Here is a 50,370-nt window from a genome sequence, read left to right as displayed (position 1 = left end):
CAATGTGGCCGGTCAACCTCTCAGTCCGGCTACTGATCGTCGCCTTGGTGGGCCGTTACCCCGCCAACTAGCTAATCAGACGCGAGGCCATCTCAGAGCGATAAATCTTTGGCAGTCAGAGCCATGCGGCCCAACTGCATCATGCGGTATTAGCAACCCTTTCGGGCTGTTATTCCCCACTCCGAGGCAGGTTCCTCACGCGTTACTCACCCGTCCGCCACTAAGTAACTCAATCCGTTGGACGAATCCTCCGTCATGAGCACTCCGTTCGACTTGCATGTGTTAAGCACGCCGCCAGCGTTCATCCTGAGCCAGGATCAAACTCTCAATAAAATGGTATCTAAAGAACCAAAGTTCTTCAAATCATCTTATCGAAGCTTAATTCATAGCTTCAAAGAAATCAATTCAAGAGCCTTCCTTCAAGCTTTGCTTGTCAGAAGGACTTCTCGTCCTTTCTGGTGCTTCGTGTTTCTTTCACGTTGTTTAATTTACAAGGTACACGCTCTTGCCAGCCATTCGGGCTGACGTGCTATTTATTTTAGCACGCTCTGTTTCGCTTGTCAAGAACTTTTTCAAGTTTTTTCAGGGCTTTTTAGCCCCGAACCGCTTGTTTCGGTTCTTTTTCAACCTCGTTCACACCTTCCGGCGCGAACTCATTTAGTTTACCACGCACACTCGCGTTTGTCAAGCACTTTTTCTGATCCCTTTCCGCAAGGCCGTCCAGGTTCCCCTCGGTTTCTTCCGATTTTGGTCAGATTTTCATGCCCTCTCGCAAGGCGCTCAGATAGAATATCACTCCCAATCCCATTTGTCAACACCTTTTTTCACTTTCCGCCCTTTTCTTTTTCCGTTCTTCTTTTGTCATTCTCTGGTTGCGACAGGGTTGGAATTATGCTACTCTATTCTTATTACAAAATCCAACGGAAAGGGGCCATACCCATGCCCATTAAAATACCTGATTCACTTCCCGCTACCGCGGTATTGGAGAGCGAGAATATCTTCGTTATGACCGAGCACAGAGCCCTGCATCAGGATATCCGTCCTTTGAATGTAGTAATCCTGAATCTGATGCCCACCAAGATCGTAACGGAAACCCAGATCCTTCGCAAGCTGTCCAACACGCCGGTACAGATCGAAGTAGAACTGCTGCGGACTGCCAGTTACCATTCCCAGCACACAGATGAAGATCATTTGGCTTCCTTCTATACTACCTTCGATCAGATCAGGGACCGCAAGTTTGACGGCATGATCATCACCGGCGCGCCGGTGGAAAACCTGGAGTTCGATCAGGTGGACTACTGGCCCGAGCTGTGCGAGATCATGGAATGGAGCAAGACTCACGTCCACTCTACCCTGCATATTTGTTGGGGTGCCCAGGCGGGGCTCTATTTCCATCACGGAATTGAGAAGCGTTCTCTCCCCCAAAAGCTGTTCGGTGTCTTTGAGCACCGGGTCCTCAAGCCCAGCTCTCCCCTGTTCCGCGGATTCGACGATGTATTTTATGCCCCCCATTCCCGCTATACCGAGGTGTGGGAGGAGGATATCCGCAGCACCCCCGGTCTGGAACTGATCGCAGTTTCCGCCGAGGCTGGCGTATACGCCGTCAAGACTGAAGACAGCCGGCAGTTCTTTGTAATGGGACACCCGGAATACGATCCCGATACTCTAGCCAAGGAATACTGGCGGGATGTAAACAAGGGGCTGGATATTGCCGTACCCGCCAACTACTTCCCCGGGGATGATCCCACCAAGGTTCCCGTGGTGCGCTGGCGAAGCGCGGGCCAGCTTCTCTATACCAACTGGCTGAATTACTATGTGTACCAGACCACGCCGTACGATTTGAACGAAGTATAACAACAGCGCCCGTCCCGGAATACCGGAGCGGGCGCTGTTTCTATAGGGTAAGCTTAGCTTTCGGCCTTGTAGCCGATCTTCACCTGGGCAGTGCCGGAGTTGGCGGAGCTTCCCATGCGTGTCAGGGTGTAGTCCTCTCCACAAACAAGGCCGTCCACGGAATAGCCTTTGCCGCCCACGGTGTCGATCGCCTGGGTCAACCCAGCCCAGTAGCTGCGGCCATCCCAGGAATATTGGATCGTCAGCTCGGTCTCGCCGTCCCGGACTGCCTGCTCCAGGATGCCAGTATAATAGGCGAGAGCCTCCTCATCGGTCATTTCCGGCAGAGGGTACTGTAGGGAGGCTTTGAACACCCCGCTGTCCTTGTTGGTCCCGCCGCTGAACAGCCGGTAGTCCACCCCAGAAACTTTGCCGTTTGCGGTGACATAGCCCTCGGCGCTCATCACGCGGTAAGCTTTGGAGGCATAATAGTCGCCGTCCCGGTCCGGGTAATCCGCGGGCTGGAACTCCACCTGGAAGGCCCCGCTGTCAATGGCCTCCTCGATCTGGTCCACATACTTCTGCAGCTCCTCCCGGTCCCACTTGTTGTTAGTAAGGGTCACCACTCCACCGCTTTTGGCACTGAGGTCATAGTCTTTGGTCTGCCAGTTGGTATGGTAGGTGTAGCCGTCAAAGGTGTACCCCTCCACCTTCATAGTGTTACAGGCGATCTTAATGGCTTCGTCGGTGTATCCAGTAAGGGTCACCGTTGTGGTGTAGCAGTCCATTTCGGCGATGGCCTTTTCCAGAATAGGCACAATCTCCAGGGCAGTGGCCTGGTCTTGATTCTGCTGCTGCTCCTTATCTGCCTGGGCTGCCTCCTGACGGCGCTTCTGCTCCGCCGCCACATCATCCCGTCGGAACTTAAGCGACATCTCCCGTGAGTCAAAGGTGCCGTAAGCGAACTCCGGGTGTTGGTCAATGATGGCGTCCGCCACTTCGCGACTGTACTTGGACAGGGTGTTGGAGTCAAAGCCGGCGTCGGACAGGTCAATGGTAAAGTACAGCGCGTCGCTCAGCTGCTGGTCGGTGAGGGCCTGCAGCTCCGCCTGGGTCCAGGTGGGGACACCTTTCAGAGCAGAGGCGCAAGCGGCCAGGATAGCATCCACCCGCTCCTGCCGCTCATCGGCCATCGCCTGGTCCGTGGAGTCCAGCAGGTCCTCATCGTACTTGGTGCTGGTGCAGGCGTGGACGTTCTCCCAGTCCCGGTGGCTCCGACTGGCCATCACCTTGTCACTCTTCAGAAAATAGGTGTAGCGGATATAGTCACCGCCCTGGGTGGTAGGGTCGTCCCAGGTGGTATCCACATGGTACCACTGGCCGTCCACCTGCACCAGGTTCCATGCATGGTAACCGCCGGCATAGCCGGTGATGGTCTCGTTGGGGATACCTGCGGCGTCCAGCATGGCCTCGTAGGCCTTGGCATAGCCCGAGCAGACGGCGGTTCCCTTCAGCAAAGCCCCCTCGGCCTGATGGGAGATAAAGGGCATATTTCCGATGTCCACCCGGTAGTCGTAGTCGCAGTGGGTGACCAGATAGTCGTGGAGGGTCTTGACCACCTCGTAGTCGCTCATGCCGCTGGTGATCAGCTCGTCCACCACCCGCTCGGCCTCCGCCTGGGCCGCATCGGAGATATAGCGCCAGTCATGGTCGGCCACCGTACCAACGGAGATGGCGCTGTTGGTGTAGTACACCGCCAGAGTCTTGGCAATCTGCCCGTCCTGTTCGTAGGCGTTCAGATGGGTGATCCCGTAGGGATTTTCACCGTCCATATCAGCGATCTTCAGGGCCAGCTTCTCCGCCTGAGAGGCCTCCAGGCCGAATTCACCGATGTCGATGGCGGACTTCCGGTCCAGAAATCCGGTGGTGATGGCCAGGGTGGCTCCAGCCTCGTTGCTCAGCACCGGCTGCTCCTGGGTCGCCTCGCCTCCCAGCTGCTTCCACAAGCAGTAGACCACATCGGAGCGGGGGCAGTTTGATTTGGCGGTAAATGTAAGTCCATCGGTGAGGCCGCTGTTTCTGGCCCAAGCCACGGCAGCGGCGGACCAGTCATCACCCTGAGCCTCCTCCCCGGCAAAACGGCACAGGAAGGTGAGGATCTGGTCATAGGTCAGAGTCGCGGTTAGGTTGAACCGGCCGCCTCCCACGCCGTTGGTGATCCCCTTCTCCACCGCCCAGAGCACAGCTTTATAGTAGAAGGCATTCTTGTCGGTGACATCGCTGAAGCCGGTGGAGACACCGGTGGGAGTCGGGGACCCGGCGGCACGCCACAGGAAGGTCACCGTCTCCGCCCGGGTCACGGTCCTCTCCGGGGAAAAGACGCCGTTTCCAGTGCCCTGGGTAATCTCCTCCTCTACTGCCCAAGCCACCGCGTCGGCGTAGCAGGCATCGTCCGGTACGTCCTTAAAGCCAGTATCCGCCGCTGACACAGTGACCGGCAGAGCACCCGCCGTCAGCACCAGGGTCAGCAGCAGAGCAAGAACCTTTTGTATTCCTCTCATAACCAGCAACCTCCTTCTTTCTTCTGTGGTTTAGCCAAAGATGGCGTCCTGGGCGGCCTGAGCCGCATCATCCACCAGATCCTGAGCCGCATTCAACGCGTAGTGGTACTCGCAGTAGCCGTCTTTGTACACCGGCTGGTCGCAGGATTTGCAGTGGCCTCCACAGGCGGTCAGGCTGGCAGCAAGGGCCAGGGCAGCGATCAGAGCCATCATCTTTTTCATCGTTCTTGTCTCTCCTTATTGTGTCAAATTATGTTGGCAGAGACGGAAAGGCCAACAGGCCTCCCCGTACTCTCTGTGATATAGTGCTGTGGAGAGGTCCATCGGTTTTATGGTTTTGCAATTTTTTTAATTTTTTTTGGAATCGGTCACAACCCACCGTTCCTCAGGAGTGCCTCCGCCTCATCCACCGGCATGGCCGCTTCCGCCTCCTTCTGATTGCTGAGGATCACCTGAGCCGGATCGGGCAGCGACTCTGCCGCTCCCATGGTCAGGCCGCCGGCACTCTCCGCAAAGGCCCAAGGTTCCTCCACCAAGCGGGAGGTATAGTAGTTGGTGTCGGCCCACAAAGTCCCGTCCTCTGCCAGGAACACCGTATAGCGCAGGCCGCTGCCCGCGAAGAAGTCCCAGTCTTCCTGGAGGATGGTCACCGCCTGCCCGTTCTGACAGGTGACAATGGTCAGGACGCTCTGCGACCAGGGGAGATCCGGATCCGACGCCACAAAGAGCAGCTCCGGGGTACTATCGCCCCACACGTCAGCCAGGGCCACCGGAGATAGGTCGAAGATGCCGTCGTACCACCTGGCGTAGGCCTCAATGCCATCCCGCTGCGCCTCCAGCACACCGACGTAGGCGGCGGCAGCTTCTGGCGTAAGGCCTCCTTCCTCCGCTGGGGCGGCGTGGTCGCTGAGGCGGACAAACTCATAGTGGGCGGGATCGTCCAGCTCCAGATCCCATTCGGACTGGATGGCCCGCTCGGGATCTGGGGAGTCCACGATATTGACCCCCAAGAGCACGCCGTCGTAACCCTCCGGTACCCGAACGGTATAGGTCACATCCTGGTAGGTATCTACGGTGATCTCCCGTTCCAGACCGGAACGGTTGCTCTCCTCCCAATCCCCGTAGTTTATGCCGCTGGTCCACTGCTTCTCATAGGTGATGGGGTAGGTCTCCCCGTTGTAGTCCACCTGACCCTCTCCTGTAGCCAGATCCTGATTGCCGGTGCCTGCCCGCTGATCGGGGAAGTAGAGCTGACCGGTGTACCAGTCGTAGAGGCCGTACTCCTGAGTGAGGATGGTAAACGCCAGAGAGGCACTGCCGGGATTGCCCATGCGAACCTGAGCCGTATTTGTGTAGCGGATCGTATAGGTCACATACCCTTCCCCGTCCGGCTCACTCACCATGATATCCGGCTTGGTAAGTCCGCCAGCGGAGGAGAGCACCTCCAAAGCCGGATCTCCTACCATAGCAGTCAGCGGCACATCCTCGTAGGCGCGGGGCTCCACCAGGGTAAAGCCGTGGAGCGCCCCGAAAGAGGTATTGTCCGGTGCCTCCGACTGGAGGATCTCCGGAGTCTCCGACGCCGCAGGCTCAGCCGAGCCAGATCGGAAGGCAAGCCCCACTGCCGCACCGCCGATGACCACTGCCCCAGCCAGGATGGCTGCCACCACTTTCACCGAGATGCCTGCGGCGGCCGCACCTGCAGCCGTACCAGCGGCACCAGACCCTGTGGAAACACCAGTTGCCGCACCGCCTGCTGCCGTCGTTTCGGCGGCAGCCGTTCCACCGGCTGTGGCGGCCGATGCAGCGCTCCCCGCCTGGGCCAGCACCCGGCCAGCCATGGTCGCAGCTGCAGCTCCGTCCAGAACGGTGCTCTCCGCCTCACGCCGCAGGAAGTAGAGCAGCAGCAAAATGGGGCTGACGCTGTAGAGCTTCACACCCTTGCGCTCGTAATCCTCCACCCCGGCCTTGATGCTCTTCCGGGCGTAGTTCAGGCGGCTTTTCACCGTGCCCTCGCTGGTTTCCATGGCCTGGGCGATCTCCCGCACGCTCATCTCATCGTAATAGTAAAACAGCACACACATCCGCTGCTCCGGCGGCAGAGCATCCACCAGGTCCAGGATCATCCGCCGGGTCTCCTCGTTATCCAACGCCTTCTCTGGCACCAGGGTCTCGTCCAGGTTCTCCACGCCGTCCAGCAGGGAACCGCCCTCCTCATCTTCCGGAATCTGCCACTCCTTGTGGGGCGCAGAAAGCAGGTGACGGCAGCGGTTTGCCGTAATGCCGTTGATCCACCCCCAGAAAGCTGCAGGTTCTTTCAGCCTGTTCAGGCTCGTCAGCATGACGATCAGCACGTCCTGGGCAGCATCCTGGGCGGCCTCTTCCTTCTTCAGCATCTTCTTGCAGTGGTAATAGACCTTATTCTGTACCGCCAGCACCAGGGTCTCCTGGGCCTCCCTGTCCCCCTGAATGCTTTTCTGGATCAAATCTTTCAGTTTCTCCTGGTCCATCTTCCTGTCGTTCCCTTCTCTCCTGATAAAAAATGGTCTGCTTCACGTCATACTCCTCCGCCTCCCGAAGAAGGCAGCGGCGGAGGAACTGAAAAAATGTGATGGATTTCGTTGCACATTCTCCTCCCTATAGTGTACAGGATATCGTGCTGAAAAGGAATCATTTGGTTTTATTTTTTAAAAGATTCCATACTCTACATCATAATCGTTTCAACTGTCTCACGGACAACACAGCAGAAGCCGGCCCACCTGCGAAGAGGTGGACCAGCCTTTTGCAGGACGGGGTGCGGTCAGGCGGAGGCGCCCAGCTGCTTCCACAGGCAGTAGACCACGTCGGCGCGCGGACAGTTTGCCTTGGCGGAGAAGTTCAGGCCCTCGGTCAGGCCGCTGGACTGGGCCCAATTTACCGCAGCGGCAGACCATTCGTCCCCCGTAGCACTCTCACCGGCAGCCCGGCACAAAAAGGTGAAGATCTGGTCATAGGACAGGCTGCTGGACAGGTCGAACATTCCGCCTCCCACGCCGCCGGTAATACCCCGCTCGGCCGCCCAAAGGACAGCATTATAGTAGTAGGCGCTGGGGTCGGTGACGTCGGTAAAGGGAGAGGCGGAGGACGCAGGGGCGGGCGATCCGGCCGCCCGCCACAGGAAAGTAACCGCCTCAGCCCGGGTAACAGAGTTGGTGGGAGAGAAGGTATTGGCGCCGGTGCCGGTGGTGACCTTCTGGTTTACCGCCCACTGCACCGCGTCGGCGTAGTAGTCTCCGGTAGTCACGTCGGTGAAGCCAGCCACCGGCTCGGCAAAGTGGAGCGTGGCGTGATCCAGGCCTTCATTCAGGCCGCCCATCTCGATCTGGCTCCACTGGAGGGCGGTGCCGCCGTAGTAGACATCGGTCAGGCTGTCACAGCCATAAAAGGTGCCGCTGGCAATTTGGGTGACACTGACGGGGATGGTGACCGTTTTCAGGCTCCGGCAAAACCGGAAGGCGTCCTGCATTTGGGTCACGCCGCTGGGAATGATGCAGGTTTCCAGGCTGATGCAGTTTTCAAACAGCCGCATGGGCAGGGTTGTGATGCCAGCGGGCAGACGCACACTGGTCAGACTGGTGCAGTTGCTGAGGGCCCACTCACCCAGATAGGTCACGCTGTCGGGGATGTACAGACTGGTCAGGCTTTTGCAGTCAGCTAGAGAAGAGTTGGCCAGGGTAGTCACGCTGTTGGGCAGAGTCAGACTGGTCAGACCGGAGCCAGAGAAATCGTCATATCCGATGCTGGTGATGCCATCCGGAAGGGTGACGCCAGTCAGAGAGGAACAGGCTGCGAATGTATCCCGGGGAATGGAGGTCAAATTCCTTGCTGAGGGTCACATCAGTCAGGCCGCTACACCCATAAAACACGCCCTGCCCCAGAGAGATGATACTGACCGGCAGGACCACCTGCTCCAAGGAACTGCAGGCGCCAAAGGCCTGCCGCCCGATGGTGGTGACAGTGCTGGGGATGGTAACACTCACCAGCTCTTTGTGCTGATTGAATGCGTAATCCCCAATGGCAGTGACAGTTACACCGTAGATCTCAGCGGGGATGTTCGCCTCGGTGACGGTCTCATCTGCACGGGTGATGGTACCAGTGGTAGCATCAAAGTAGAGTTTGCCGCCGGAAACCTCATAGGTGAGGTCCGCCGCCTGGGCAGGCAGGGACAGGGCCAGGAGCAACCCAAGAGTCAGAACCAGGGTCAGGAGTCTGCGTACTTTCATGGAACATCTTCCTTGTATTATAGAGTAGTAGTTATTAAAGCCCCTCTCCAAGGGCTGTGCTACACTGTAAGGGATGCTGTGGATTGGTAGTGTCCTCCTACCACAAGATGGTTCGCGAAAGGTTCCAACCACAGCCCCTTACACTTTCGGTTAATCTTTCTATTCCTTAAAAAGAAGTATATCATAGAATACCTTATAAATCCACTTTTTACCTTCCTCCCCGGTCAAGGGAGTGCCGTGGCCGTTTGCGGCCTTTCTCCGCTTGCTCCCTCTGCCTGTCGGCCTCCACCGCCGCCTCCACCTGTTCCGGGCCAAAGACCCGCTTGACCCGTGTATAGTCGGCGGAGATCTGCCGCAGTTTTTTGTTTTCCATCTTCACCTCCATCAAGCGGTCAGACAGACGGGCGTTGCCCTCCCGCACCCGGTCATAGTCCCCTTGCAGACGGTCAAACTTCCCTTTTAGATCGATGTACTTGCGGAACAGGGAGCGCAGCACCTTGACGATCTTCGCCAGCAGGGGCTTTGCCTTTTTCTCCCGGTAGGACTTGGCGCTCTCCAGCGTCCCGGCCTCCGGCAGAATTTCCTCCGGGTCAGCGGAGAAATCCGCCGCCAGCCGCTCCATGTCCTTCACCGCCGGGGCCAGTTCTTTCAGCCGCCGCTCCTGGCTCTCCACCTGGCTCTCTTTCTCCGCCTTGACTGTTTCCAAGGCGGCGATCTCTTTCGCCCTCTGCTCCTTCTTGTAGTCCAGCACAGACAGGTGCTTGTCGTGGGTGCCCTTGTCCTCCCACTCTATCCCGTGGCGCTCCATCACGGCGGAGAGTTGTTCCTTTTCCGAGCGCACCCACTGGCTCCACTCCGTGTCTCCCCTGGTGCCGCCCTTGAAACCCTGGGCCGCTAACGCCTGTTTCAGAGATACCCGTGTGTCCAGCCCACGCTTGCTCCCGGTAGTAAACGGCACAAAGTCGATGTGCAGATGGGGCGTGGCCTCGTCCATGTGGAGGTGGGCCGAGAATACCCGGAGATTGGGATTGCGCTCTTGAAAGGCGCTCATATGCCTTTCTCCTTGTCTTTGTATGCTGGCATTGTAGTTCCCTCCTTACTGCTCATCCCGCAGTCCGTAGAATTTTTCCTCGAAGTAGCGCCTGCTCACCCGTCCGGGAATGGTGATAAAGCCTTTCTGTTTCAGTTCCTCGTTCATCTCCCGCACCAGTCTGTAGGCGTAGGGCTTGGAGATACCCAGTTCCCTGGCTACTTCTTCCGCCTTTACAAACAGTTCCTTGCTCATGCGTTTCACCTCCTTATTTTTGTTTCGCAAATATGTTAATGTTGCCATCCTCATTATACATTAACACAAGTGTTAATGTCAAGAATTTATTTCGCATTTTTGTTAAACTTTATCTTGCATATTTCGCTTTTTTGCGCTATACTATTGGCAAAGGCGGTGGGATATTATGACAGTCGGAGATAAGATAAAGAAAATCCGCACCTTTCGAGGTATGACACAAAAGGAATTGGGGCTTGCTGTCGGCTTTGAGGAAAAGGGAGCAGACAACCGTATCGCACAGTACGAAACGAATTACCGTGTCCCCAAGCGGGAGTTGCTGGACAAGATTGCCGAGGCGCTGCGGGTAGACCGCCAGAATTTCTACACCATCGCCCCCGGCTCCGCTGAGGATTTCATGCGGACATTCTTCTGGCTCGACGAGGACAGCCCCGGCGCTATTCGCCTGTTCCAACTTGTCCGCAAGCCAGGCAGGGCGGGGGCCGCTGATGATACCGCTGTACGGTACAATGACGGCGACGACTGGCCCGCACACCCTCCCGTGGGTATGTACTTCCAGTACGGCCTTGTGGACGAGTTCATGCGGGAATGGCTTTTGCGTCAGCAGGAGTTACACGCCGGGGAGATCACCAGGGACGAATACTTTGAATGGAAATTGAATTGGCCGAGGACTTGCGACGATTGCGGAAAATGTGAACCGAGTATTCTATGGCGCAAAAAATAAATAGGACAAGCGAAAAACCGCCCTGCTGAATTTGTCGTTCAGCAGGGCGGTTTTGCTTGTCCTTTTGGGATTATTCTCTTGAGAGTACCAGGCGGACACAAATAGTATCAATCCAGTATCAAGAGCAATATGGACGGGCAAAAAAGCCTGTATTCATGCGGGTTTGCGCCGTTTCAAGCGTCATTCCCATTCAATGGTTGCCGGGGGCTTACTGGTAATATCGTAGACGATACGGTTGATACCCTTGACCTCGTTGACGATACGGGTGGAAATACGGTCCAGTACGTCATAGGGGATACGGGCCCAGTCAGCAGTCATAAAGTCGCTGGTAGTAACAGCGCGGAGGGCCAGCGTATAATCGTAGGTGCGGCCGTCGCCCATAACGCCCACGGAGCGGGTGTTGGTAAGTACGGCGAAATACTGGTTGATGTTCTTGTCCTCACCGGCGGCGGCGATCTCCTCCCGGTAGATGGCGTCGGCGTCCCTGAGGGTATCCAGCTTCTCCTTGGTCAGATCGCCGATCACACGGATGGCCAGGCCGGGGCCGGGGAAGGGCTGGCGCATGACCAGGTACTCGGGCAGGCCCAGCTCGCGGCCCAGCTGACGCACCTCATCCTTAAACAGCAGCCGCAGGGGCTCGATGATCTCCTTGAAGTCCACATAGTCAGGCAGACCACCCACGTTGTGGTGGCTCTTGATGACTGCGGCGTCGCCAGCGCCGGATTCAATAACATCGGGGTAGATGGTGCCCTGGACCAGGTAGTCCACCCGGCCAATCTTCTTGGCCTCTTCCTCAAAGACCCGGATAAACTCCTCGCCGATGATCTTGCGCTTGCGCTCAGGCTCAGCCTCACCGGCCAGCTTCAGCAGGAAACGGGTCTCAGCATCCACCCGGACAAAGTTAATATCCCAGCGGGCAAAGGCAGCCTCCACCTCGTCGCCCTCATTCTTGCGCATGAGGCCATGGTCCACGAACACGCAGGTCAGCTGCTTGCCCACTGCCTCGGCCAGCAGAGCAGCCGCCACAGAGGAGTCCACGCCGCCGGACAGGGCCAGCAGCACCTTGCCGTCGCCCACCTTCTCCCGGATATCCCGGATGGCGGTATTCTTGTAATCGCCCATAGTCCAGTCACCGGTGGCGTCGCACACCTCATAGAGGAAATTGCGGATCATGTCCACACCATGCTGAGTGTGGTTTACCTCGGGGTGGTACTGCACACCGTAGAAGCCCCGCTTCTCGTCGGCAATGGCCACGTTGGGGCAGGCGTCGGTATGGGCGGTGAGGGCAAAGCCCTCGGGCACCTTGGCCATATAGTCGCCGTGGCTCATCCAAGAGATGCCCTGCTCCGGCAGGCCCTTGAAGAGCTTACAGGTGGTGTCGTAGTAGGTCTCGGTCTTGCCGTACTCCCGGGCGGTATCCTCCTGGGCGGCGGTGACCTGACCGCCAAGGGTATGGGCCATCAGCTGGCAGCCATAGCAGATACCCAGCACTGGCACCCCCAGCTCAAAGATGGCGGGGTCCACATGGGGGGCCTTCTCGTCGTACACACTGTTGGGGCCGCCGGTGAAGATAAAGCCGATGGGCTCCATGGCTTTCAGCTGCTCCAGCGGGGTGGTATAGGGCTTAACCTCGCAGTACACGCCGCACTCACGAACCCGGCGGGCAATGAGCTGGTTGTACTGGCCGCCGAAGTCCAGAACGATCACGGTCTGATGGGACATTCAAGTTCCTTCTTTCTATGGAGTCTATGGGTTTCCGAAAATCTGTGTAACAATTATGGTTTAGAATATCATATTTTTCCTCCGGGCGCAATACTTCTCCCACGTCCGCGCCGCATTTGAAGCAGACGGTACCATCCCCCGCCAAACAGAAAGTTGGTGCAGCGCCCTACCGCCGGATTACCCAGCAGGAGCAGCAGCCCTGCCCACGCCAGCAGCACCTGCCACGGTTGGGCCAGCAGATAGGGGAATTTCAGCCGGAATAGATGGAAGAAAAAGCCGTGGAGCAGATAGATGGGCAGGGTGTTCTGCCCCAAAACAGTTATCACCGGAATTCTGCGCTTGAGGTAAGGGGCCAGGCCAGCAAACAGGAGAAAAATCACACTGGCCGAGCAGCACATGATAAGTCCCCGCACCTGCCAGCTATAGCCCAGATCCTCATAGCCGTAGGCGCCCAGCATCATTTTTGCAGTCACGTCCTGCCGCAGCAGCAGCCACTCTAAAACCACGCAGCAGGCGGCCGCAAGGCCAAGCACAATCCCTCTGAGGGTCCGTCCTCCCCCGTTCCAGCGGGCTCGCAGGCCGTCTGCCCTTCTGAAGTAGTAGCCCAACAGAAACCAGGGCTGAAAGGCGATAATCCGGGAGGCGCTCCATTGGTAGTCTATGCTCTTGTCAAAGCCCGCCAGCAGCGCCAGGGCTACCGACGCGGCCACCATCAACCATCGCCCCACAGGGGACGGAACATCATATACCGGCAGCAGAAGGGTGTAAACGGCTAGCACAAAAAGGTACCACAAAATCCAGTAGGGTCTTGAAAACTGCACATGAACGTAGGGGTCCCCCAGCTTTTCCACAAAGGCAGTATACAGCCACTGGAAGATCAGGTAGGGCAGCGCCATGCCAAAAATCCATTTGCTCCGATCAAATCTGGCAAACATCCCACTGAGAAATAAAAAGGCTGGCATATGAAAAGAATAAATTACGGCATACAAAGTCTCTTTGTGGGGAAATTCCCCCGCAATCTCCAGCAGGTGCCCCAGCACCACCAGGGCAATGAGCAAAAAGCGCAGATTATCATACTGATATTCCCTTGTTTTCATGTCCGGCGCGCCTTCTTTCCACGACAGCCTATGCCCGCTTAGAATATCATGTTTTCTTCCCTCCCGCAATAGCAGCAAAAAGGCCGCCGAGTTCTGACAGCTCAGCGGCCTTTTATTCAGGCACCTATCTCCGCGCCGCCCCATTCCACGACGGTAAAGCCGGTACGCTCTGGAGCGGTGAGGGTCTGGGGCTCCACCTCCACCAGCTTGTCCAACCCCTGCCAGGCCATGAATACCCGGATCAGGGTATCCGGGGCCGGGTCAATGGTCAGCTTGGCGCTGTCGGTGTAGGCTTCCTGTTGGAAGGAGATCAGATTATAAGGGTTGTGCTCCATCTTGGGCAGCCAGTAGATAATAAACTCGTTGACCTCCTGCTCCGTCAGGCCCAACTGGGCCAGGGCGTCCTCCAGAAATACGGCGGTGTTTTCCCCAGTTACGCAGAAGCCGGTGGAAAAGTCGTATTCGGTCTGGCTCACGCCCTCCCAGAACAGGCAGTAATACTGCCGTCCGGTGGTCGGGTCCGTGAGGGTGCCGTTGGGAGAAGCGTCCACCGTCCAGCCGTCCCCATAGGCGGGATAGGTGGAGGTCAGTTCCCCATCAAAGTCCAGGGTAACGGAGACCTTGGTTTCTTCCTCCGGGTAGAGGTAAATCACCGGTTTTTCGGCCGCAGGGCCTCTGTCCGGAGTTCTGCATCCGGTCAGCGAGGCGGCCAGCAGGCAGGCCGCCAGGGTCAAAGGAACCAGTTTACGCATAAAAACTCCCCCTTCCAGATTCTTAGGTCCTTTTTATCAGACGAATCCGGAAGGGGGAAGTTCCCAATTTAATTAAATCTGGGTAATATCAATGGGCCGCAGGTCGGAGGGCCGGCCCTGGGTGCGAATGGTGAGCATGGCCCGTGCGGTGTCAATAGCGGTGATGCAGGCCACGGAGTGCTCCACGGTGGAGCGGCGGATCTTGAAGCCGTCGGTATCGTGGCGGCGGCCCCGGGTGGGGGTATTGATGACCAGATCCACGGTGCCGGAAGCGATCATGTCCAAGATGTTGGGGTGAGCCTCGGAGACCCGGGCCACCTTGCGAGCGGGGATGCCCACGGCATTGAGGGCCTCGCAGGTGCCGCTGGTAGCCAGGATCTCAATGCCCATGTCGGCAAAGCCCTGGGCGATACCGATGATCTCGCCCTTGTCCTCGTCCTTGACGGTGATGATGATGCGGCCACCCTTCTTGGGAGCCTTCATGTTGGCACCCTTAAAGGCCTTCAGCAGGGCCTGGGGGAAGGACTCGGCCAGACCCAGGCACTCGCCGGTGGACTTCATTTCGGGGCCCAGGCCGGTGTCCACGTCGGTGAGCTTCTCGAAGGAGAACACCGGCATTTTCACAGCGTAGTAGTCGGCCTCTTTGTAGATGCCGGTACCGTAGCCCAGGTCTTTCAGCTTCTGCCCCAGCATGACCTTGGTGGCCAGGTCGATGATGGGCACGCCGGTGACCTTGGAGATATAGGGGATGGTGCGGGAGGAGCGGGGGTTGACCTCGATGACGTACACGGTGTCGTCGTAGATGACGAACTGGATGTTCACCAGGCCCACCACACCCAGAGCCTTGGACAGGTCGTAGGTATAGCGGTAGATAGTTTCCTTGTGTTTATCCTCGATGTGGATGGGGGGATAGACGGAGATGGAGTCGCCGGAGTGGACGCCGGCCCGCTCGATGTGCTCCATGATGCCGGGGATGAGCAAGTCCTCCCCGTCAAACACGCCGTCGACTTCCACCTCACGGCCCATCAGATACTTATCCACCAGGATGGGATGCTCCTGCTCCACCTGGTTGATGATGCGCATGAACTCGGTGATGTTGCGGTCGTTGTAGGCGATCTCCATGCCCTGGCCGCCCAGCACATAGGATGGGCGCACCAGCACGGGGTAGCCCACCTCGTGGGCCGCCTCCAGAGCCTGCTCGGTGGTAAACACCGTCTTACCGGCGGCGCGGGGAATCTTGCACTGGTTGAGGATCTCGTCAAAGCGTTCCCGGTCCTCGGCGGCGTCCACGCCGTCGGCGGAGGTACCCAGGATGGGCACACCCATGTTGGTGAGGGCCTGAGCCAGCTTGATGGCGGTCTGACCGCCGAACTGCACCACGGCACCCCAGGGCTTCTCCAGCTCCACCACAGCCTCCACGTCCTCGGGAGTCAGAGGTTCAAAGTACAGCTTATCGGCCACGTCGAAGTCGGTGGACACAGTCTCGGGGTTGTTGTTGATGATGATGGTCTCATAACCCAGGCGCTTAAAAGCCCAGACGGAATGGACGGAGCAGTAGTCGAACTCGATGCCCTGGCCGATGCGTATGGGGCCGGAGCCCAGCACCAGCACCTTCTTCTTGTCCTGCCCGGGCCGGTGGGCCTCAGGCGTAGCAGCAGCCAGCCAGGGAGCCTCCGGGATATGGGGAGCCAGCTCACCCACCTGGGGCAGATGAAGCTCCTCGGCAGCCTCGTTCTCCTCATCGTAGGTGGAGTAGTAATAGGGGGTCTGAGCCTCAAACTCGGCGGCGCAGGTGTCCACCATCTTGAAGGCTGGACGGATGCCGTAGGACTCCCGCAGGGTCTTGATCTCTCCCCGCTCCTTGCCGGACAGGGCGGCAATCCAGGCGTCGGAGAAGCCCATCTCCTTGGCCATGCGCAGGGTGTCGGCATCCAGGTGGCCGTGGTCCAGCTTGTCCTCCATGTCCACGATGTTCTGGAGCCGGTCCAGGAACCACAGGTCGTACTTGGTGATCTTGTTGATCTTCTCGGGGGAGAAGCCCCGGCGCAGGGCCTCGGCCACCACGAAGAGGCGCTGGTCGTCGATATTTACCAGCCGCTCCTCGATCTCCTCGGTGTACAGCTGATCCAGGCCGGGCAGGCGCAGGGACTTCACAGGCAGTTCCAGGGAACGGATGGCCTTCATCAGGGCACCCTCAAAGGAGTTGCCGATGGCCATAACCTCGCCGGTGGCCTTCATCTGGGTGCCCAGAGTACGGCTGGCGGTGGTGAACTTGTCGAAGGGCAGACGGGGGATTTTCAGCACGCAGTAGTCAAGGGTGGGCTCAAAGCAGGCGGTGGTCTTGCCGGTCACCGCGTTGGGAATCTCGTCCAGGGTGTAGCCCAGGGCGATCTTGGCGGCCACCTTAGCGATGGGATAGCCGGTGGCCTTGGAGGCCAGGGCGGAGGAGCGGCTCACGCGGGGGTTGACCTCAATGACCGCGTACTCGAAGGAATCGGGATTCAGAGCCAGCTGCACGTTACAACCGCCCTCGATCTCCAGGGCGGAGATGATGTCCAGGGAGGCCTTACGCAGCATCTGGAATTCCCGGTTGGCCAGAGTCTGGGTTGGGGCCACCACGATGGAGTCGCCGGTGTGGACACCCACCGGGTCCACGTTCTCCATGGAACAGATCTGAATCACGTTTCCGGCGCTGTCCCGCATGACTTCGAACTCGATCTCCTTCCAGCCGGAGATGCACCGTTCGATGAGGACCTGGCCCACGCGGCTGAGATGGATGCCGCGGTCGGCAATCTCCCGCAGGGACATCTCGTCGTAGGCAATGCCGCCGCCGGTGCCGCCCAGGGTGTAGGCGGGGCGGACAATGACGGGGTAGCCGATGGACCCGGCAAAAGCCACCGCATCCTCCACGCTCTCCACCACATCGGAGGTGACGCAGGGCTGGCCGATGGCCTCCATAGCGTCCTTGAAGCCCTGGCGGTCCTCCGCCTTGCGGATGGACTCAGGGCTGGTGCCCAGCAGCTTGACGCCGTACTGCTGCAGGATGCCCTGTTCGTGGAGGTTCATAGCCAGGTTCAGGCCGGTCTGGCCACCCAGAGTGGGCAGGATGGAATCGGGGCGCTCCTTCTGGATCACCTGCTCTACGCTGGCGATGTTCAGGGGTTCAATATACACATGATCAGCAATGTCCTTGTCGGTCATGATGGTGGCGGGGTTGGAGTTGACCAGCACCACCTCCACGCCCTCTTCCTTCAGGGCGCGGCAGGCCTGGGTTCCTGCGTAGTCGAACTCGGCGGCCTGGCCGATGACGATGGGGCCGGAGCCCAGCACCAGTACCTTCTTAATATTCGGATTCTTGGGCATTACCGGTCGCCTCCCTTCATACTGTCCACAAAGCGGTCAAAGAGATATTCGGTGTCCATGGGGCCGGGGGAGGCCTCGGGGTGGAACTGGACGGTGAAGCAGTTGGGACGCTTATAGCGCAGGCCCTCCACACTGCCCTCGTTGACGTTGACGTGAGAGATCTCCGCCACAGCGGGGTCCACGCTCTCGGCAGTGACCACATAGCCGTGGTTCTGGCTGGTGATAAAGGCCCGTCCGGCGGCCAGATCCTTCACCGGGTGGTTGCCGCCCCGGTGGCCAAAGCGCATCTTCCGGGTCTCGGCGCCGGTGGCCAGAGCCAGCAGCTGGTGGCCCAGGCAGACGGCAAAGAGGGGCAGGCTGGAGTCGTAGAGTTTGCGTACCTCTTTAATAATGTCCACATTGTCCGCCGGGTCGCCGGGGCCGTTGGACAGCATGACGCCGTCATAGCCGCCGGTGAGGATGGTTTCCGCCGGGGTGTGGGCAGGATAGACGGTGACCTGGCAGCCCCGCTTCTGGAGGCAGCGGATCATATTCTCTTTCACGCCGTAGTCCATCAGGGCCACCCGCAGCTTCTGCTCGCCCAGAGCAGGATAGAGCTGGGGCGCCTTCCGGGTCACCTTTTCCACGGTGCCCTCCACCCGATAGGCATGGATCTTCTCCAGGCACTCCTCTACATGAAAATGCTCCGCACAGGTGATCATACCATTCATGGTCCCCTGACTGCGGAGTATTCTGGTTAAAGCCCGGGTATCCACGCCTTCGATCCCGGTAATGTCATATTGTTTCAGATAGGCGTCCAGCTCACCCTCGCAGCGGAAATTGCTGCCCCGCCGGGCCAGATGCCGCACAATAAATGCCTCAGCCCAGGGCCGGGAGGACTCATTATCCTCGTGGTTTACGCCGTAATTGCCAATGAGGGGATAGCTCATCACGATTCCCTGTCCCGCATAGGAGGGATCGGTCAGGATCTCCTGGTAGCCGGTCATGGAGGTGTTGAACACCATTTCGCACACCCGGTCTGCGGGGGAGCCCATGCTGACGCCCTGGAACATGGCGCCGTTCTCCAGAATCAAGGTCGCCTTCATCTCCTGCATCACGCCTTTCTTTCCATGGTATTTGTTCGATTGTACTCTAAATATCCGCCTCCGGCAACTCCCTTTTTCCCTTCTTTTTCAAAATCGTAATTTTGGACAAAAAGTCGGAGCGCATCCCCCGTTTTTCACGGTCAATGCGCCCCGAATGTCTCAAAAATCTATATTTGACCTAATAATTATTTTGGTGGTTCTATGTCCACCACCACCAGCTCCGGCCGGTTAAACAAGCGGGGCACGCGGGTGCTCTCCCGGGCCAGTCCCCGGCTGACAATGAGGGTGGCGCCGCCGATCTCATAGCGCCCGCCGGCATAGGTGGGGAACATTCCCTGATTGGGGGCCAGTACCCCGTTAATGAGGCCGGGCAGCCGCCATTGACCCCCATGGGCGTGACCGGCCAGCACCAGATCAAATCCGCTGCCGGCGTAGTCGCTCACCCGCTCGGGCCGATGGGTCAGCAAAATAGAGAAGTGACTGCCGTCCAGATCACCGCTGGCGGCGGTCAGCTGGTCCTGCCAGTTCTCCTCTCCCGTCTCCGGGTCGTCAATGCCGCCGATCTGCACCATCTGTGCCCCGGCAGCGGCGCAGACACATTTGCCGTCCAGCACCACCGCACCGCAGGCTGTCAGCAGTTCTTTGACCACAGCCAGCCGCCCGGTGCGGTGCTCGTGATTGCCCGAGGCGTAATATACCGGCCAGCGGTCGGCCAGCTTTTTTACCGTGAGCAGGGCACGCCACTCCTCCATCCGGGGCTCATCATCCACAATATCGCCGCACATGACCACCAGATCCGGTTTCTGCGCAGCCACCGCCGCCACCAACTGTTCCTGGTTTTTCCCGTACCGGCAGGCGTGAAGGTCGGTAAGTACTGCCAGGCGAATGGGACCATCCACCTTTTCACTTTCCACTGTATAGTGCCGCACCGCCAAGCGGACATCCAAGGCTGCCAGCAGGATACCGGCAGTTGCACTCCCTGCGGTCAGCAACGCCGCTGTTCTTTTTTTCATCGGTTCCCTCCTTTTGTATATCTGCCGCCATCCCGGTCATACTGAAGGTATCGTGATCTCCGGGAGGTCGTTTCATGGTCATTGCCTTTTTACGCACAATCATTCTTTATGCCTTTATTATTGCCGGTATCCGGCTGATGGGCAAGCGGCAGGTGGGTGAGCTGGAGCCCTCCGAGCTGGTGTTGGCCCTGCTCATCGCCGATCTGGCTGCCGTTCCCATGCAGGACTTCGGTATTCCCCTGCTCACCGGCCTCATCCCCATCCTCACCCTGCTGTGCATCACCATGGCCCTGTCGGTGCTCACCATGAAGAGCATCAAATTCCGGGCGGTGCTCTGCGGCCGTCCCAGCATCATCGTGGAAAACGGGAAACTGCGCCAGGGCGAGATGAAGCGCAACCGCTTCACTTTGGATGAACTGATGGAGGAACTGCGGATGAAGGGGGTTACCGACCTTTCCACCGTCAAGTATGCCATTCTGGAGACCAACGGCCAGCTGTCCGTTCTCCCCTTCGCCGCCCAGAAGCCGCCCACCGCTCAGGACCTGGACCTCCATCTGCCGGAGCCGGGGCTGCCGGTGGTACTCATCAACGATGGCCGGCTTATGAGCCGGGCCCTCCATCGCCGGGGTCTGGACGAGACATGGCTGGACAAACAGCTGAAGGAGCACCACATTAACCATATTCAGGACGTGTTCCTGCTGACAGTGGATGAGACCAACAAGGTCTGCGTCATTGAAAAGGAGGCGGTCCGGTGAAGCGGCTGTGGATCGCCCTGGCACTGCTGGCTGCCCTGCTGTGCGGCACCCTGCTCCATACCTGGTCCCTGCGGGGCTTTACCCAGGGTCTGTCCGACGCTCTGGATGAAGCTCAGACCCTGGCCCGGGCCGACCGCTGGGAGGAAGCCCGTTCCCTGACGGAAGAGGCCCTGCAAACCTGGCGGGGACGGGATGTGTATCTCCACGTCCTGCTCCGCCACGCCGACACCGACCAGATCTACGCCGGCTTCCAGGAGACCCTGGCCCTGCTGGAAAGCCGTGAATACGGCGAATATGCCGCCGCCAACGCCCGACTGGTCACCCAGATCGAACTGCTCAGCGAGGCGGAACAGCTCACCTTAAAAAATGTCTTTTAAACGAAAGGGGGGCGCATCTGCCGCGCCCCCCTGCAATCTCTCTTACTTCTCCGCCAGAAGCTTGTTCAGTTCCTCCATAAAGGTGCTGATGTCCTTAAACTGACGGTAGACCGAAGCGAAACGGACATAGGCCACCTCGTCCACCTTTTTCAGCCGCTCCATCACCAATTCGCCAATGCGGGCGGAGGGGATCTCCCGGTCCATGTCGTTTTGCAGGACCTGTTCAATCTCATTGGCCATATCTTCCAGGGTGGCAAAAGCCACCGGCCGTTTTTCACAGGCCCGAATCATGCCGTTGAGCAGCTTGGTCTTGTCAAAGGTCTGACGGCTGCCGTCCTTTTTGATTACCATCAGGGGCAGACTCTCCATGGTCTCATAAGTGGTAAAACGCTTATGGCAGGCCAGACATTCCCGGCGGCGGCGGATGCTGGACCCTTCGTCGGATGGACGGGAGTCCACGACCTTGCTCTCCGGGTGAGAACAAAACGGACATCTCACAGCGGCAGTCCTCCTTTGAAACACAGCTCCAGGCCAGGCCCAGGCAAAATATAGTAGCTTCTGTCGTGTTATTATACCATACTTTGTTGCCCGTTGGTATCCCTGAAATGAGAAAGTTTTTGTATAAATCAGGAAACACCGGGGCAAGCTAGGAACGGTGAAAGCGAGGTGAGCACCATGCAGAACCAGCATAACGAGCAGAAGAAATCCAGAAACCAGAATCCCGCTCCCCAGGACTGCAAGCATCCCCAGAGCAAGAAGCAGGAGCAGCCCCAGGATAAGACCGGTGATCCCAACCGTCATTGACCCCTTTTTCGTGGGCCGGAATATCCGGCCCACAATTTTTTATTTTTTTCATTTTTCCTCTTGACATTTCTCTGTAGTTTGCTATAATAACACCTGCGCTCACGAGAGCGGCAAACAAATAGCGGGATTGTGTAAGGGTAGCACAGCAGACTCTGACTCTGTATGTGAGGGTTCGAATCCTTCTCCCGCTGCCAAAGCGAGACAACTTCGGTTGTCTCGCTTTTTTCTTTTTCGGTACCTCCCGTCCCCACCCTGCGTATACTGGGCTGTGGGGGGCAAAGGCCCGTCACGATTTTGATTGGGGGTACTTCATCATGTGTTGTAACAACCGGAATCGCTGCTGCCGCTGCGGCGCCTCTGAGAACAACAGGACCACTTCCAGTGACCTGTTCTCCGGCCTGACCCTGTCCGACCTGTCCGGCACCGCCGGCGGCCGTCAGGTCTATCTCACCATCCCGGCTTTCCTGTGGGCTGCCGATCAGGAGGAGGAGGACACCTCCTGCGGCTGCTGTCGCTGCTGCTGAGCCCCACGCCGCCCCCTCCAGGGCGGCTACTTACCCCCAACCCCCGCCCTGCGATCCAATCGCAGGGCGCTTTTTTTGCGCTTTTTTCGTGAATTTGAACAGTTCTGAAGATTATCCTCTGGAGTTTCCAAAAAAAGTCTTGACAAATCACTTCCGCCTGCTAAAATATGCTTAAATTATTTTATTTAAAAATTTTTAAGTAAAATGATTTAACTAAAATTTTTGAATTGTTTTGTGAGGAGCATTACCATGGATTTCGAGAAGATTAAGGATATCATTGTGGAGACCCTGAGCTGCGACGCCGACAAGGTGACCCCCGACGCCCGCCTGGCCGAGGACCTGGAGGCCGATTCCCTGGCTGCCGTGGAGCTGTCCATGGCTCTGGAGGAGGCCTTCGGCGTGACCATCGCCGACGAGGACCTGCCCAACATGAAAACCGTGGGCGACCTGATGAAGTACATCGAGGATCACGCTGAGTAAGAGGAAGAAAACGGGCATCGGTGCAAACCGATGCCTTTTTTCCGAAAGGAGCCGCTATGACCAACCAAGAGATTTTTGAGCTGATGGCCCGCTTTGACCAGAGCGGCATCACCACCTTCAAGCTGAATACCAAGGACTTTACCCTGGAGCTGGGCAAAGGCGGCAGCGCTGCCGTTCCCGCCGCTCCCGTGGGCGCACCCGCACCTGCCGCTGCTGCGCTCACCCCGGCGGCTCAGCCCGATGGTCCCTGCATCACCGCCCCCCTGGTGGGCACCTTCTATGCCGCCTCCGCTCCCGACGCCGAGCCCTTCGTCAAGGTGGGCGACAAGGTGAAGAAGGGCCAGACCGTCTGCCTCATGGAGGCCATGAAGATGATGAATGAGGTCCACGCCCCCTGCGACTGCACCATCGAGGCCATTCTTCAGGAGGACGGGGCTCTGGTGTCCTTTGGGGACCCCCTCATTCGTTACCGGGAAGGGTGATTCCATGTTCAAGCGTATTTTGATCGCCAACCGGGGCGAGATCGCCGTCCGGGTGTTCCGGGCCTGCCGGGAGCTGGACATCGAGCCTGTGGTGGTCTACTCCCAGGCCGATTCGGAGGCTCTTCATGTCCAGCTGGCGGAGCGGGCCTACTGCATCGGCCCCGCCCGCTCGGCGGACAGCTACTTAAATGTGGACGCCATCCTCACCGTGGCTCAGGCCACCGGGTGCGACGCCATCCACCCCGGCTACGGCTTCCTGTCGGAAAACGCCGATTTCGCCGACGCCTGTGCCCAGGCGGGCATTGCCTTCATCGGCCCCTCCGGCGATGTGATCCGGGCCATGGGCAACAAGGCCGCCGCCCGCAAGCTGATGGTGGCCGCCGGTGTGCCGGTGGTCCCCGGCTCCGACGGAGCAGTGGACACCGCCGAGGAGGCCAAAGCCCTGGCCGACTCCATCGGCTACCCTGTGCTCATCAAAGCTGCCGCCGGCGGCGGCGGCCGTGGTATGCGCCGGGTGTTTGAGCCCGACCAGCTGATCCCCCTCTTTGAGGAGGCCCGCAGCGAGTCGGTGGCCTGCTTCGGCAGCGGAGAGATGTACCTGGAGAAGCTGATCCTCAACCCCCGGCACATCGAGTTCCAGATCCTGGCCGATTCCCAGGGCCATGTGATCCAGCTTGGGGACCGGGACTGCTCCATCCAGCGGCGCAACCAGAAGCTGCTGGAGGAGTCCCCCTCCAAGGCCCTCACTCCCGAGCTGCGGGAGCGCATGGGTGCCGCCGCCGTGGCCGCCGCCAAGGCCGCCCACTATGAGAACGCCGGCACCATTGAGTTCGTACTGGACCCGGAGGGCAACTTCTACTTCATTGAGATGAATACCCGCATCCAGGTGGAGCACCCGGTCACCGAGCTGGTTACCGGCATGGACCTGGTGCGGGAGCAGATCCGTATTGCCGCCGGTCTCCCCCTGTCCCGCACCCAGGAGGAGGTCACCCTCAACGGCCACGCCATCGAGTGCCGCATCAACGCCGAGGACCCGGCCAACGACTTCCGCCCCTGCCCGGGCAAGATCGATTTCGTACACCTGCCCGGCGGCTGCGGGGTACGTGTGGACACCGGCCTGTATACCGGCTACACCCTGCCCCCCTACTACGACTCCCTGATGGCAAAGCTCATTGTTCACGCCCCCACCCGGCTGGATGCCATCCGCCGGATGCGCCGGGCTTTGGAGGAGCTCATTATCGAGGGCCCCGCCAACAACACCGATCTGCTCCATCAGATCATGCACCACCCCGACTTCATCCGGGGCAACTATAACACCGGCTACCTGGAGGCCAATATGGACACCCTGCTGGCCTGGAGCCGCAGCGGAGAGGAGGAACCTAAGGCATGAGCAATGTCTTTGCCCAGCGGCGTCAGAAGCTGCTCTCCCTGAAGGCTCTCCGGGGCAGCTCCCCCGCCCCCGCCCATACCGAGGAGACCTGTCCCGCCTGCAGCGGCACCTTCCGCCGCAAGGATCTGGTGACTGCCCGGTACGTCTGCCCCCTGTGCGGCCACCACTATCCTATCGGGGCCTATTATCGCCTCAGCCTGGTGCTGGACAAGGGTACCTTCCGGGAGTTGGACGCCGCCCTGTCCTCCAACGATCCTCTGTCCTTCCCCGGCTATTCTGCCAAGCTGGAGGGGGCCCGCCGCCGCACCGGCATGAACGAGGCGGTGGTCACTGCCACCGGCCGTATCAATGGCCAGAAAGTGGCCATTGGTGCTCTGGACAGCCGGTTCTTCATGGGCAGCATGAGCGCCGCCCTGGGCGAGAAGGTCACCCGGCTGGTGGAGTATGCCGAAAAATATAAGCTGCCCCTCATCCTCTTCTCCGCCAGCGGCGGAGCCCGGATGCAGGAGGGCATTTTGTCCCTGATGCAGATGGCCAAGACCTCCGCCGCCCTGGAGCGGTTCTCCCGCAAGGGCGGGCTGTACATCTCCGTGCTCACCCACCCCACCACCGGCGGCGTCACCGCCAGCTTTGCCAGCCTGGGCGACATCATGCTGGCCGAGCCCGGCGCCCTCATCGGCTTTGCCGGCCCCCGGGTCATTGAGCAGACCATCGGCGAGAAGCTGCCCGAGGGTTTCCAGAGCGCCGAGTACCTGCTGGAACACGGCTTTCTGGACGCCATCGTCCCCCGGACCCAGCTGCGGGACACCCTGATTCAGCTGCTGAAACTGCACGGGAAAGGAGGGAGCGACCGTGGCAAATAACCTGACTCCCGCTCAGCGGGTGGCCCTGGCCCGCCATCAGGACCGGCCGGGTACCGCCGACTTCATCGCCGCCCTCTTCACCGACTTCTTTGAGCAGCGGGGAGACCGGCTCTGTTCCGACGACGGCAGTATCCTGGGCGGCGTGGCCCTCTTCCACGGCCAGCCGGTCACCGTGATCGGCCACCGGAAGGGCCGCACCCTGGAGGAACACCTGGCCTATCACTTCGGCATGCCCTCCCCCGAGGGCTACCGCAAGGCCCAGCGGCTGATGGAGCAGGCGGAGAAGTTCCGCCGTCCCGTCATCACCTTCATCGACACCCCCGGCGCCTACCCCGGCCTGGAGGCCGAGGCCCGGGGTCAGGGGGAGGCCATCGCCCGCACCCTGGCTCTCTCCTCCGCCCTCACCGTCCCGGTGATCTCGGTGGTCACCGGCGAGGGGGGCAGCGGCGGCGCATTGGCTCTGGGTGTGGGCAACAAGGTACTCATGCTGGAAAATGCCGTCTACTCCGTCCTTTCCCCCGAGGGCTTTGCCGCCATTCTGTGGAAGGACTCCTCCCGCAGCGACGAGGCCTGCGACGTGATGAAGCTCACCGCCGCCGACCTGCTGGAGCTGGGCGTCATCGACGCCGTGATCCCCGAGCCCACCCAGGGAGCCCATACCGACCTCCATGCCGTCTGCCGCTCCCTGGACGCCGTCCTGGCCAAGGAGCTGGCGGCACTGAACAAGCTGAACGGTCAGGCTCTGGCCACCCAGCGCTACAAAAAATTCCGCTTAATGGGCAGCAAGGCCCTGAGAAAGGAGCGCCCATGAACGGAATCAAACTGTTGAGCACCGGCTCCGCCCTGCCCCGCCGGGCGGTGACCAACGACGATATGTCCAAGATCGTGGACACCAACGACGAGTGGATCGCCACCCGCACCGGTATCCGCAGCCGTTACCACTGTACCGAAGGGGAGAGCCACACCTCCCTGTGCCTGGCCGCCGCCAAACAGGCTCTGGAGCGCTCCGGCATCAGCCCGGAACAGATCGGGGTATGCATCGTGGCTACCCTGTCCCAGGATTTTCTCACCCCTGCCGCCGCCTGCATCCTCCAGCGGGATCTGGGCTTTCCGGAGGACACGGTGTGCTTCGACCTGAACGCCGCCTGCTCCGGCTTTGTGTACGGTCTCCATACAGCGGAATGCCTGTTGGCCACCGCAGAACGGAAGTACGGCCTCATTGTGGGCGTGGAGGCCCTGAGCCGCATCACCGACTTCACCGACCGCTCCACCTGCGTTCTCTTTGGAGACGGCGCGGGAGCCGCCGTGGTGGAGTGGCGGGCGGACTATCCTTCCCTCTGCGGAGTGCTGGGCTGCCGGGGCAATCAGGAAGCCCTGTACGTCCCCGGAGCCAACAGCACCGATCCCTCCTACATCCATATGGATGGCAAGGCGGTGTTCCGCTTCGCGGTAGAGGCCCTGCCCCGCTGCGCCAAAGAGGTGCTCAAAAAGGCGGGCCTCACCCTGGAGGACGTGGACCGCTTCGTGTTCCACCAGGCCAACCAGCGCATCATTGACTTTGCGGTGAAGAAGCTGGGAGTGGACCCCGCCAAATGTACCGGCAACATCGCCCGCACCGGCAACACCTCCGCCGCCAGCGTGCCCCTGCTGCTGGATGAGCTGGTCACCTCCGGTCAGCTGACCTCCGGCCAGAAGGCCCTGTGTGTGGGCTTCGGCGGCGGCCTGACCTGGGCGGGAGCCCTTTTGGAATTGGCATAAAACGGTGGGGCGTCGAGTACGCCGCCCGTTTCTTTGATAAGGAGCTTACTATGAAACTGAACGAATTGTTGGGGATTGAATTCCCCATTATCCAGGGCGGCATGGCCAACGTGGCCACCGGCGCTTTCGCCGCCGCCGTATCCAATGCCGGTGCTCTGGGCCTCATCGGCTCCGGCGGCATGGATGCCGACGCCCTGCGCCGTGAGATCCAGGTGGCCAAGTCCTCCACCGACAAGCCCTTCGGCGTCAACCTGATGCTGATGAATCCCCACATTGAGGATCTGGCCCGCGTGGTGGTAGAGGAGGGTGTCCAGGTGGTGACCACCGGCGCCGGCAACCCCGGCAAGTACGTCCCCGCCTGGAAGGCCGCGGGCATCAAGGTGTTCCCCGTGGTAGCCGCCCCCATCTTGGCCAAGCGTCTGGAGCGCTACGGCATTGACGGCATTATCGCCGAGGGCACCGAGAGCGGCGGCCATGTGGGCGAGATGACCACCATGGCCCTGGTGCCCCAGGTGGTGGACGCGGTGAGCGTGCCCGTCATCGCCGCCGGCGGCATTGCCGACGGCCGCCAGATGGCCGCCGCCTTCGCCCTGGGTGCCTGCGGCGTGCAGATCGGCACCTGCCTGCTGGCCAGTGAGGAGTGCCCCATCCACGACAACTACAAGCAGGCCGTGGTGAAGGCCGGGGCCAACGATACCACCGTCACCGGCCGCACCGGCGGCGCCCCCGTCCGGGTGCTGAAGAACAAGATGGCCCGGGAGTACCTGCGCATGGAGAAGCAGAACCTGCCTCTGGAAGAGATGGAGAAGCTGACCCTGGGCTCCCTCCGCCGGGCGGTGTTTGACGGCGACCTGGACACCGGCAGCTTTATGGCCGGTCAGGTGGCCGGCATGGTAAAGGAGGTCCGTCCCCTGCGGGCCATCTTTGAGGACATGATGAGCGGCTGTCAGGCCGTTGTGAAAGGACTGAACGTATGAGCCTCGCCTTTTTGTACGCCGGACAGGGCAGCCAGCATCCCGGCATGGGGGCCGACCTCTATGAGGCCTATCCTGTATTCAAAGCCGTGCTGGACAGCGCCGATGTGGACTTTGACCTGAAAACCGTCTCCTTCACCGACCCCGACGGGGTGCTGAACCAGACCGAGTATACCCAGCCCTGCATGGTGGCCTTTGCCGCCGGTATGACCGCCATCCTGTATGAGATGGGCATCCGGCCCGATTACGCCGCCGGTCTCAGCCTGGGCGAGTATTCCGCCCTCCAGGCCGCCGGGGTGTTTACCCCCGCCCAGGCCATCTCCCTGGCCGCTTTCCGTGGCAAGGCCATGGCCTCCGCCGCTGCCGGTATCCCCTGCGGCATGACCGCCGTACTGGGTCTGGACCGTGAGAAGCTGCAGCAGGCCTGCGATCAGGCCGCCGACGCGGGCGTGGTGGAGATCGCCAACTACAACTGCCCCGGCCAACTGGTCATCGGCGGTGCCCAGGAGGCGGTGAACAAGGCCGCTTCCATTGCCAAGGAGCTGGGCGCCAAGCGCTGTCTCCCTCTGAAGGTCAGCGGCCCCTTCCACACCTCTCTGCTGGCCCCCGCCGGCGACGCCCTGCGGGAGAAGTTCCAGAGCGTCACCTTTGGAGAGATGGCCTTCCCGGTGCTCTTCAACTGCCTGGGCCATGAGATGGGCGAAAACGACACCATCCCCGTTCTGCTGGAGAAGCAGGTCCAGTCCTCCGTCTACATGGAGGACACCATCCGCCGCCTGGAGGCGCTGGGTGTGGACACCATCGTGGAGATCGGCCCGGGCAAGGCCCTCAGCGGCTTTGTGAAAAAGACCGCCCCCTCCATCAAGACCTACGCTGTGGAGACCGTCGCCGACATCGAGGCTCTCTCCGCTGCTTTGAAAGGATAACTGTATGAGCATGAATGGAAAAATCGCCGTAGTCACCGGCGGCAGCCGGGGTATTGGCAAGGCTATCTGCCTGGAGCTGGCCCGCCGGGGCGCCAACGTGGTGTTCTCCTACGCCGGCAACACTGCCGCCGCCGAGGAAACCCTGGCCGCCCTCAAGGAGTTGGGTGTGGAAGCCCGTGCCGTTCAGGGCAGCGTGGCCGACCCCGCCGCCGTGAAGGCCCTGATGGACACCGCCGTGAAAGAGCTGGGCGGCCTCCACATCCTGGTGAACAACGCCGGCATCACCCGGGACAACCTGGCCATGATGCTGAAGGAGGAGGACTTCGACGCGGTCATCGAGACCAACCTGAAGGGCGCCTTCCTGTGCATGAAGGCCGCCGCCCGGCCCATGATGAAGGCCCGCTACGGCCGCATCATCAACCTCAGCTCGGTGGTGGCCCTCCGGGGCAATCCCGGCCAGATCAACTACTGCGCCAGCAAGGCAGGCGTCATCGGCATGACCAAGTCCCTGGCCAAGGAACTGGGCGGACGGGGTGTCACCGTCAACGCCATTGCTCCCGGCTACATCGCCACCGACATGACCGCTGCCCTTCCCGAGGCCGCCCGGGAGGCCATGCTGTCCACCATCCCCGCCGGCCGGGCCGGCACCCCCGAGGACGTGGCTGCCGCCGTGGCCTTCCTGGCCTCCGATGAGGCGGCCTACATCACCGGACAGGTCCTTTCCGTCGACGGCGGCATGGGTATGTGAGGAGGAACAAGATCAACTATGGAAAAACGCAGAGTCGTCATTACCGGCATGGGGACCGTGAATCCCCTGGGCCACAACGTGGCCGACACCTGGCAGGCCGTCCGCAACGGCGTGTGCGGCATCGCCCCCATCACCCAGTACGACGCCGCCCCTCAGAAGGTCCATCTGGCCGCCGAGGTAAAGGACTGGGACCCCACTTCCGTGCTGGATAAGAAGGAAGTACGCCACATGGCCCGCTACTCCCAGCTGGCTATGGCCTCCGCCAAGGAGGCGGTGGCCGACAGCGGTCTGGATCTGGAGTCCATCGACCGCACCCGCTGCGGCGTCATCGTCTCCAGCGGCATCGGCGGCATCGGGGTTACCGAGTCTGAGCAGACCCGCTGCTCCGAGAAGGGCTTTGACCGGGCCTCCCCCTTCTACATCCCTTCCGCCATCGCCAACATGGGCGCCGGCCTCATTGCCATCGCCTTTGGCTTCCGGGGTATGTGTACCTGCCCCGTCACCGCCTGCGCCGGCGGCTCCAACGCCGTGGGCGACGCCTTCCGCCACATCCGGGACGGCTATGCCGAGGTGATGCTGTGCGGCGGCGCCGAGTCCGCCATCACCCCCCTGTCCATCGGCGGCTTCACCACCATGCGGGCCCTCCATGTGGGGGACGACCCCAACCGGGCCTCCATCCCCTTTGACGCCCAGCGCTCCGGCTTCGTTATGGGCGAGGGCGCCGGTATCCTGGTGCTGGAGGAGTATGAGCACGCCAAGGCCCGGGGGGCCAAGGTGTACGCCGAGGTGGTGGGCTACGGCGCCACCTGCGACGCCTACCACATGACCGCCCCCGCTCCCCACGGGGAGGGCGGCGCCCGGGCCATGGCCCAGGCTCTGTCCGACGGCGGCGTGGCCCCCGAGCAGGTGGGCTACATCAACGCCCACGGCACCTCCACCCCCCTGAACGACTCCGGCGAGACCGACGCCATCAAAACGGTGTTCGGCGACCACGCCTATAAGCTGGCGGTCAGCTCCACCAAGTCCATGACCGGCCATATGCTGGGGGCCGCCGGTGCGGTGGAGGCCATCTTCTCCGCCCTGGCCCTGAAGGACGGGTATCTGCCCGCCACCATCAACTACCAGGAGGCCGATCCCGCCTGCGACCTGGACTATGTGCCCAACCAGGGCCGGAATGCCGACATCCAGTACGCCCTGTCCAACTCCCTGGGCTTCGGCGGTCACAACGCCTGCGTGCTGTTCAAGAAGTGGGAGGGTTAAACGCTATGGAACTCAACTCCAATCAGATTGCTGAGATTCTGCCCCACCGCTACCCCTTCGCCCTGGTGGACCGCATCGTGGACGGCGAGGCGGGCAAGTGGGCCAAGGGCATCAAGTGCGTCAGCGTCAACGAGCCCTTCTTCCAGGGCCACTTTCCCCAGTACCACGTCATGCCCGGCGTCCTCATTCTGGAGGCCCTGGCCCAGGTAGGCGCGGTGGCCCTGCTGTCTCTGCCGGAGAATCGGGGCAAGATCGCTTTCTTCGGCGGCATCAAGAACGCCCGGTTCCGCCGCCAGGTGACCCCCGGCGACGTGCTGGAGCTGGAATGTACCCTCACCAAGCAGAAAGGGCCGGTGGGCATCGGGGAGGCCAAGGCCACCGTCAACGGACAGGTGGCGGCCACGGCGGAGCTCACTTTTGCCCTGGGTAAGGATTCCTGATTGCCCTCCCCTCCGCCGTTTGTTATAATAAGAATAAGATCAAAAATGCGGAGGCACGGGTATGCTGGAAGAGAAATTTGAGATAGTGTATACGAAATTTAAACTTCACTTTTATCAGGAGATCTTCGAGCGGTTCCAGAACCGGGAGGCCAGCCTGACCACGGTGGAGACCTTCGCTATGGAGACCATCCAGGCTCTGGGGTCCCCCACCATCAACGAGTTTGCCTCCTTTATGCGTATTTCCCCGCCCAATGCGGCTTATAAGATCAACAGTCTCATCCGCAAGGGCTATGTCCAGAAGATCCAGTCGGAGCATGACAAGCGGGAGTACCACCTGCAGGTAACCCAAAAGTACAAGGAGTATTACAACATCAGCAACGACTATGTACACGTAGTTACCGAGCGGATGCGGGAGCGGTTCACCCCCGCTGAATGTGCCAAGCTGGAGGAGATGCTCTCCATCATCAGCAAAGAGCTGATGCCGGAAATCCGTCTGGGCTCCGCCGAGGCCTGAACCAATCAAAAAAAGACGTGCTGCCATTGCAGCACGTCTTTTTTCATTGGATATCCAGTTCCGGAGGCACGTCGATCTCATCGGACACATACTTCCCGTTCTTTTTCCGCTGCCGGACGCACTCAGTGAGCAGGTACTCGATCTGTCCGTTCACCGAGCGGAAATCGTCCTCCGCCCAGGCCGCGATGGCGGCATACAGCTTGGGGGACAGGCGCAGAGGCACCTGCTTCTTGCCATCGCCCGCCATATCAGTACAGGCTGCCGGAGTTGACCACCGGCTGAGCGTCCCGGTTGCCGCAGAGCACCACCAGCAGGTTGGACACCATGGCGGCCTTCCGCTCCTCGTCCAGTTCCACCACCTGCTTCTCGCTGAGCCGCTCCAGGGCCATCTCCACCATGCCCACGGCCCCGTCCACAATCATCTTGCGGGCGTCGATGATGGCGGATGCCTGCTGCCGCTGGAGCATCACCGCGGCGATCTCGGGGGCATAGGCCAGGTAGGTGATGCGGGCCTCGATGATCTCCAGTCCGGCCTGAGCCACCTTGCTCTGGATCTCATCCTTGATGCGGGAGGCCACCACCTCGCTGGAGCCCCGCAGGCTGCCTTCGTCCGCGATGCCGTCGCCGGTGGTGTCCACGTTAGGGGCCACGTCATAGGGGTAGATACGCACAATGTTCCGCAGGGCGCTGTCACACTGGAGGGACAGGTACTCTTTGTAGTTGTCCACGTCGAATACCGCCTTGGCGGTGTCCACCACTCGCCACATGACGGCGATACCGATCTCCACCGGGTTGCCCAGGCAGTCGTTGATCTTCTGGCGGTTGTTGTTCAGGGTCATGATCTTCAGGGAGATTTTCTTGCCGGCCGACTGGGCCTCCGCCTTCTTCTCCGCCTTGCTGCCGCCGTCCACGTCGCCGCTCTGGTTCAGCTTGGTCTGGGCCGCCGGGTTCACCCCGGAACAGAAGGGGTTGACGTAGTAGAAGCCTTCCCCTTTCAGGGTGCCGATGTACTTGCCGAACAGGGTGAGCACCAGGGCCTCCTGGGGCTTGAGCACCTTCAGGCCGCACAGGAAGATCCAGCCCAGGCACGCCCAGACGATGCTCACAACCAAAATGGCCACGGTGGCTCCATCCATGCCCCCCGCCTCGTCCTGGACGGCGGCCCATACGATACCCACAACCGCCAGCACATACAGGGCCAGAATGAGCAGCAGCATGGGCATACCCTTTTTCTTGCCGGTTAAAATCTTCTCTTCCATAAGAGCACCTCCCGCTCTCTTTTTGATATCAAAATAATATCACTCAAATATCAGATTGTCAAGAGGGCGAAAAAAGAGCGGGCCGTTTCCGGCACGCTCTTCTCCTGTTATTCGGTTGCAAGTACCCGAACCACGGCGTCCACGCCCAAAGTGCCGCTGTAGTACACGGTAAAGGTATCGCTGTTGGCTCTGGCCTGGGACAGGGTGACCCACCGCTCGGTATCGCTGTTATAGCCCTGGGCGGCGTCGCTGATGGGCACCCGCACGCCGTCGATCATCACCGCGTCCAGGCTGTCAAAGGCACTCTGGTCTACACCCTCCGCCTCACTAAGGGTGACAACGGACACCGCCTTTCCCTCGGAAGATACCGCGATGCCTCCCATGTCTCCGGTACGCCCGGACTGGCCGGTGATATACTCCTGGGTGGTACCTCTGCCGTTCTCCACCGAAACGGTACGGTTGGTGTAGGTCATGGTGCCGCTGCCCTCCGTCCTGCTGCCCATAGTGAGCAGGCCATAGGTGTAGGCATTCCCCGTCACGTCATCCAGCAGCAGCACGCTGACAAGGCCATTGCTGTCGGTGGCGTAGAAATCAATGTCAGAGGCCTTCACAGTGGCACTCTGGATGTCCTCCAGGTCGATCTCCGTGACCACGCTGGTCCCAGCCCGCTCGTAGATCCGCACGTTATCTGCCAGAGGGATGGAGCCCAGGGTTTTTTCCGACACATTGAGATCCAGGCTGCTGCCGCCGGACACCTGGGACACCGACAGCTTACCCACACCGCTGGAGGTGACCTTCACCAGGTCCCCCGCACCGGCGGAACCACTGACCGTACCCTTGGCGGTGAGACCGCAGGTCAGCTCCACCTGTCCCTCCCCCAGGACCCCGTACAGGGTAGTCTGCCCACCCGCGGTGGCGGAGATCACCGCACCGCCCCCGTCCAGGGTAACGGTAATCTTATCCCCCACCGAAAAGGCGCTCAGGCTGCTGACAGCGCTCTCCTCCACCTCCAGCTCCATCCCCAGCAGGGTGATGGTGTCGGGGGTGGAGGTGTTGGGGCTGGCGTCCTCATAGTATCCGGAGAGGACCACCCCCTCATAAGTGGTCCTCTCCGTGGCCGCCACCAGTTCCAGATTACCCGACTGGTTGTAGTAGAGGGTCAGCTGGGGACAGCCAGCCAGATCGTACCAGCAATTTTCAAAGGTGGTCAGGGTATCTCCCATCACCACTGCCGTGCTGCCGCTGACGGTATAGCCGCCGTTGATGCAGTTAGCGGTGACACTCTCGGGAATCAGGGTATAGCGCACCGTGTCGTCAGGCAGAAAACCAGTCACCCGTCCGCTCTGGTCCAGCAGCAGGGTACCCCGGCTGCCCGCAAGGCCCTCCAGATCCGCCGCCGGTTCATACCAGGACAGGTTCTGGTTGGCGTACACCTCCACCATACCCTCGGTCCCGTCGCCGCTCTCAGCGTCGGTGTCCAGCAGGACGGCGTTTTCCACCTTGGAGGCACACAGGTTGTCAATGTAGTCCTTGCCGGTGCTGTCGCTCTGGCCCAGCAGGGCGTAGAGCATCAGGGCCGCCTCACCCCGGGTGAGGGCGTGGTCCGGGTCACGGGACACTCCCTCCAGCAGCCCCAGCTGCTCTCCCAAGGCCATATAGTCCTCCGGCCAGAAGGGCCCTACCTGGTCGATCGTATAGCCCAGCAGACGCAGCACCACCGTCACCGCCTGCCCTACCGTCACCGGGTCGTCGGGGCCGAAGGTACCGTTGCCGTAACCGGACATCAGGCCCTCCTCACAGGCCAGATTGATGTAGGGAGCCGCCCAGTGGCTTCCTGCTACATCGGAAAAGAGGGTGCGGTAGGCGCTGCCGCTCACCTGGTCCCCGTGGCCCCCGGCCAGCACCGCCAGCTTGCAGAACTGAGCCCGGGTCAGCCCCTGATCCGGGTAGTAGTTGCCGTCGGAGCCGCCGGAGACGATGCCCAGGCCGGACAGCACCTCCACCGCCAGGGCGGTGTCGGCGTCGCTGACGTCGGGAAAGGAGGCCGCCCCGGCGTAGCCGGTCAGCCCCAGACACAGCCCCGCCGCGGTCAGCAGGGACAAGAGTTTGCGTTTCATTGGAATCTCCTCCTTCTGTTCAATCCGCCCGGAGGGCGTCCACCGGCTGGAGGTTGGAGGCCTTCACCGCCGGGTAGATGCCGAACACAATACCGATGACCACCGAGAAGGCAAAAGCCCCCGCCGTCACCAGACTGTCCGGGAGGAGGATCAGATCGTACATGGCTTTGCCCAGGATCAGGCTCAGGCCATAGCCCAGCAAAATGCCGATGACCCCTCCCATGCCGCTGAGGATGGCGGCCTCCACCAGGAACTGGCCGATGATCTCCCCCCGGGGGGCGCCGATGGACTTTTTAATGCCGATCTCCCGGGTACGCTCGGTGACGGTGACCAGCATGATGTTCATGATGCCGATGCCGCCCACCAGCAGGGCGATACCGGCGATACCGCCCAGCACCACGCTCATGGAGGTCATCTCCTCGGTGGACTCAGTCATGGCTGCGTTGCCGTTCTCCAGCTCATACTCCCCCACGGTGGAGGATACCGTATCGGCCAGAAAGACTTCCAGGTCCGCCATGACGGCGTCCATGTTGTCCGATTTATCCACCTTCACCGTAAAGGAGGTGAGATCATCGCTCTGGAGGATGACCCGATCCAGGGAGTAAGGGATCACCGCCATATCATCCATGGACCCCTCGGTGCCCCCGTCCTTCTGGTAGTAAGTACCCACCACGGTAAAGGGCTCGCCCCCCAGATACACCGTCTCCCCAATGGGGTCGGCGTACTGGAACAGGCTGTCCGCCACGTAGGACCCCAGCACGCATACCCGGTTGCGCTGTTCAATGTCAAAGGCATTGATGTCCCGGCCGCTCTCCAGGGTGTAGTTGTTGCACACGGCGTACTCATCGCTGCCCAGATATACGGTACTGCTGTCCAGGGTGGTAGTGCGGTATTTCATAGGCAGTGAGGTGGACACGTCGGGGCTCACCCCTTCTACCGTGTCGCTCAGTTCCTCATCGCAGTAGTCGTACAGGGCGCTCATCACGTCCACACTGCGGCTGGTGTCATACCAGGTTACAGTAACATTGACCTTGTTGACGCCCAGCTTCTCATAGTAGGCGGTGATGTCGGCATTATAGCCCGACACCAGTGCCACCAGCACCAGCACGGCAGTGACGCCGATGATGATGCCCAGCATGGTCAGGAAGGAGCGTCCCTTCTTCTCCCGGATGGACTCCAGGGCCATACCCAGTGCATTCACGGCGCCACCCGCCTTGCCGGCACATCCAGGTCCACCAGCACCCCGTCCCACAGGCTGTCGTGGACGATCTTCCCGTCCTTCACCCGCACCGTCCGGTCGGCCTGGGCGGCAATGCCGTTGTCGTGGGTAATGAGGATCACGGTGGTACCCGTCCGGTTCATTTCCCGCATAAGGGCCAGCACCTGGGCGCCGGTTTTGGAGTCCAGGGCGCCTGTGGGCTCGTCGGCCATCAGGACCGGAGACTGGGCGGCAATAGCCCGGGCAATGGCCACCCGCTGCTGCTGGCCGCCGGAGAGCTGGCCGGGCCGGTAGTCTGCCTTGGCTGCAATCTCCACCCGCTCCAGGGCCTCCATAGCCCGCGCCTTCCTCTGGGCCAGGGGCACCTTCTGGTAGAGCATGGGCAGCGCCACATTCTGCCACACGCTGAGGGAGGGGATCAGGTTGTAGCCCTGAAAGATGAAGGCGATCTTTCGGGAGCGGATGAGCTCCAGCTCCCGCCGCCCACGCTGGCTGATGGGGATGCCGTCCAGATAGTACTCTCCCCGGGTGGGTACATCCAGGCAGCCCAGAATGTTCATCATGGTGGACTTGCCCGAGCCGGAGGTGCCGATGATGGCCACAAACTCTCCCTGGTTGATCTCCAGCGTCACGCCGTCCAGGGCGTTGACCTGGTTTTCCCTGCCCTCGCCGTAGATCTTATACACATTGTCCAGTCGGATCAAACTCATTTCGCCACCTCCTAGCCCATGGGGCCGCCGCTCATACCGCCGCCCATATTACCGCCGGGCATCCCGCCGCCGAAGTCGGGCATCCCGCCGCCGAAGTCGGGCATCTCGCCGCCGAAATCGGGCATCCCCTGGCCGCCCTGCTCCTCACCGCTCTGGCTGGTGGTATCGCCGCCGGAGGGGGCCGTCTGCTGATAACGGGTGAATACCTCCACCCCCTCCTCCACGCCGGAGAGGATGCGGACATACTGGCTGTTGGACACCCCGGTCTCCACCGGCACGGCATAGAAGCCGTCGGGCACCACGCCGTCCTCCAGGTCCACCGCGTTGTCCGGCCGGGTATCCGCCTTCACAAAGAGGCAGGTGCCCTCGCTGGTGCTCTTCAGCGCCGCGATGGGGGCCAGCACGCCCTCCGACTCGTCACCCACGGTGATGGTGTAGGATACATTGACGCCGGCGGACAGGGCCCCTTCGCTGGGAATGGTAATGGTGATGGGGAAGTAGGCCACGCCGTTGGTATTAGTGGCCTCATAGCTGATGGCGGTCACTGTTCCGGTGTAGTGGGTATCGCTTTCCGCCCCGGACTGGGTGATGTCCACCTCCATGCCCATGGTGATGCTGTCAATGTCCAGCTCGTCGATGTTGGCAGTGATGGTCATGGAGTCCAGGTTGTAGAGGGTCACTGCGGTCTGCCCCGCCTGCCGGGGAGCCTCCCCCTCCTGCACCCCCACCATGATGATCTTCCCGTCGATCTCCGCTGTCACCTGGTAGTCGGAGCGCTTTTCCTCCGCTTCGGTGATCTTCTCCTGGGTCTGGGTGATTTTTTCCTGGGTCTGGGTAATGCTCCGCTGGGTGGTCTCCACCTGGTCCTCCAGATCGGAGCCATCAATGATAAAGAGGGCAGCCCCGGCGGCCACTGTCTCATAGTCGTCCACGTTGACCGCCGTCAGCTTGCCGCTCTCAGTGGCGGTGATGTCCTCGCTGGCATAGGGCTCCAGCGTGCCCTCCACAGCGGGGTAGAGTTTCTCCCCACTGCCGGTCAGCAGGTAGCCCGCGCCGGTCATACCCTCACTGAGGGCCCCCGGATTATCCACCGTCACCGTCACCGCAAAGCAGCGGGTGCCCTCGGCGGTGACCCGGTCCACCTTCTTGATCTCGGTAACCGTGCCATCCAGGGTGGTCATAAGGCTGGCGATGGACACTCCCGCCTTCATGCCCACATAGATCTGATCCTCGTAGGCATAGCTGAAATACTGGGTGAGGGTCATCTTGCTGTCGTCCACCAAGGTGGCCAGTTTTGTACCCGATCCCACACTGTCCCCCGCCCGGACGGTCACATCGGTGATTCTTCCGGAGAAGGGTGCGGTCACAGTCAGGTCAGCCAGCCGCTCATTCAATTCAGACAGCTGATCGGAGGCGTCAGACAGGGTATTCTCCAGCTCGGTCAGTTCGTCCTGATAGCCCTCGATCTCCTCATCCAACTCAGAGTCGTCCTGGGTATAGAGCAGGTCTCCCGCCGCCACTGTATCACCGGCGGACACATAGACCCCAGTGATCTCCGCCGTGGAGGCTGTGGTATAAGTAACGCTGTCCGCCGGCATGGTGGTACCTGTTCCTTCAATGACCGTGGACAGGCTGCCATAGGTGGTGGTCTCGGTCAGGGCCGTCTGAGTTTCATTCTGAAAGAAAAGGGTCTTGATGCCAAAACCGCCGCCTACCACAACGGCTGCCGCCACAACCAGGGCCACGGCTCGCTTGATGGGAAACTTACGCCGGGCCTTCTTTGGGACCTGTGGGGTCTCCTGGGGCATGATTTCTGCACATTCCATGGTGGGTCCTCCCGTCTGTTCCGGATTCTGGGTCAGTATAATTTGTCAATCTGAAATTACCCTGAAAAATCCAGCGCTGGAATTGTTAACACTCTGTAAATCCTTTTTTCTTTCCATTTTTCTATAATATTTTCAGATAAATTTCAGGATGGAACAGTATCCTTGGCTCAGCAAATACGCATACCAAACAGGAAAGGATCTTACCTATGAGAGTTTTGATTGTGGAAGATGAGCGCCGGCTGGCGGAGGCCCTGGGCCAGATCATGGCGGAGCAGCGCTATCAGACGGATGTGGTATATGACGGGGCCGACGGGCTGGACTATGCCCTGACGGAGCAATACGACGTGATCGTGCTGGACGTGATGCTGCCCAAGCTGGACGGCTTTGAGGTAGCCAGCCGCCTGCGGCACGCCCATGTGTCCACCCCCATCCTCATGCTCACCGCCCGGGATGAGATGCCCGACAAGATCGCCGGTCTGGACCACGGTGCTGACGACTACATGACCAAGCCCTTTGATATCGGGGAGCTGCTGGCCCGTGTGCGGGCCCTCACCCGGCGGCAGGGGGAGGTCATCGGCGAGCAGCTCACCGCCGGGGACCTGACCCTGGAGCTGTCCACCCGCTGTCTGCGGCAGGGGGACAAGTCGGTGCGTCTGGGCTTTAAGGAGTTTGATGTACTGCGGCAGCTGATGGTCCATCCCCGGGCCGTAGTACCCAAGGAGGATATCATCGCCCGGGTCTGGGGGCTGGATTCCGATGCGGAGGACAACAATGTGGAGGTATATATCTCCTTTCTGCGCAAAAAGCTCACGTTTCTGGAATCCAATGTGAGTATCGGCACCGTTCGGAAGGTGGGCTATTATCTGGAGGTGCCCGTCTCATGATCCGGCGGCTGCGGTGGAAGTTTATCCTCATCAACCTGTTGCTGGTGGGGCTGGTTTTAACGGTGGTCTTTGCCCTGTTGCTCTCCTCCAACGCCCGGAGGCTGGCTGATCAGGGAACCGCCGCCCTCCATATGGCGCTGAACCGGGACGCCGACGAGATGCCCCCTCGGTTTGAGATCGGCGCGCCGCCGGAGCAGGACGGCATGGACCGGGACCGCAATGCCTCCATGGTGCCCGTTTTTTCCGTTACTATGGAGGATGGACAGGTCACCTCCATCAACGACGGCGGCCATGTGGATGTATCGGAGGAGACCGCCGCCCAGGCCGCTCAGGAGGCCATGGACTCGGAACAGGACAGTGGCGTGCTGGCCGATCTGGGCCTGCGCTTTTTGATGGAGGAGATGCCTGACGGCACCATCCGTATCGCCTTCGCCGACCTGTCCTGGGAACGCAGTACCCTGCGCAACCTCTTTCTCACCTGCCTGCTGATCTGGCTGCTGGCCATGGCCGCCTTTTTCTTTGTCAGTCTGTTTCTGGCCTCCCTGGCCCTCCGGCCGGTGGAAAAGGCCTGGAAACAGCAGAGGCAATTTGTGGCCGACGCCTCCCATGAGCTGAAAACACCGCTGACCGTAATTCTGGCCAATACCGGGATCGTTCTGGCCCATCCGTCGGACACGGTGGAAAGCCAGTCCAAGTGGCTCAGCTACACCCAGGAGGAGGCCCGCCAGATGAAGGGGCTGGTGGAGGACCTGCTCTTTTTGGCCAAATCGGACAGCGCCCGGCTGCCTACCCATCCCACCCAGGTGGATCTGAGCCAGCTGGTTCAGGGCTGCCTGCTCCCCTTTGAACCGGTGGCCTTTGAGGCGGGGGTGGCCCTGGAGTCCCACATCGATCCAGAGCTGACACTCACCGGGGATGAGGGGCAGCTGCGGCGGCTGGTACGTATTTTGCTGGACAATGCGGTGAAATACGCCGGTCCACCCAACCCGGAGGTCCGGATTACGCTGACCCGCCAGCAGGACAAGCTGCGCCTCAGCGTCCACAACACCGGCGCTCCCATTCCGGCGGAACACTTGCCTCACCTGTTTGAGCGGTTCTACCGGGCGGATGCCGCCCGGGACCGGGCTCAGGGGGGCTATGGTCTGGGGCTGGCCATCGCCAAGAGCATTACCAAAACCCATCGGGGCAGGATCTCTGTGACCAGCACCCCGGACAGCGGCACCACCTTTACCGTCCTGCTGCCCCGGCGGTAGGCTTGTATTTTCATTCTGTTTCCCGTATACTGGTGTCAATACGTGTGCGAGGTGGATTATGGATCTCTGCAACAGCAATGACATCAAGGCCCTGTTGGGCCGCCACGGTTTTCGTTTTTCCAAAAGCATGGGCCAGAATTTTCTCATTCAGGGCTGGGTGCCCCAGGACATTGCCGACGCCTCTGGCGCCGACGAGACCTGCGGCGCTCTGGAGATCGGACCGGGCATCGGTCCTCTCACCGTTCAGCTGGCCCGCCGGGCAGGCAGGGTAGCTGCCATTGAGTTGGACCGGGATCTGCTGCCCATTCTGGCGGAGACCCTCTCTCCCTTTGACAATGTGACTGTCATCCCCGGGGACGCCATGAAACTGGATCTGGCCGCCCTGGCTGCGGAACAGTTTCCCGGCCTCATCCCGGTGGCCTGCGCCAACCTGCCCTACAACATTACCACCCCCGTCATTACCGCCCTCATTGAGGCAGGCTGCTTTGCCTCCATCACGGTAATGATCCAGCGGGAAGTGGCCAAACGGATCTGCGCGGATCCCGGTACGGCGGATTATGGTGCCTTCTCTCTGTTCTGCCAGTACTACACCCAGCCGGAGTATCTCTTTGAAGTGCCTCCGGAGTGCTTTCTGCCCGCTCCCAAGGTGACCTCGGCAGTGATCCGCATGGTGCCCCGGTCTGAGCCGGTACAGACCCTGGTGGAGGACGACTTCTTCTTCCGGGTCGTGCGCGCCTCCTTTGCCCAGCGCCGCAAGACCCTGCTCAACGGTCTGTCTGCCGCTTTCGGCGACCGGTTGAGCAAGGATCAACTGCGGCAGGCCATTGCCGACACCGGACTGCCTGAGGGGGTCCGCGGCGAGCGGCTGGGCATCCAAGAGTTTGCCCTTCTGGCCCGTGCGCTTCGGGCGCTGGGAGCTTGAAGTTCCTGGTACTTCAAAAGGCAGATTGAAACTGCCGGGAAAGAAAATTGCAAAATCGCCTGGCACAGGGGAATTGACATTATGCCCAAATCTGTGTATGATTACCCCATGGGATTTGTAACTTCCGGGGCTTGTCCGCCCCGCCGGAGCCCCAGAGAGATCAATACGGGAAAGAGGTCATGCATTATGGCAAACATTGATTTGAATCAATACGGCATCACCGGCGTCACCGAGATCCTCCACAACCCCTCCTATGAGGTCCTGTTCCAGGAAGAGACCAGGCCTGAGCTGGAGGGCTATGATAAGGGCCAGGTCACGGATCTGGGCGCCGTTAACGTCATGACCGGCATCTATACCGGCCGTTCTCCTAAAGATAAGTTCATCGTTATGGACGACACCTCCAGAGACACCGTGTGGTGGACCTCCGATGAATTCAAGAACGACAACAAGCCCGCTTCTCAGCAGGCTTGGGATACCTGCAAGCAGTTGGCCATTCAGGAGCTGTCCAATAAGAAGCTATATGTTATGGACGTGTTCTGCGGCGCCAACGCCGATACCCGTATGGCCATCCGCTTCATCATGGAAGTGGCCTGGCAGGCTCACTTTGTGAAAAATATGTTCATCCAGCCCACCGAGGAGGAGCTGGAACACTTCCAGCCCGACTTTATCTCCTACAATGCCTCCAAGGCCAAGGTGGCAAACTACAAGGAACTGGGTCTCAACTCTGAGACTGCCGCCATCTTCAATCTCACCTCCCGGGAGCAGGTTATCCTGAATACCTGGTACGGAGGCGAGATGAAGAAGGGTATGTTCTCCATGATGAACTACTTCCTGCCCCTGAAGGGTATGGCCTCCATGCACTGCTCTGCCAACACCGACATGAATGGCGAGAACACCGCCCTGTTCTTCGGCCTGTCCGGCACCGGCAAGACCACCCTGTCCACCGATCCCAAGCGCCTGCTCATCGGCGACGACGAGCACGGCTGGGATGATAACGGCATTTTCAACTTCGAGGGCGGCTGCTACGCCAAGGTCATCAACCTGGATAAGGAGTCCGAGCCCGATATCTACAATGCCATTAAGCGCAACGCTCTGCTGGAGAACGTCACTGTGGACGAGAACGGCCACTGTGACTTCAATGACGACTCCGTCACCGAGAACACCCGCGTCTCCTATCCCATTGACCACATCGAGAAGATCGTCCGGCCCGTATCCGCCGGTCCCGACGCCAAGAACGTGATCTTCCTGTCCGCCGACGCCTTCGGCGTGCTGCCTCCTGTGTCCATCCTGACCCCGGAGCAGACCGAGTACTACTTCCTGTCCGGCTTCACCTCCAAGCTGGCGGGCACCGAGCGTGGCATCACCGAGCCCACCCCCACTTTCTCCGCCTGCTTCGGCCAGGCCTTCCTGGAACTCCATCCCACCAAGTACGGCGAGGAGCTGGTGAAGAAGATGGCCAAGTCGGGCGCCAAGGCCTACCTGGTAAACACCGGCTGGAACGGCACCGGCAAGCGGATCTCCATCAAGGATACCCGTGGTATCATTGACGCCATCCTGGACGGCTCCATTCTGAAGGCGGAGACCAAGACCATCCCCTACTTCAATCTGGCTGTCCCCACCGCCCTGCCCGGCGTGGATACCAACATTCTGGACCCCCGCAACACCTACGCCGATCCCACTGAGTGGGACACCAAGGCCAAGGATCTGGCCGCCCGCTTCGTGAAGAACTTCGCCAAGTACACCACCAACGACGCCGGCAAGGCTCTGGTAGCCGCCGGTCCCAAGGTAGACTGAGTTATTTACATACATCCTTTCGCCGTCCCCGGTGCGTTTTACGCACCGGGGACTGTTTCTGGTGCGCAGGCCTCCCTTCTCCCGCATAGCATGGGGAAAAGGAGGTTATTTTTATGCCCATTATCTACCTCTCCCCCTCCACCCAGGAGAACAACCTGTACGTCAACGGCGGCACGGAAGAGGAGTGGATGAATCGTCTGGCAGACGCTATGGAGCCCTACCTCACCGCTGCCGGCATCCGTTTTTCCCGCAACACCCCGGACATGACCGCCCTGTCCTCTATCCGGGCCTCCAACGCCGGGAACTACGATCTCCACCTGGCTCTCCACTCCAACGCCGCACCGGAAGAGCAATACGGTCAGGCCCGGGGTATCGTGGTTTTCTATTATCCCAGCTCCACAGAGGGCAAGCGGGCCGCCCAGCTCATTGCCAATGGCCTGAAAACCATCTACCCCCTGCCCAATAAGGTTCGGGCCGAGTCTACCACCTCCATCGGCGAGGTACGGCGGGTGCGTGCCCCCTCGGTGTTCCTGGAACTGGGCTATCATGATAACCCGGACGACGCCGCCTGGGTGCAGAACAACCTGGACGCCATTGCCCGCAATATCGTCCTCTCCCTGACGGAGTATTTTGGTCTGCCCTTTCTGGAGCCTCAGTCCCCCCGTCCCGCCGTTGTGGACGTCTCTTGGGGCTATCTGAATATCCGCGATAAACCCTCCACCACCGCCGCTGTGCTGGCCAGGGCCTATGACGGTACCCGCCTTACCATCCTCAACCAATGGGAGGACTGGTATGTGGTCCGGCTTGACGGCATGGTGGGGTGGGCCAACAGCCAATTTATCACACTGCTGTAACATACTCATGCGTTCATAATTCGTTCACAATAAGTTCCGAAACGGTTCACCACTTCGGTGCGGAATCTGGTATCATAGAGATCGTCAGGATACCAGAGATAACAATGACATTACTCCTCCTCTCTTCTCTCTCTCTTTTCAACGCACTACCCACTGTCCCACCGCAGGGCGGCAATCGCTCCCTGCGGTGGGGACAGACCAAAATTTCCGCGTCTCTGTTTCAGAGGCGCGTTTTTTGATGCCCGCTGTATCCTTTTTTCTCCTGCCGGCTATACTAGCTATGCAGACTAACCGGCAGGAGGTGATAGAATGGCGTATATCGATCCGGCAATCCGGCCCCAGTTTGATTCCATGCCGCCCCACCTTCGGGAACATATTCTCAACATGGGGGTGCGGCTGGAAACCATGGCAGATCTGATGGGCTGTCTGGAGCGCATTATCGCGGAAGAGGGGCATAAATAGGCCCTCTGAAATTTTTTGAAAAATTTTAAAAAAGGTCTTGCATTCTGTCTAAAGCTGTGCTAATATAATTAAGCTGTCAGCGAGAGAGAGAAACACCTCAGTTGATATGCGGCTGTAGCTCAGTTGGATAGAGTGTTTGGCTACGAACCAAAAGGTCGGGGGTTCGAATCCCTTCAGCCGTACCAAAAGAGACACGCTTTTGCGTGTCTCTTTTGTTTTTTTGCTTTCTGTCCGGCAGTCAATTTTTTCTCTTTATTTTTTAAATCAGGGGTTGACATACCATCCCCTCTGTGGTATTCTATTTAGGCACTCAGAAAACGCGAGACTGGAGCCCTCCACGCCGGAGTGGCGGAATTGGCAGACGCCCGGGACTTAAAATCCCGTGGGAGTAATCCCGTGCCGGTTCGACCCCGGTCTCCGGCACCATATCGCGGGGTAGAGCAGTTTGGTAGCTCGTCGGGCTCATAACCCGGAGGTCGAGGGTTCAAATCCCTCCCCCGCAACCAGAAAAAACACCTGATTCCACGAGAATCAGGTGTTTTTTATTACTTTTCTGCCATTTTCAAAAATAAGGCGTGTCGAGAAATTCAACTTTAATTCAACTCGCCTCTCAAATTCAAGCCTTTTTCAAAAAGATATCCGACAAGATATCTGCATTGCGCTGGTCGGCCTCCTCCATTACATGGGCGTAAATATTGGCCGTGGTGCTGACCTGGGCGTGTCCCAGCCGTTTGGAAATACTCACACTGTCCACCACATTGAAGTACAGCATAGAGGCCATTGTATGCCGGAAGGCATGAGCGTTAATGTGTGGGAGTCCGCGGCGCTTGCTGAACTTCTTGAGATAGTCGGTTACGCTGTCCGGGTGCATGGGCTTGCCGTTGTCCTGGGAGAATACGAAGTCCTGATTCTGGTAGTACTCCCCCAGTCGCAGCCGTTCCTCCGCCTGCCATGCCCGATACCGCCGGAGTAACTGCATTGTCTCAGCAGGCAGTGTGATGTACCGCCGGGATCGTTCCGTTTTGGGCGTACTCTCATAGATGCCGATATCCGGGGAATAAAGGATGCTATTGCAAATATAGATCCGGTTCCCCTCAAAGTCCACCTTGTCCCATTTCAGCCCCAGCACTTCCCCACGCCGTGCGCCGGTGATAAGCAGCAGGTGGACAAGCATTTTCCACTTCATAGGTTCCAGCTCCAGTGCGTCCCGGATCGCCGCCACCTGTTCCGGCTGGAAGTAGTTCACTTCCTTATGTTCTGCTTTCGGTAGTGTGGCACGACTGGCAACATTAAACGGGACAAGGCCCTCCTTCACCGCTTGCTCCAACACCGTGGAGATCAGCCGGTGATGCTCCAGGATCGTCTTTGCGGACAGCTTGCCGCCCCGCTTGTTCTGTCCATCCTGGCCCAACAGGGTATAGAAATCGTTCAGGTGGTCGGCCCGCAGCTCCCGCAGCTTGATATGCCCTATCTGTGGGTAAATCCGGCCTGTCAGCTCCTTGTATCTCACAACGGTGGAGTGCTTCACCCCCCGCTGCTCTTTCAGACCAATTACATAATCGCAATAAGCGGCGAACTTCTGGCGGCTGTCAGAGGTCATGCCCTCTTTGCACTCTTTCTCAAAGGTCGCGGCGAAAGCCTCGGCCTTTTTTCTTGCGCTTTTTTCCGTCCAGGTGGGCGATACCTCAAAAGTGGCCGTCCAGGGCTTGAGTTGCTTCCCATCCATCCCCCGGCCACGGTGGACACGGATGGAGAAGGAAACCAGCTTGCCGGACTTGTCCCGGCGCTCTTGAATGTTAGCCATCGTTGGACACCTCCCGCACATAACTTTTAATTCTCTGCTCTACGAGTTCTTGGCAATCTAGCGCCAATAAATTAAATCGTTCAAGAGGACAAGTTGCCAGCACTTGACCATCTTTGCAGATTTTATATCCTTCACTTATGGATTGTAGCGCCATTTCTACACTTATCTTTGGCCCCTCGTCCTTAGAGAAAAGCTCTATTTCATATCCAGAAAGATACGCAAGAATACGTACCGCATTAAGGCGCCGTTTCCATTCATTGTTCCAGTCAGAAAATAAAGAAAATGTTTTTTCCTTCTCGGTTCTATAATCGTCTAACCCCATTAGCCACTCTACGCGCTCATTTGGTAGAACTTTTACAATTTCAGTCGCCACAGTATGAGATAAAGCTGTTTTTTTGTTTGCTATGCGAGACAGCGTATTTTGTGAGATTCCAGTCTCTCCTGATAGCCATTCTTGAGTGATATTGTGCTCTTGATAAAGCTGCTTCAACCTATCGGCGCTTTTGGGATTAACTTCTTGCTTTGTCCTGGCCATTTTGTATCTCCTTTTGAATTAAATTAAAGTTTAAATAGTAATGTACTTTTCTTGAATTTTATATTATGATATTACCACAGGGCGGCACGATATTCAAGCCCTAAAATATGAAAGGAGAACAAATAAAATGGTACAGCAGAGCACTCCCAGGTTTATGACCATCAGGGAAACCGCTGCAACTGGGATTCTGTCTGAGCACCACCTCCGCCTTATGGCAAAACGTGGTGAACTCCCAGGAATTTATTCCGGGACACGGTTCAAGGTCAACTACCCCCTGCTGGTCGAAAAACTCAATCGTGACAGCATGGAGGTGAACGCAGCTAATGCCTAAAAGAAAAAGAGCCGTCCACGGTGCTGACACACCGGGACGGCAGGCGGAAACGGGGACTTGTAGCAGGGCCTCCACTTCCATCTATCAGAATACCACACTAAAAAACAGCAGGCAACCAGGAAGAATCGAGCGGCTATTATCCCACGGCGCAGAGAACGCCGTCCCACTGTCCCACCTTGTGGCTATGACTGAACTGCCCGCCCGCCAAGTCCGCCAGCAGATCCAGGCGGAACGCTTGCAGGGTGCTCAGATTTTGGCCGACAACCAGAACGGCTATTTTTTGCCCAATAGCCAAGCCGATGTAGAACTGTTTTACCGCTCCATGTTGCACAGGGCGGCGGAGATCGCCCGTGTCGCCAACACCGTGCGGCTGAGGGGGCGGTTGCTTGACTAAATTTTTTCCCGAAGGATTACCCCAAGAACTAAAAGACAGCGGGCGCTGGTGCGTATGGAGATACGAACAGCGAGAGGGCCGAGACAAGCCTACCAAAGTACCGTACAACCCCCGAACCGGGGGCGGGGCTATGTCCAACAACCCCAGCACCTTCACCGGCTACCAGGAGGCCGTGAACGCCCTGGAGCGGGGCAGATATGACGGCCTGGGTGTGGGCGTGTTTGACGGCTTATGTGCCGTTGACATTGACCACTGCATAGCGGAGGACGGCACCCCCTCCCCTCTTGCCGTGGATATTACTTCCACAATGGCAAGCTACACAGAAACCAGCCCCAGCGGACAGGGGATACGGATATTCTTCAAAGCCGCCGGTTTTACCTACGACAAGAGCCGCTATTACACTATGAACGCAACGCAAGGGCTGGAAATCTATGTTTCCGGTGCTACCAGCAAGTTTTTGACCGTCACCGGCAACTCTGGCCCCTGGGCTGGGCCGTTCCCTATTTGCGAGCGGGCGGAGGCATTGCAGACTATCCTTGACCGCTACATGGTGCGGCCCGCTCGAACCCTTCCAGAGGCCACCAGAGCGTCCCAGGCACCCGTTGACCTGTCGGACGCTGAGGTTTGCAAAGGCCCACAACGCCCGCAACGGGGCCGCATTTGCCGCCCTATGGAATGGGAACACTTCCGGCTATGGCAGTCATTCAGAGGCAGACATGGCCCTTTGCAACGTCTTGGCCTTTTGGACAGGATGCAACGCCGCACAGATGGACAGGCTTTTTCGGCTGTCCGGCCTCATGCGTGAAAAATGGGATCGTCAGCAGAGCGGCAGCACCTATGGAGCCTTGACCATTGCAGAGGCTATTCGTACTTGCAACACTACTTATTCAGCACCAACAAAACACCAACAGGGCACACATAGACCACCAACAGAACACATAAAAAATCCGCCGGAGCAAGTCAGACCACCGGACTTTTCAGACGCTGGTAACGCTGAGGCATTTACCCGGAAGTATCGGGATACCCTTCTCTTTTTCGATGCCCTGGGCTGGCTCGTGTGGAACGGTCAACGCTGGGAGCGCAGCGACCACCAGGCCCTCACTCTGGCAACGGAACTTTCCGGTGAAATGCTGGTCGATGCACAGAAAGAATACCGGGCCGCTCTTGTGGGTATGGCAGAGGCAAAGGCGGCGGAGGCAGAGGGCACCGGCAAGCCAGAGGACATGGAGCGAGCCACCAGCCGGGCCGCAAGTGCAAAGGCATACCTCACCCACTCCAAGCAGACCCGCAGCGCCGGACGGCTGAAAAATATGCTGGAGCTGGCAAAACCCACCTTTGTAGTCAAAGCTGACACTTTGGACGCAAACCCGGCAGACCTGAACACTCCCGCCGGTATCGTTGACCTGACCACCGGGGCGCTACGGCCCCATGACCGGGCGGCACGATGCAGTCAGATCACCACCGCCTCCCCCGGCGAGCAGAGGGCGCAGATGTGGGCGGACTTTCTGGACACCATCACCCAGGGGGACGGCAGCTTGCGGGGATTCCTCCAGCTTGTGGCCGGTATGGCCCTCCACGGCAAAGTCTACCATGAAGGGCTGATTCTGGCACACGGAGCGGGACGAAACGGAAAAAGCACCTTTTTTAATGCCCGGGCAATACACAGCCGCTGTTTCTGACCGCCGGACACATTGGCCCCGCCCCGTTCGATGCGGGTCTGATAGCTATCGGGGAAGCGCTCAATAAACTCATCGGCGCAGGCCGCTCGACAGGCCTGGATACACTCCTCCTCAGTGGCATCCGGATTGCCCCAGCGCAAGTTGTCCAAAATGGTGCCGGAAAACAGGGTGTTCTTCTGGAGCACCACCGACACCTGATTCCGCAGGGCCTCCATATCGTACTGCCGCACGTCCAGACCGCCCACTTTGACGCTCCCCTCGCTGACGTCGTACAGGCGGCAGATCAGATTTACCAGACTGCTCTTGCCTGAACCGGTACCCCCGATGACTCCGATGGT

The 50,370-nt window shown here is 59.6% G+C and carries 51 protein-coding genes, 4 tRNA genes and 1 rRNA gene (1 of these 56 cut by a window edge); 32 read left to right on the top strand and 24 right to left on the bottom strand.

Translation table 11 applies throughout. The annotated features are described in order from the left end of the window. Nucleotides 1-333 (bottom strand): 16S ribosomal RNA (locus B5G40_RS08035); the annotation flags it as partial. A gap of 606 nt (nt 334-939) precedes the next feature. Between B5G40_RS08035 and metA the strand changes: the two genes are divergently transcribed. Further along, nucleotides 940-1,854: a homoserine O-acetyltransferase MetA gene (gene metA, locus B5G40_RS08030; protein WP_087271828.1), complete on the top strand. Its 915-nt coding sequence runs from the start codon at nt 940-942 to the stop codon at nt 1,852-1,854. Nucleotides 1,855-1,907: 53 nt separating this feature from the next. Here metA and B5G40_RS08025 read toward each other — a convergent pair whose 3' ends face one another. The 7 genes from B5G40_RS08025 to B5G40_RS07995 all read right to left on the bottom strand — a co-directional run bounded on the left by B5G40_RS08025 (nt 1,908) and on the right by B5G40_RS07995 (nt 9,941). Further along, the gene (locus B5G40_RS08025) at nt 1,908-4,394 is read right to left on the bottom strand and encodes an S-layer homology domain-containing protein (protein ID WP_087399283.1); all 2,487 of its coding nucleotides are present in this window, start codon (nt 4,392-4,394) and stop codon (nt 1,908-1,910) included. A 30-nt stretch (nt 4,395-4,424) separates the two neighbouring features. Beyond that, nucleotides 4,425-4,616, bottom strand: coding sequence for a hypothetical protein (locus B5G40_RS08020; RefSeq protein ID WP_087271833.1), 192 nt, complete (start codon nt 4,614-4,616; stop codon nt 4,425-4,427). Nucleotides 4,617-4,762: 146 nt separating this feature from the next. Next, the gene (locus B5G40_RS08015) at nt 4,763-6,904 is read right to left on the bottom strand and encodes an RNA polymerase sigma factor (RefSeq protein WP_087399282.1); all 2,142 of its coding nucleotides are present in this window, start codon (nt 6,902-6,904) and stop codon (nt 4,763-4,765) included. A gap of 290 nt (nt 6,905-7,194) precedes the next feature. After that, nucleotides 7,195-8,250, bottom strand: coding sequence for a leucine-rich repeat protein (locus tag B5G40_RS08010; RefSeq protein WP_087399281.1), 1,056 nt, complete (start codon nt 8,248-8,250; stop codon nt 7,195-7,197). Then, on the bottom strand, nt 8,162-8,656 hold the full coding sequence (locus tag B5G40_RS08005) for a leucine-rich repeat domain-containing protein (protein ID WP_087399280.1): 495 nt from the start codon (nt 8,654-8,656) through the stop codon (nt 8,162-8,164). Before B5G40_RS08005 ends, B5G40_RS08010 begins: the two co-directional genes overlap by 89 nt. A 208-nt stretch (nt 8,657-8,864) precedes the next feature. Continuing rightward, nucleotides 8,865-9,707, bottom strand: a complete 843-nt coding sequence (locus tag B5G40_RS08000; RefSeq protein ID WP_242959324.1) for a plasmid recombination protein — start codon at nt 9,705-9,707, stop codon at nt 8,865-8,867. Nucleotides 9,708-9,752: 45 nt separating this feature from the next. Then, nucleotides 9,753-9,941 carry a MarR family transcriptional regulator gene (locus B5G40_RS07995; RefSeq protein ID WP_087399279.1) on the bottom strand — a complete coding sequence of 63 codons (189 nt, stop codon included), beginning with the start codon at nt 9,939-9,941 and terminating at the stop codon, nt 9,753-9,755. A 166-nt stretch (nt 9,942-10,107) separates the two neighbouring features. Here B5G40_RS07995 and B5G40_RS07990 point away from each other — a divergent pair, with 166 nt between their 5' ends. Continuing rightward, nucleotides 10,108-10,662, top strand: coding sequence for a helix-turn-helix domain-containing protein (locus B5G40_RS07990; protein ID WP_087399278.1), 555 nt, complete (start codon nt 10,108-10,110; stop codon nt 10,660-10,662). A 180-nt stretch (nt 10,663-10,842) separates the two neighbouring features. Here the strand turns inward: B5G40_RS07990 and guaA are convergent, their stop codons facing one another. The 6 genes from guaA to B5G40_RS07960 form a co-directional block, all read right to left on the bottom strand. Continuing rightward, complete coding sequence (guaA, locus tag B5G40_RS07985; RefSeq protein WP_087399277.1) at nt 10,843-12,384, bottom strand: glutamine-hydrolyzing GMP synthase; 1,542 nt, start codon at nt 12,382-12,384, stop codon at nt 10,843-10,845. A gap of 68 nt (nt 12,385-12,452) precedes the next feature. Continuing rightward, nucleotides 12,453-13,481 (bottom strand): acyltransferase family protein, encoded by a 1,029-nt coding sequence (locus B5G40_RS07980; RefSeq protein ID WP_158099498.1) that lies wholly within the window; start codon nt 13,479-13,481, stop codon nt 12,453-12,455. Nucleotides 13,482-13,597: 116 nt separating this feature from the next. Then, the gene (locus B5G40_RS17330) at nt 13,598-14,233 is read right to left on the bottom strand and encodes a hypothetical protein (protein ID WP_087271892.1); all 636 of its coding nucleotides are present in this window, start codon (nt 14,231-14,233) and stop codon (nt 13,598-13,600) included. Between the two features lie 72 nt (nt 14,234-14,305). Then, entirely contained in the window at nt 14,306-17,596 is a 3,291-nt protein-coding gene (gene carB, locus B5G40_RS07970; RefSeq protein WP_087399276.1) for a carbamoyl-phosphate synthase large subunit, read from the bottom strand. Beyond that, complete coding sequence (locus B5G40_RS07965; RefSeq protein ID WP_087391210.1) at nt 17,596-18,690, bottom strand: carbamoyl phosphate synthase small subunit; 1,095 nt, start codon at nt 18,688-18,690, stop codon at nt 17,596-17,598. Before B5G40_RS07965 ends, carB begins: the two co-directional genes overlap by 1 nt. A 176-nt stretch (nt 18,691-18,866) precedes the next feature. Continuing rightward, nucleotides 18,867-19,694: a metallophosphoesterase gene (locus B5G40_RS07960; RefSeq protein ID WP_087330901.1), complete on the bottom strand. Its 828-nt coding sequence runs from the start codon at nt 19,692-19,694 to the stop codon at nt 18,867-18,869. 74 nt (nt 19,695-19,768) lie between these two features. Here B5G40_RS07960 and B5G40_RS07955 point away from each other — a divergent pair, with 74 nt between their 5' ends. Together B5G40_RS07955 and B5G40_RS07950 are read left to right on the top strand one after the other, a co-directional pair. Next, the gene (locus B5G40_RS07955; RefSeq protein ID WP_087399275.1) at nt 19,769-20,449 is read left to right on the top strand and encodes a DUF421 domain-containing protein; all 681 of its coding nucleotides are present in this window, start codon (nt 19,769-19,771) and stop codon (nt 20,447-20,449) included. Further along, entirely contained in the window at nt 20,446-20,826 is a 381-nt protein-coding gene (locus B5G40_RS07950; RefSeq protein ID WP_087399274.1) for a DUF4363 family protein, read from the top strand. The genes B5G40_RS07955 and B5G40_RS07950 overlap by 4 nt, the downstream gene beginning before the upstream one ends. 42 nt (nt 20,827-20,868) lie before the next feature. Here B5G40_RS07950 and nrdR read toward each other — a convergent pair whose 3' ends face one another. Further along, nucleotides 20,869-21,324: a transcriptional regulator NrdR gene (gene nrdR, locus B5G40_RS07945; RefSeq protein WP_087189029.1), complete on the bottom strand. Its 456-nt coding sequence runs from the start codon at nt 21,322-21,324 to the stop codon at nt 20,869-20,871. A gap of 177 nt (nt 21,325-21,501) precedes the next feature. Here nrdR and B5G40_RS17465 point away from each other — a divergent pair, with 177 nt between their 5' ends. The 15 genes from B5G40_RS17465 to B5G40_RS07875 all read left to right on the top strand — a co-directional run bounded on the left by B5G40_RS17465 (nt 21,502) and on the right by B5G40_RS07875 (nt 31,989). Then, nucleotides 21,502-21,630: a hypothetical protein gene (locus B5G40_RS17465; RefSeq protein ID WP_255396452.1), complete on the top strand. Its 129-nt coding sequence runs from the start codon at nt 21,502-21,504 to the stop codon at nt 21,628-21,630. Between the two features lie 120 nt (nt 21,631-21,750). Beyond that, a tRNA-Gln gene (locus B5G40_RS07940) sits at nt 21,751-21,824 on the top strand. A gap of 120 nt (nt 21,825-21,944) precedes the next feature. Continuing rightward, on the top strand, nt 21,945-22,154 hold the full coding sequence (locus B5G40_RS07935; protein ID WP_087399273.1) for a hypothetical protein: 210 nt from the start codon (nt 21,945-21,947) through the stop codon (nt 22,152-22,154). Nucleotides 22,155-22,403: 249 nt separating this feature from the next. Then, nucleotides 22,404-22,634, top strand: coding sequence for an acyl carrier protein (gene acpP, locus B5G40_RS07930; RefSeq protein ID WP_087267802.1), 231 nt, complete (start codon nt 22,404-22,406; stop codon nt 22,632-22,634). Between the two features lie 56 nt (nt 22,635-22,690). Further along, a complete protein-coding gene (accB, locus tag B5G40_RS07925) occupies nt 22,691-23,116 on the top strand; it encodes an acetyl-CoA carboxylase biotin carboxyl carrier protein (RefSeq protein WP_087331126.1) in 426 nt (141 codons plus the stop codon). A gap of 4 nt (nt 23,117-23,120) precedes the next feature. Continuing rightward, complete coding sequence (accC, locus tag B5G40_RS07920; protein WP_087399272.1) at nt 23,121-24,506, top strand: acetyl-CoA carboxylase biotin carboxylase subunit; 1,386 nt, start codon at nt 23,121-23,123, stop codon at nt 24,504-24,506. Next, nucleotides 24,503-25,369, top strand: a complete 867-nt coding sequence (gene accD, locus B5G40_RS07915; protein WP_087399271.1) for an acetyl-CoA carboxylase, carboxyltransferase subunit beta — start codon at nt 24,503-24,505, stop codon at nt 25,367-25,369. The genes accC and accD overlap by 4 nt, the downstream gene beginning before the upstream one ends. Beyond that, the gene (locus B5G40_RS07910; protein WP_087390971.1) at nt 25,359-26,180 is read left to right on the top strand and encodes an acetyl-CoA carboxylase carboxyltransferase subunit alpha; all 822 of its coding nucleotides are present in this window, start codon (nt 25,359-25,361) and stop codon (nt 26,178-26,180) included. The genes accD and B5G40_RS07910 overlap by 11 nt, the downstream gene beginning before the upstream one ends. Further along, on the top strand, nt 26,177-27,127 hold the full coding sequence (locus B5G40_RS07905; protein ID WP_087331118.1) for a beta-ketoacyl-ACP synthase III: 951 nt from the start codon (nt 26,177-26,179) through the stop codon (nt 27,125-27,127). The genes B5G40_RS07910 and B5G40_RS07905 overlap by 4 nt, the downstream gene beginning before the upstream one ends. Nucleotides 27,128-27,177: 50 nt before the next feature. Next, nucleotides 27,178-28,104 carry a DUF561 domain-containing protein gene (locus B5G40_RS07900; RefSeq protein WP_087331115.1) on the top strand — a complete coding sequence of 309 codons (927 nt, stop codon included), beginning with the start codon at nt 27,178-27,180 and terminating at the stop codon, nt 28,102-28,104. Continuing rightward, entirely contained in the window at nt 28,101-29,027 is a 927-nt protein-coding gene (gene fabD, locus B5G40_RS07895) for an ACP S-malonyltransferase (RefSeq protein WP_087331113.1), read from the top strand. The genes B5G40_RS07900 and fabD overlap by 4 nt, the downstream gene beginning before the upstream one ends. 4 nt (nt 29,028-29,031) lie before the next feature. Beyond that, nucleotides 29,032-29,775 (top strand): 3-oxoacyl-[acyl-carrier-protein] reductase, encoded by a 744-nt coding sequence (gene fabG / locus B5G40_RS07890; protein ID WP_087331111.1) that lies wholly within the window; start codon nt 29,032-29,034, stop codon nt 29,773-29,775. 18 nt (nt 29,776-29,793) lie between these two features. Continuing rightward, on the top strand, nt 29,794-31,035 hold the full coding sequence (gene fabF / locus B5G40_RS07885) for a beta-ketoacyl-ACP synthase II (RefSeq protein WP_087399270.1): 1,242 nt from the start codon (nt 29,794-29,796) through the stop codon (nt 31,033-31,035). Nucleotides 31,036-31,040: 5 nt separating this feature from the next. After that, complete coding sequence (gene fabZ, locus B5G40_RS07880) at nt 31,041-31,475, top strand: 3-hydroxyacyl-ACP dehydratase FabZ (protein ID WP_087331107.1); 435 nt, start codon at nt 31,041-31,043, stop codon at nt 31,473-31,475. A gap of 61 nt (nt 31,476-31,536) precedes the next feature. Beyond that, nucleotides 31,537-31,989, top strand: a complete 453-nt coding sequence (locus tag B5G40_RS07875) for a MarR family transcriptional regulator (RefSeq protein WP_087331105.1) — start codon at nt 31,537-31,539, stop codon at nt 31,987-31,989. Between the two features lie 43 nt (nt 31,990-32,032). Here B5G40_RS07875 and B5G40_RS07870 read toward each other — a convergent pair whose 3' ends face one another. From B5G40_RS07870 to B5G40_RS07845, 6 genes are all read right to left on the bottom strand, one after another. Further along, nucleotides 32,033-32,236 carry a PTS ascorbate transporter subunit IIC gene (locus tag B5G40_RS07870; protein ID WP_087331103.1) on the bottom strand — a complete coding sequence of 68 codons (204 nt, stop codon included), beginning with the start codon at nt 32,234-32,236 and terminating at the stop codon, nt 32,033-32,035. Nucleotide 32,237: 1 nt separating this feature from the next. Continuing rightward, a complete protein-coding gene (locus B5G40_RS07865; RefSeq protein ID WP_087399269.1) occupies nt 32,238-33,248 on the bottom strand; it encodes an SPFH domain-containing protein in 1,011 nt (336 codons plus the stop codon). Nucleotides 33,249-33,355: 107 nt separating this feature from the next. Next, nucleotides 33,356-35,365 (bottom strand): S-layer homology domain-containing protein, encoded by a 2,010-nt coding sequence (locus B5G40_RS07860; protein WP_087399268.1) that lies wholly within the window; start codon nt 35,363-35,365, stop codon nt 33,356-33,358. A 19-nt stretch (nt 35,366-35,384) separates the two neighbouring features. Beyond that, the gene (locus B5G40_RS07855; protein ID WP_087399267.1) at nt 35,385-36,566 is read right to left on the bottom strand and encodes an ABC transporter permease; all 1,182 of its coding nucleotides are present in this window, start codon (nt 36,564-36,566) and stop codon (nt 35,385-35,387) included. After that, nucleotides 36,563-37,294 (bottom strand): ABC transporter ATP-binding protein, encoded by a 732-nt coding sequence (locus tag B5G40_RS07850; RefSeq protein ID WP_087189048.1) that lies wholly within the window; start codon nt 37,292-37,294, stop codon nt 36,563-36,565. The genes B5G40_RS07855 and B5G40_RS07850 overlap by 4 nt, the downstream gene beginning before the upstream one ends. 11 nt (nt 37,295-37,305) lie before the next feature. Next, nucleotides 37,306-39,120 carry an efflux RND transporter periplasmic adaptor subunit gene (locus tag B5G40_RS07845; RefSeq protein ID WP_087267850.1) on the bottom strand — a complete coding sequence of 605 codons (1,815 nt, stop codon included), beginning with the start codon at nt 39,118-39,120 and terminating at the stop codon, nt 37,306-37,308. Nucleotides 39,121-39,326: 206 nt separating this feature from the next. On the opposite strand from B5G40_RS07845, the gene B5G40_RS07840 reads away from it, so the two are divergent. From B5G40_RS07840 to B5G40_RS07805, 9 genes are all read left to right on the top strand, one after another. Further along, a complete protein-coding gene (locus tag B5G40_RS07840) occupies nt 39,327-40,004 on the top strand; it encodes a response regulator transcription factor (RefSeq protein ID WP_087267853.1) in 678 nt (225 codons plus the stop codon). Beyond that, nucleotides 40,001-41,257 carry a sensor histidine kinase gene (locus tag B5G40_RS07835; protein WP_087399266.1) on the top strand — a complete coding sequence of 419 codons (1,257 nt, stop codon included), beginning with the start codon at nt 40,001-40,003 and terminating at the stop codon, nt 41,255-41,257. Before B5G40_RS07840 ends, B5G40_RS07835 begins: the two co-directional genes overlap by 4 nt. Nucleotides 41,258-41,315: 58 nt before the next feature. Further along, a complete protein-coding gene (gene rsmA / locus B5G40_RS07830; protein WP_087399265.1) occupies nt 41,316-42,179 on the top strand; it encodes a 16S rRNA (adenine(1518)-N(6)/adenine(1519)-N(6))-dimethyltransferase RsmA in 864 nt (287 codons plus the stop codon). Between the two features lie 186 nt (nt 42,180-42,365). Then, nucleotides 42,366-43,973 (top strand): phosphoenolpyruvate carboxykinase (ATP), encoded by a 1,608-nt coding sequence (gene pckA / locus B5G40_RS07825; protein WP_087399264.1) that lies wholly within the window; start codon nt 42,366-42,368, stop codon nt 43,971-43,973. Between the two features lie 113 nt (nt 43,974-44,086). Continuing rightward, entirely contained in the window at nt 44,087-44,827 is a 741-nt protein-coding gene (locus B5G40_RS07820; RefSeq protein ID WP_087327428.1) for an N-acetylmuramoyl-L-alanine amidase, read from the top strand. Between the two features lie 309 nt (nt 44,828-45,136). Further along, nucleotides 45,137-45,289, top strand: coding sequence for a hypothetical protein (locus B5G40_RS16855; protein WP_158094697.1), 153 nt, complete (start codon nt 45,137-45,139; stop codon nt 45,287-45,289). Nucleotides 45,290-45,397: 108 nt separating this feature from the next. After that, nucleotides 45,398-45,474: transfer RNA gene (locus B5G40_RS07815), tRNA-Arg, on the top strand. 154 nt (nt 45,475-45,628) lie between these two features. Continuing rightward, nucleotides 45,629-45,715, top strand: a tRNA-Leu gene (locus tag B5G40_RS07810). A 3-nt stretch (nt 45,716-45,718) separates the two neighbouring features. Continuing rightward, a tRNA-Met gene (locus tag B5G40_RS07805) sits at nt 45,719-45,795 on the top strand. 110 nt (nt 45,796-45,905) lie between these two features. On the opposite strand, the gene B5G40_RS07800 is transcribed toward B5G40_RS07805, so the two are convergent. Together B5G40_RS07800 and B5G40_RS07795 are read right to left on the bottom strand one after the other, a co-directional pair. After that, complete coding sequence (locus B5G40_RS07800; RefSeq protein WP_158099497.1) at nt 45,906-47,093, bottom strand: tyrosine-type recombinase/integrase; 1,188 nt, start codon at nt 47,091-47,093, stop codon at nt 45,906-45,908. Continuing rightward, complete coding sequence (locus B5G40_RS07795; protein ID WP_087399262.1) at nt 47,086-47,628, bottom strand: helix-turn-helix domain-containing protein; 543 nt, start codon at nt 47,626-47,628, stop codon at nt 47,086-47,088. The genes B5G40_RS07800 and B5G40_RS07795 overlap by 8 nt, the downstream gene beginning before the upstream one ends. A 154-nt stretch (nt 47,629-47,782) precedes the next feature. On the opposite strand from B5G40_RS07795, the gene B5G40_RS07790 reads away from it, so the two are divergent. The 4 genes from B5G40_RS07790 to B5G40_RS07775 all read left to right on the top strand — a co-directional run bounded on the left by B5G40_RS07790 (nt 47,783) and on the right by B5G40_RS07775 (nt 50,032). Next, nucleotides 47,783-47,959 (top strand): hypothetical protein, encoded by a 177-nt coding sequence (locus tag B5G40_RS07790; RefSeq protein ID WP_191905413.1) that lies wholly within the window; start codon nt 47,783-47,785, stop codon nt 47,957-47,959. Nucleotides 47,960-48,143: 184 nt separating this feature from the next. Then, complete coding sequence (locus B5G40_RS16625; protein ID WP_143383386.1) at nt 48,144-48,353, top strand: hypothetical protein; 210 nt, start codon at nt 48,144-48,146, stop codon at nt 48,351-48,353. Between the two features lie 130 nt (nt 48,354-48,483). After that, the gene (locus tag B5G40_RS16850; protein ID WP_158099496.1) at nt 48,484-49,158 is read left to right on the top strand and encodes a hypothetical protein; all 675 of its coding nucleotides are present in this window, start codon (nt 48,484-48,486) and stop codon (nt 49,156-49,158) included. Continuing rightward, nucleotides 49,070-50,032: a phage NrS-1 polymerase family protein gene (locus B5G40_RS07775; RefSeq protein WP_087399258.1), complete on the top strand. Its 963-nt coding sequence runs from the start codon at nt 49,070-49,072 to the stop codon at nt 50,030-50,032. The genes B5G40_RS16850 and B5G40_RS07775 overlap by 89 nt, the downstream gene beginning before the upstream one ends. Here the strand turns inward: B5G40_RS07775 and B5G40_RS07770 are convergent. Continuing rightward, a protein-coding gene (locus B5G40_RS07770; protein WP_242959322.1) for an ABC transporter ATP-binding protein crosses the window boundary here: on the bottom strand, nt 49,939-50,370 show its 3' end. Its footprint extends 1,080 nt past the window's final position; 432 of the gene's 1,512 nt are visible here — the last part of the coding sequence; the start codon falls outside the window, past its right edge; it ends in the stop codon at nt 49,939-49,941. The genes B5G40_RS07775 and B5G40_RS07770 overlap by 94 nt on opposite strands.

Source organism: Flavonifractor sp. An9, assembly GCF_002161245.1.
GTDB lineage: Bacteria > Bacillota > Clostridia > Oscillospirales > Oscillospiraceae > Flavonifractor > Flavonifractor avicola.
The sequence above is the reverse complement of the archived record's forward strand: the minus strand, read 5'-3'. Positions and strand labels throughout refer to the sequence as shown.

Excerpts from the sequence above, each read along its gene's own strand:
- metA (WP_087271828.1), top strand. The coding sequence starts at position 940 with ATGCCCATTAAAATACCTGATTCACTTCCCGCTACCGCGGTATTGGAG.
- B5G40_RS08025 (WP_087399283.1), bottom strand. The coding sequence starts at position 4,394 with ATGAGAGGAATACAAAAGGTTCTTGCTCTGCTGCTGACCCTGGTGCTG.
- B5G40_RS08020 (WP_087271833.1), bottom strand. The coding sequence starts at position 4,616 with ATGAAAAAGATGATGGCTCTGATCGCTGCCCTGGCCCTTGCTGCCAGC.
- B5G40_RS08015 (WP_087399282.1), bottom strand. The coding sequence starts at position 6,904 with ATGGACCAGGAGAAACTGAAAGATTTGATCCAGAAAAGCATTCAGGGG.
- B5G40_RS08005 (WP_087399280.1), bottom strand. The coding sequence starts at position 8,656 with ATGAAAGTACGCAGACTCCTGACCCTGGTTCTGACTCTTGGGTTGCTC.
- B5G40_RS08000 (WP_242959324.1), bottom strand. The coding sequence starts at position 9,707 with ATGAGCGCCTTTCAAGAGCGCAATCCCAATCTCCGGGTATTCTCGGCC.
- B5G40_RS07995 (WP_087399279.1), bottom strand. The coding sequence starts at position 9,941 with ATGAGCAAGGAACTGTTTGTAAAGGCGGAAGAAGTAGCCAGGGAACTG.
- B5G40_RS07990 (WP_087399278.1), top strand. The coding sequence starts at position 10,108 with ATGACAGTCGGAGATAAGATAAAGAAAATCCGCACCTTTCGAGGTATG.
- guaA (WP_087399277.1), bottom strand. The coding sequence starts at position 12,384 with ATGTCCCATCAGACCGTGATCGTTCTGGACTTCGGCGGCCAGTACAAC.
- B5G40_RS07980 (WP_158099498.1), bottom strand. The coding sequence starts at position 13,481 with ATGAAAACAAGGGAATATCAGTATGATAATCTGCGCTTTTTGCTCATT.
- B5G40_RS17330 (WP_087271892.1), bottom strand. The coding sequence starts at position 14,233 with ATGCGTAAACTGGTTCCTTTGACCCTGGCGGCCTGCCTGCTGGCCGCC.
- carB (WP_087399276.1), bottom strand. The coding sequence starts at position 17,596 with ATGCCCAAGAATCCGAATATTAAGAAGGTACTGGTGCTGGGCTCCGGC.
- B5G40_RS07965 (WP_087391210.1), bottom strand. The coding sequence starts at position 18,690 with ATGCAGGAGATGAAGGCGACCTTGATTCTGGAGAACGGCGCCATGTTC.
- B5G40_RS07960 (WP_087330901.1), bottom strand. The coding sequence starts at position 19,694 with ATGAAAAAAAGAACAGCGGCGTTGCTGACCGCAGGGAGTGCAACTGCC.
- B5G40_RS07955 (WP_087399275.1), top strand. The coding sequence starts at position 19,769 with ATGGTCATTGCCTTTTTACGCACAATCATTCTTTATGCCTTTATTATT.
- B5G40_RS17465 (WP_255396452.1), top strand. The coding sequence starts at position 21,502 with ATGCAGAACCAGCATAACGAGCAGAAGAAATCCAGAAACCAGAATCCC.
- B5G40_RS07935 (WP_087399273.1), top strand. The coding sequence starts at position 21,945 with ATGTGTTGTAACAACCGGAATCGCTGCTGCCGCTGCGGCGCCTCTGAG.
- acpP (WP_087267802.1), top strand. The coding sequence starts at position 22,404 with ATGGATTTCGAGAAGATTAAGGATATCATTGTGGAGACCCTGAGCTGC.
- accB (WP_087331126.1), top strand. The coding sequence starts at position 22,691 with ATGACCAACCAAGAGATTTTTGAGCTGATGGCCCGCTTTGACCAGAGC.
- accC (WP_087399272.1), top strand. The coding sequence starts at position 23,121 with ATGTTCAAGCGTATTTTGATCGCCAACCGGGGCGAGATCGCCGTCCGG.
- accD (WP_087399271.1), top strand. The coding sequence starts at position 24,503 with ATGAGCAATGTCTTTGCCCAGCGGCGTCAGAAGCTGCTCTCCCTGAAG.
- B5G40_RS07905 (WP_087331118.1), top strand. The coding sequence starts at position 26,177 with ATGAACGGAATCAAACTGTTGAGCACCGGCTCCGCCCTGCCCCGCCGG.
- B5G40_RS07900 (WP_087331115.1), top strand. The coding sequence starts at position 27,178 with ATGAAACTGAACGAATTGTTGGGGATTGAATTCCCCATTATCCAGGGC.
- fabD (WP_087331113.1), top strand. The coding sequence starts at position 28,101 with ATGAGCCTCGCCTTTTTGTACGCCGGACAGGGCAGCCAGCATCCCGGC.
- fabG (WP_087331111.1), top strand. The coding sequence starts at position 29,032 with ATGAGCATGAATGGAAAAATCGCCGTAGTCACCGGCGGCAGCCGGGGT.
- fabF (WP_087399270.1), top strand. The coding sequence starts at position 29,794 with ATGGAAAAACGCAGAGTCGTCATTACCGGCATGGGGACCGTGAATCCC.
- fabZ (WP_087331107.1), top strand. The coding sequence starts at position 31,041 with ATGGAACTCAACTCCAATCAGATTGCTGAGATTCTGCCCCACCGCTAC.
- B5G40_RS07875 (WP_087331105.1), top strand. The coding sequence starts at position 31,537 with ATGCTGGAAGAGAAATTTGAGATAGTGTATACGAAATTTAAACTTCAC.
- B5G40_RS07870 (WP_087331103.1), bottom strand. The coding sequence starts at position 32,236 with ATGGCGGGCGATGGCAAGAAGCAGGTGCCTCTGCGCCTGTCCCCCAAG.
- B5G40_RS07865 (WP_087399269.1), bottom strand. The coding sequence starts at position 33,248 with ATGGAAGAGAAGATTTTAACCGGCAAGAAAAAGGGTATGCCCATGCTG.
- B5G40_RS07860 (WP_087399268.1), bottom strand. The coding sequence starts at position 35,365 with ATGAAACGCAAACTCTTGTCCCTGCTGACCGCGGCGGGGCTGTGTCTG.
- B5G40_RS07850 (WP_087189048.1), bottom strand. The coding sequence starts at position 37,294 with ATGAGTTTGATCCGACTGGACAATGTGTATAAGATCTACGGCGAGGGC.
- B5G40_RS07845 (WP_087267850.1), bottom strand. The coding sequence starts at position 39,120 with ATGGAATGTGCAGAAATCATGCCCCAGGAGACCCCACAGGTCCCAAAG.
- B5G40_RS07840 (WP_087267853.1), top strand. The coding sequence starts at position 39,327 with ATGAGAGTTTTGATTGTGGAAGATGAGCGCCGGCTGGCGGAGGCCCTG.
- B5G40_RS07835 (WP_087399266.1), top strand. The coding sequence starts at position 40,001 with ATGATCCGGCGGCTGCGGTGGAAGTTTATCCTCATCAACCTGTTGCTG.
- rsmA (WP_087399265.1), top strand. The coding sequence starts at position 41,316 with ATGGATCTCTGCAACAGCAATGACATCAAGGCCCTGTTGGGCCGCCAC.
- pckA (WP_087399264.1), top strand. The coding sequence starts at position 42,366 with ATGGCAAACATTGATTTGAATCAATACGGCATCACCGGCGTCACCGAG.
- B5G40_RS07820 (WP_087327428.1), top strand. The coding sequence starts at position 44,087 with ATGCCCATTATCTACCTCTCCCCCTCCACCCAGGAGAACAACCTGTAC.
- B5G40_RS16855 (WP_158094697.1), top strand. The coding sequence starts at position 45,137 with ATGGCGTATATCGATCCGGCAATCCGGCCCCAGTTTGATTCCATGCCG.
- B5G40_RS07800 (WP_158099497.1), bottom strand. The coding sequence starts at position 47,093 with ATGGCTAACATTCAAGAGCGCCGGGACAAGTCCGGCAAGCTGGTTTCC.
- B5G40_RS07795 (WP_087399262.1), bottom strand. The coding sequence starts at position 47,628 with ATGGCCAGGACAAAGCAAGAAGTTAATCCCAAAAGCGCCGATAGGTTG.
- B5G40_RS07790 (WP_191905413.1), top strand. The coding sequence starts at position 47,783 with ATGACCATCAGGGAAACCGCTGCAACTGGGATTCTGTCTGAGCACCAC.
- B5G40_RS16625 (WP_143383386.1), top strand. The coding sequence starts at position 48,144 with ATGACTGAACTGCCCGCCCGCCAAGTCCGCCAGCAGATCCAGGCGGAA.
- B5G40_RS16850 (WP_158099496.1), top strand. The coding sequence starts at position 48,484 with ATGTCCAACAACCCCAGCACCTTCACCGGCTACCAGGAGGCCGTGAAC.
- B5G40_RS07775 (WP_087399258.1), top strand. The coding sequence starts at position 49,070 with ATGGCCCTTTGCAACGTCTTGGCCTTTTGGACAGGATGCAACGCCGCA.